This window comes from Mogibacterium pumilum (assembly GCF_002243385.1).
In the GTDB taxonomy this organism is placed as follows: Bacteria; Bacillota; Clostridia; order Peptostreptococcales; family Anaerovoracaceae; genus Mogibacterium; species Mogibacterium pumilum.
In genome coordinates this window covers 11,425-60,693 of the sequence record NZ_CP016199.1, presented here as the reverse complement: position 1 = coordinate 60,693, position 49,269 = coordinate 11,425, and the positions used below count along the sequence as shown (strand labels likewise).

40 protein-coding genes and 1 tRNA gene are annotated in these 49,269 nt (G+C 40.1%); 36 read left to right on the top strand and 5 right to left on the bottom strand.

What is annotated here, in order from left to right; genetic code table 11:
* The 3 genes from AXF17_RS00260 to rlmH all read left to right on the top strand — a co-directional run.
* Positions 1-2,996: PD-(D/E)XK nuclease family protein (locus tag AXF17_RS00260; protein ID WP_094233279.1), on the top strand; the 2,996-nt coding region annotated here is incomplete at its 5' end.
* Entirely contained in the window at positions 2,989-3,801 is an 813-nt protein-coding gene (locus tag AXF17_RS00255) for an MBL fold metallo-hydrolase (protein ID WP_094233278.1), read from the top strand. The genes AXF17_RS00260 and AXF17_RS00255, both read left to right, overlap by 8 nt.
* A 38-nt stretch (positions 3,802-3,839) precedes the next feature.
* A complete protein-coding gene (gene rlmH / locus AXF17_RS00250; protein WP_094233277.1) occupies positions 3,840-4,319 on the top strand; it encodes a 23S rRNA (pseudouridine(1915)-N(3))-methyltransferase RlmH in 480 nt (159 codons plus the stop codon).
* Between the two features lie 143 nt (positions 4,320-4,462).
* Here rlmH and AXF17_RS00245 read toward each other — a convergent pair whose 3' ends face one another.
* Positions 4,463-5,332 (bottom strand): DMT family transporter, encoded by an 870-nt coding sequence (locus tag AXF17_RS00245; RefSeq protein WP_094233276.1) that lies wholly within the window; start codon positions 5,330-5,332, stop codon positions 4,463-4,465.
* Between the two features lie 177 nt (positions 5,333-5,509).
* Between AXF17_RS00245 and AXF17_RS00240 the strand changes: the two genes are divergently transcribed.
* From AXF17_RS00240 to AXF17_RS00185, 12 genes are all read left to right on the top strand, one after another.
* On the top strand, positions 5,510-6,421 hold the full coding sequence (locus AXF17_RS00240; protein WP_169711281.1) for a LysR family transcriptional regulator: 912 nt from the start codon (positions 5,510-5,512) through the stop codon (positions 6,419-6,421).
* 77 nt (positions 6,422-6,498) lie between these two features.
* Entirely contained in the window at positions 6,499-6,681 is a 183-nt protein-coding gene (locus tag AXF17_RS00235; protein WP_094233274.1) for a DUF4044 domain-containing protein, read from the top strand.
* A 201-nt stretch (positions 6,682-6,882) separates the two neighbouring features.
* Complete coding sequence (locus AXF17_RS00230; protein WP_094233273.1) at positions 6,883-7,209, top strand: hypothetical protein; 327 nt, start codon at positions 6,883-6,885, stop codon at positions 7,207-7,209.
* A complete protein-coding gene (locus AXF17_RS00225) occupies positions 7,196-9,178 on the top strand; it encodes a V-type ATP synthase subunit I (RefSeq protein ID WP_094233272.1) in 1,983 nt (660 codons plus the stop codon). Before AXF17_RS00230 ends, AXF17_RS00225 begins: the two co-directional genes overlap by 14 nt.
* Complete coding sequence (locus AXF17_RS00220) at positions 9,178-9,651, top strand: V-type ATP synthase subunit K (RefSeq protein WP_094233271.1); 474 nt, start codon at positions 9,178-9,180, stop codon at positions 9,649-9,651. Before AXF17_RS00225 ends, AXF17_RS00220 begins: the two co-directional genes overlap by 1 nt.
* Positions 9,652-9,697: 46 nt before the next feature.
* Positions 9,698-10,267 (top strand): V-type ATP synthase subunit E, encoded by a 570-nt coding sequence (locus AXF17_RS00215; RefSeq protein WP_094233270.1) that lies wholly within the window; start codon positions 9,698-9,700, stop codon positions 10,265-10,267.
* Between the two features lie 27 nt (positions 10,268-10,294).
* Positions 10,295-11,290, top strand: coding sequence for a V-type ATP synthase subunit C (locus AXF17_RS00210; RefSeq protein WP_157682497.1), 996 nt, complete (start codon positions 10,295-10,297; stop codon positions 11,288-11,290).
* Entirely contained in the window at positions 11,283-11,603 is a 321-nt protein-coding gene (locus tag AXF17_RS00205) for a V-type ATP synthase subunit F (RefSeq protein WP_094233268.1), read from the top strand. The genes AXF17_RS00210 and AXF17_RS00205 overlap by 8 nt, the downstream gene beginning before the upstream one ends.
* A gap of 11 nt (positions 11,604-11,614) precedes the next feature.
* A complete protein-coding gene (locus AXF17_RS00200; RefSeq protein WP_094233267.1) occupies positions 11,615-13,393 on the top strand; it encodes a V-type ATP synthase subunit A in 1,779 nt (592 codons plus the stop codon).
* Positions 13,386-14,759 carry a V-type ATP synthase subunit B gene (locus AXF17_RS00195; protein ID WP_094233266.1) on the top strand — a complete coding sequence of 458 codons (1,374 nt, stop codon included), beginning with the start codon at positions 13,386-13,388 and terminating at the stop codon, positions 14,757-14,759. The genes AXF17_RS00200 and AXF17_RS00195 overlap by 8 nt, the downstream gene beginning before the upstream one ends.
* 23 nt (positions 14,760-14,782) lie before the next feature.
* The gene (locus tag AXF17_RS00190) at positions 14,783-15,472 is read left to right on the top strand and encodes a V-type ATP synthase subunit D (protein WP_094233265.1); all 690 of its coding nucleotides are present in this window, start codon (positions 14,783-14,785) and stop codon (positions 15,470-15,472) included.
* Positions 15,473-15,792: 320 nt separating this feature from the next.
* Positions 15,793-16,407, top strand: coding sequence for an NfeD family protein (locus tag AXF17_RS00185; RefSeq protein WP_094233264.1), 615 nt, complete (start codon positions 15,793-15,795; stop codon positions 16,405-16,407).
* 97 nt (positions 16,408-16,504) lie between these two features.
* Here the strand turns inward: AXF17_RS00185 and AXF17_RS00180 are convergent, their stop codons facing one another.
* Positions 16,505-18,001 carry a phosphohexomutase domain-containing protein gene (locus AXF17_RS00180; protein WP_094233263.1) on the bottom strand — a complete coding sequence of 499 codons (1,497 nt, stop codon included), beginning with the start codon at positions 17,999-18,001 and terminating at the stop codon, positions 16,505-16,507.
* Between the two features lie 794 nt (positions 18,002-18,795).
* Between AXF17_RS00180 and AXF17_RS00175 the strand changes: the two genes are divergently transcribed.
* The 11 genes from AXF17_RS00175 to AXF17_RS00125 all read left to right on the top strand — a co-directional run bounded on the left by AXF17_RS00175 (position 18,796) and on the right by AXF17_RS00125 (position 31,402).
* Positions 18,796-19,914 carry a helix-turn-helix transcriptional regulator gene (locus tag AXF17_RS00175; RefSeq protein WP_207651563.1) on the top strand — a complete coding sequence of 373 codons (1,119 nt, stop codon included), beginning with the start codon at positions 18,796-18,798 and terminating at the stop codon, positions 19,912-19,914.
* A gap of 187 nt (positions 19,915-20,101) precedes the next feature.
* On the top strand, positions 20,102-21,430 hold the full coding sequence (locus AXF17_RS00170; RefSeq protein WP_094233261.1) for an SPFH domain-containing protein: 1,329 nt from the start codon (positions 20,102-20,104) through the stop codon (positions 21,428-21,430).
* 53 nt (positions 21,431-21,483) lie between these two features.
* The gene (locus tag AXF17_RS00165) at positions 21,484-21,900 is read left to right on the top strand and encodes a recombinase (protein ID WP_094233260.1); all 417 of its coding nucleotides are present in this window, start codon (positions 21,484-21,486) and stop codon (positions 21,898-21,900) included.
* Positions 21,901-22,182: 282 nt separating this feature from the next.
* Complete coding sequence (locus AXF17_RS00160) at positions 22,183-23,730, top strand: TFIIB-type zinc ribbon-containing protein (RefSeq protein ID WP_094233259.1); 1,548 nt, start codon at positions 22,183-22,185, stop codon at positions 23,728-23,730.
* Between the two features lie 977 nt (positions 23,731-24,707).
* Positions 24,708-25,523 carry a class B sortase gene (srtB, locus tag AXF17_RS00155; RefSeq protein ID WP_094233258.1) on the top strand — a complete coding sequence of 272 codons (816 nt, stop codon included), beginning with the start codon at positions 24,708-24,710 and terminating at the stop codon, positions 25,521-25,523.
* Between the two features lie 302 nt (positions 25,524-25,825).
* Complete coding sequence (locus AXF17_RS00150; RefSeq protein WP_094233257.1) at positions 25,826-26,932, top strand: pyridoxal phosphate-dependent aminotransferase; 1,107 nt, start codon at positions 25,826-25,828, stop codon at positions 26,930-26,932.
* 64 nt (positions 26,933-26,996) lie between these two features.
* Positions 26,997-27,581, top strand: a complete 585-nt coding sequence (locus tag AXF17_RS00145; RefSeq protein WP_237049048.1) for a nitroreductase family protein — start codon at positions 26,997-26,999, stop codon at positions 27,579-27,581.
* Between the two features lie 369 nt (positions 27,582-27,950).
* The gene (locus AXF17_RS00140) at positions 27,951-28,574 is read left to right on the top strand and encodes a hypothetical protein (RefSeq protein WP_169711280.1); all 624 of its coding nucleotides are present in this window, start codon (positions 27,951-27,953) and stop codon (positions 28,572-28,574) included.
* Positions 28,575-28,902: 328 nt separating this feature from the next.
* On the top strand, positions 28,903-29,328 hold the full coding sequence (locus AXF17_RS00135) for a helix-turn-helix domain-containing protein (RefSeq protein ID WP_094233255.1): 426 nt from the start codon (positions 28,903-28,905) through the stop codon (positions 29,326-29,328).
* Positions 29,321-30,436 carry a hypothetical protein gene (locus tag AXF17_RS00130; protein ID WP_207651562.1) on the top strand — a complete coding sequence of 372 codons (1,116 nt, stop codon included), beginning with the start codon at positions 29,321-29,323 and terminating at the stop codon, positions 30,434-30,436. Before AXF17_RS00135 ends, AXF17_RS00130 begins: the two co-directional genes overlap by 8 nt.
* A gap of 150 nt (positions 30,437-30,586) precedes the next feature.
* Positions 30,587-31,402 (top strand): hypothetical protein, encoded by an 816-nt coding sequence (locus tag AXF17_RS00125; RefSeq protein ID WP_094233254.1) that lies wholly within the window; start codon positions 30,587-30,589, stop codon positions 31,400-31,402.
* A 20-nt stretch (positions 31,403-31,422) separates the two neighbouring features.
* Here the strand turns inward: AXF17_RS00125 and AXF17_RS00120 are convergent, their stop codons facing one another.
* Entirely contained in the window at positions 31,423-32,307 is an 885-nt protein-coding gene (locus AXF17_RS00120; protein WP_094233253.1) for a LysR family transcriptional regulator, read from the bottom strand.
* A 162-nt stretch (positions 32,308-32,469) separates the two neighbouring features.
* Here AXF17_RS00120 and AXF17_RS00115 point away from each other — a divergent pair, with 162 nt between their 5' ends.
* Positions 32,470-33,807 carry an aminomethyltransferase family protein gene (locus tag AXF17_RS00115; protein WP_094233252.1) on the top strand — a complete coding sequence of 446 codons (1,338 nt, stop codon included), beginning with the start codon at positions 32,470-32,472 and terminating at the stop codon, positions 33,805-33,807.
* 130 nt (positions 33,808-33,937) lie between these two features.
* On the opposite strand, the gene AXF17_RS00110 is transcribed toward AXF17_RS00115, so the two are convergent.
* A complete protein-coding gene (locus tag AXF17_RS00110) occupies positions 33,938-34,924 on the bottom strand; it encodes an IS30 family transposase (RefSeq protein WP_094233251.1) in 987 nt (328 codons plus the stop codon).
* A 77-nt stretch (positions 34,925-35,001) separates the two neighbouring features.
* Between AXF17_RS00110 and AXF17_RS00105 the strand changes: the two genes are divergently transcribed.
* The 5 genes from AXF17_RS00105 (at position 35,002) to AXF17_RS00085 (ending at position 40,155) form a co-directional block, all read left to right on the top strand.
* Positions 35,002-35,904 carry a restriction endonuclease subunit S gene (locus AXF17_RS00105; protein WP_330398547.1) on the top strand — a complete coding sequence of 301 codons (903 nt, stop codon included), beginning with the start codon at positions 35,002-35,004 and terminating at the stop codon, positions 35,902-35,904.
* Entirely contained in the window at positions 35,897-36,082 is a 186-nt protein-coding gene (locus AXF17_RS09830) for a restriction endonuclease subunit S (protein ID WP_408631984.1), read from the top strand. The genes AXF17_RS00105 and AXF17_RS09830 overlap by 8 nt, the downstream gene beginning before the upstream one ends.
* A gap of 379 nt (positions 36,083-36,461) precedes the next feature.
* Positions 36,462-37,835, top strand: a complete 1,374-nt coding sequence (gene fumC, locus AXF17_RS00095; RefSeq protein ID WP_094233250.1) for a class II fumarate hydratase — start codon at positions 36,462-36,464, stop codon at positions 37,833-37,835.
* Between the two features lie 92 nt (positions 37,836-37,927).
* Positions 37,928-38,548 (top strand): hypothetical protein, encoded by a 621-nt coding sequence (locus tag AXF17_RS00090; RefSeq protein WP_094233249.1) that lies wholly within the window; start codon positions 37,928-37,930, stop codon positions 38,546-38,548.
* 77 nt (positions 38,549-38,625) lie between these two features.
* Positions 38,626-40,155 (top strand): SMI1/KNR4 family protein, encoded by a 1,530-nt coding sequence (locus AXF17_RS00085; RefSeq protein ID WP_094233248.1) that lies wholly within the window; start codon positions 38,626-38,628, stop codon positions 40,153-40,155.
* Between the two features lie 331 nt (positions 40,156-40,486).
* Here AXF17_RS00085 and AXF17_RS00080 read toward each other — a convergent pair.
* A tRNA-Gly gene (locus AXF17_RS00080) sits at positions 40,487-40,560 on the bottom strand.
* A gap of 270 nt (positions 40,561-40,830) precedes the next feature.
* Here AXF17_RS00080 and AXF17_RS00075 point away from each other — a divergent pair.
* The 4 genes from AXF17_RS00075 to AXF17_RS00060 all read left to right on the top strand — a co-directional run.
* Positions 40,831-43,455, top strand: coding sequence for an ABC transporter ATP-binding protein/permease (locus AXF17_RS00075; protein ID WP_094233247.1), 2,625 nt, complete (start codon positions 40,831-40,833; stop codon positions 43,453-43,455).
* A 2-nt stretch (positions 43,456-43,457) separates the two neighbouring features.
* Positions 43,458-45,911 carry an ABC transporter ATP-binding protein/permease gene (locus AXF17_RS00070; protein ID WP_094233246.1) on the top strand — a complete coding sequence of 818 codons (2,454 nt, stop codon included), beginning with the start codon at positions 43,458-43,460 and terminating at the stop codon, positions 45,909-45,911.
* 186 nt (positions 45,912-46,097) lie between these two features.
* Positions 46,098-47,759, top strand: a complete 1,662-nt coding sequence (locus AXF17_RS00065) for a glutamine--tRNA ligase/YqeY domain fusion protein (protein ID WP_094233245.1) — start codon at positions 46,098-46,100, stop codon at positions 47,757-47,759.
* Positions 47,760-47,881: 122 nt separating this feature from the next.
* Positions 47,882-49,269, top strand: a 1,388-nt coding sequence (locus tag AXF17_RS00060; protein ID WP_237049046.1) for an FtsW/RodA/SpoVE family cell cycle protein, incomplete at its 3' end; no start/stop codon positions are given.

Here is a 49,269-nt window from a genome sequence, read left to right as displayed (position 1 = left end):
AAGATGAACTGGAAGTGTTCAAATCAGCGGTTGATCAGAGCGGATTTATCGATATGATCAACGATTTGATCGCTGACTTCAAGCAGCAGGATTGCTATCTCAATGAACTAGAGTCGATAATCGATGCAGATAGTCACAGCGAACTGCTGGCACATAAACTGCGTGAGCTAAAGCTCATAATCGATGAGTATGAATCTGAACTAGAAGGCAAATACATAGATTCTGAGGACTACATCTCAATGTATGTCTCCTTAATCAGAGAGTCGGAGCTGCTGGATAACCATTCAGCGTGGGTATATGGATTTGACACACTTGCGCCAAAGTCTATGGATGCTCTGATAGAGATGGCAAAGCGTATTGATGTTAATCTTATGGTTAATATCAGCGATTTCGATCTCGATATCAATCTGGTGGCAGCAATGTCCGCCAGGGCGGATTCAGCAGGAGTTAAAATTACAAAGGAGTACGTACCTGATGAATACAGAGCGTACGGACGAGAGACGCTTGACTATCTAGAGGAAAATCTATTTAGAACAGTCTCCAACTCTAGTGAAACTACGCTTAAGATGCCAGATGAGAGCACGGTTAACGATGAAGTTAAACTAATTGAGTGTGCGAACCCGTTCTACGAAGCAGAAAGTGCAGCATCATACATATATGAGCTCATTCGCGACAAGGGATACAAGATGAATGATATCGCAGTAATATGCAATGACGATTCATCTAGGCAGCCGATTATTCGCAGGACTTTTAAAGAGTATGGAATTCCGCTTTTCGTCGATTCGAGAAGGACTATCACCGATTCGATGGCAGCGAGATTTATAGTGAGTCTCCTCGAGTTTGTGCTACACAAATACAGGACTTCGGCTCTATTCGTAATGCTCAAGACCGAACTTACAAGCATTAGTAGAATAGACATAGAGAGGCTCGAGAACTACGCACGCAATTACAAGATTCGCGGCAATATGTGGACTCGCGAGTTTAAGTATGGTCATTTTGATTATGCTGACGAGGAGTTTGAAAAGCTTGAAAGTACGAGAAGCTATATAATGGAGCAGGTTTCAAAACTCGTAGATATAAAAGAACGCTCCGGAACAGTCGCAGAGTTTATCTTCGGTCTTATCAAGATTTTGGAAGAGGAATGGGATCTGCCAGTCAGGCTACAGGCTGTATCTGAAGCCCAGGCTGAAGAAGGATATAACGAAGAAGCGCAGAATACTGCGCAGAGCTACGAGGCTTGCGTTAAGATTCTTGAGCAATTAGCGAATATTCTAGGTGAAGAGACATTCGATAAAGATGGATTTGAAGAACTGCTGCAGCTATATAAAAAAGGACTGGAGTCAGTGGATATTGGAATTATCCCGCCTGCACTTGATGGCATAATTATGGGTTCTATGATTAGAACGAGACCTGGACCGCTCAAGGCTATGGTTGTGCTTGCAGCGAATGAGGGCGTGCTACCCATGGAGCCAAATTCAGAGGGAATATTCTCGGTAGACGAGAAGAAATTCTTTAAGGAACACAATTTTCCAATTGGTCACCTTGATGAACTTAAGATGACGGAAGAGAATGTAGCTATGTACAGGCTTATTTCAAAGCCTTACGAGAGACTATATATTAGTTGGTCGCTGTCTGATTCCGAAGGACAGGACTGTAAGCCGTCTTCTTTAGTTGATGCATTTAGAGCAGCTCTACCGAGTGTGAAAATACACAAAGATCTAATCTCAAGTGGCCTAGGTATGAGTGCTATAAACAATCCAAAGACAGCGATGCGCCATCTACTCAACTACCTGAAGGGTAGAAGGTCTATGGAGCATACTGCTGATGAGAAAAAAACCAAGATGATTACCGACTCGATAATTTCGTGGTATCAGAATAATGAGCCACAAATTCTCGAGACTGCCATGAAGGCAGCTAGAGATGATAACTCTGCAGATCCTATCTCCAGTGAGATGGCAGAGAGACTATTTGCGAAATCGAATGGTGAGTTTTCGTTCTCTCCGACAAGGATTGAGAGCTTCAATCATTGTCCGTTCAAGCATTTTGTATCATATGGACTAAGACCTAGAGAAGACCGGGAATTCAGTGGAGCATCTCGAGAGATAGGGGATATGTATCACGAATGCATCATGAAGGTGTCCAAGAAGCTTGAAGCCGAAGGGCTCTGGGGCAGCATCTCTGATGAAGAGATTGATAATCTAGTGAGAGCTACACTGACAGAAATCGCAGGAGACTATCGAGATGGTCTCTTCACCTCCGATGGTCGCGAGCAGTATAGGCTTGAGAGAGTGGAAAGGGTTTGCTCGCGTGTAGCCGAAAACCTTGCAGAACAGATGAGACTTGGTAAGGTCGAGAAGTCCTACTTTGAAGAGGAATTTAAAAGGGGCAAGCTATTTGCTCCGATTGAGCTCGAGATAGATGGTAAGAAAATTTTTATCGAGGGTAAGATTGACAGAGTCGATGTGTTTGAAGGCGGAGATATCAGAATTATCGACTACAAGACTGGTTCGGATAAGGTGAGCATAGAGCAGATGAGGTGCGGTTATAAAATGCAGCTCATGGTATATATGCAGGGCGCCAAGTCAGAGGATAGGAAGCCTGCGGGCGTTTTCTACTACAACATCAAGGACGTTTCTGTAAGTGTAGAAGGTGCGAAGGATGCGTCGGAAGTGGTAGATAGTGAACTCAAGAAAGGCTTGACACTAAATGGTCTATGCATCGATGAAAAAGATGTCATAGAGGAGATGCCAAGCACGCTGCTCGGTAGCAAGAAGATGATTATAGATCGTGATTTATTCGAACGTATAGAGCAAGATGTGTGCCAGTCGATTCATGATATGAGTGAACAGATTATCGCTGGTGATGTGAGCATATCGCCGACCAAGAAGCGCACTGTTAGTGATAACAAGGGAGAGTGCACATACTGCAATTATAATTCAATCTGCAGATTTGATGTAACGTATAAAGGAAACAAGTATAGGGAAATAGATGGGTAAATTAAAGATTGCATCTATCGGTAGCAGTAGCTCCGGTAATGCGTATATCGTTTCAGATGGTAAGACGAGACTTCTCCTCGATGTAGGGTTGACTGCAAAGCGGATTAAGGAGGGGCTTGCAGAGTGCAAACTCAGCCCTGATAATATCCAGGGAATCTTTGTCACACATGAGCATTTAGACCACGTAAAGAGTATCAGAGCTATTGCCAAGGCTTGTGGCGATGCACAGGTATACACATCGCGAGGAACAGTGAGCAACTGTGAAAAATTTGAATATGTGAAGCCAGAGCGGATTAAATATATGGCTGCACAAGACGTAGTAAGAGTTGGTGATATCTGCGTAAAGGCGTTTTCGCTTTCGCACGATGCCGGTGAGCCGTTAGGATTTAGCTTTATAGCTGATGGAGAACAACTTACGTTGACGACTGATACTGGAATAGTAACAGATGAGATTACTGAAGAAATCTCTAGTGCAGATGCACTAGTATTTGAGGCTAACCACGAGGAGAGCATCTTACAAATGGGTGATTACCCATACTCGTTAAAACGCCGAATCCTCGGAGACTGCGGACATCTATCCAACGTAACGAGCGGGATTGCTCTTGCAAGGGCACTTCTAGCTCGTAAGGAAGTGGGGCAATTAAGCTGTGAGCAGCGAATCATGCTAGCACACTTGAGCTCGCAGAACAACACACCGGATACTGCACTGCTGACGGTCAAGAATATTTTGGACGAAAATGAACTCTGCCAAGGGAGCGATTTCATACTTAAGGTGGCGGCAAAGGACAAGCTGACGATGCTTTAGTCATAGTGAGATAAGCCACAATAATTATAGGGATTTATATGAAGGTAAGGATTATTTGCATAGGAAAACTCAAGGAGAAATACTGGGCGGAGGCTGTAGCTGAGTACAGCAAGCGAATATCAGGATATGCCAATATCGAGATTTTGGAACTCAAAGAGAGCAAGCTTCCAGCAAATCCATCGCCCGCCGATGAGGCTGCCGTGCTGGTTCGTGAGGGTGAGACAATTCTTGGGAAAATTAAGGATAACAGCTATGTTATAGCGATGGAAGTCGAAGGGAAGCAGCTTGATTCTGTAGAGCTATCTAAGATGATCCAGTCTACTTTCGATACCAAATCCTCGACTATAAACTTTATCATTGGTGGCAGTCTCGGACTCTCGGATGAAGTGAAGAAGAGAGCGGACTACGGATTATCATTTTCAAAGCTGACTTTTCCTCATCAGATGGCGAGAGTCATGTTGCTTGAACAGATATACCGTGCCTTCAAGATAAGTAATGGCGAGACTTATCACAAGTAATTTCTCACAGCTTATACGTTGGTTCGTATCACAGATAACATACAAGAATGCCTCCACATTCGTGGAGGCATTCTTGTACTTTTTACTTTATACTTTGCGAACATTATGAGGGTTAGGGATGTCTCGTAATGTCGTAAACGAATTTAATTGCCTATACTAGGCTTCTTTACCATAGGCGCAATCAAAGGTGAGATTGCTGGTATGACGATGCTTGTGAGTATGAGAGCTCCTCCGATTAGACCTGTGGTTCCGAGTCTCTCGTTCAAGAATATGTATCCTAGTATCGCAGTTATGAGCGGATTGAATGCGCAAAACAGTCCTGAAATCGCCGCTGATAATTTACTCTGTGCAACTGGCTGAAGCGTAAAGCCGAAGCAGGTGCACACGATTGCGAGGAATATTATTACGCCCCATGCCGTAGGTGCAGTAGGGAAGCTTGGTTCTTCTACAATCATAGCTACTACAAATGATGAAACGCCTATAAATGCAACCTGTATTATACCGAGCATGAACGGGTCATCGCGCTTTGAAAATCTATCAGTCGCTATTACCGCAAAAGTATATGCCAGTGCGCTAAGTAAGCATATTAATTCTCCTAGAGAAAGTCCTATATGACCGTCCTTGAGAGTTAGAAATCCGACTCCGGCAAGGGCCGCAAGTGCACTGATAATTGCAGATGGCTTTGGGGCCTTTCTAATCAGTATTGCATCCACTAGTGGCACGAAGATAATCGCAGTATTCTCAAGAAACGATGTCGTCGAAGAGTTCGTCATCTTGAGACCAATCAACTCAGTGGTCATCGTCAGCAAGAAGAAAAAACCGATTATCGAACCGTGGATTATAACCTGCTTATTCACATTTTTAATATCCTTTCGGAAGATGAAAAGCAAGATTATAGAGGCAAGTGGGAAGCGGTAGCCGTTCAAAGTGAGCGGCCCCATATATGATAAACCTGTTGTCGCGAATAGGAGCGAGGTTGCACGCAGCGAAATTACTATAAATAGCAGTATCATCGCGCGATTTCTTCTCTTCGTATCCACCTCGGGTCCCCACTTTCTAATGTAAACTGATGTAAGTAAATTATAGTAAAAAAAGTATTTTGATAAAATCGCTAAATAATCAAGCTTATTATGATAAAATGGCAAAGAGTGAATTATGTAAAATTAACTTCGATCATAAGGAGTAAAGACATGGAAGTAGAGAAGGTTAAAGTGCTGCTCAGGGCGCTAGAGCTGGGTAATATGTCTTCTGCAGCCGCAGAGCTAGGATATACGCCATCTGGCATAAGTCGTATGATGGCCTCGCTGGAAGAAGAAACGGGTATACGCCTCGTAAATAGAAATAGAAATGGCATCTCGCCAACTCACGAGTGCAGACAGCTGCTGTCTAGCTTCACTGCACTTGTCAATTCGGCAAATCATCTGGACCAGAATATCGCAGAAATCTGTGGCGTCATCACAGGCGAGGTTCGTGTTGCAACTGCATATTCAACTTATTACAAGTTTCTAACAGATTTAATTAAAGATTTTTGTGCAAAATATCCCGGTATAGCAGTTGATCTTACGGCTGGACGAAGCTCGGCGCTCATGGCGGAGCTTGAACGTGATGAGCTGGACTTTTGCCTTATCAGCCACCGAAATGGTACTTGTGAATGGATTCATCTTCTCGATGACCCATTTTATATATGGGTGCCAAATGATCACCCGGCAGTAGCTGATGGTGTTTACGATATACACAGGATCTATAATGATAGTTACATTGAGCTTTATCCCGGCAGGGAGAGCGATGGGTCAATGATGTTCAAGTCATATGACATCAACCCTCCAATCAGATACAAAACTTCAGATGCTTTTGCCGCATATTCGATGGTTGAGGCAGGTCTAGGTGTAACTACAGTAAATGGAGTCTCTATAAATCAGTGGAATGGTGACGTGACGGCACTGCCGATTTCTCCAAGCTATAATGTACCAATAGGCATTGCGGTTCCTGAAACAGGACGTATTTCACCCGCTGCAAAGAAATTTAGAGATTTCGCACTTGTATTTTTTTCAGAACACAAGCAGCAAATGATGGAAATTATTAATGATAATGATAAAAAATAGTTAAACTTTTATGAGTGCAATTTAGTATTGCCTGATAAGATATGTGGCATAATAATTGTAGATAATGGAGGAAACACATGGATAAGAAACGGAATAAGGATAGAAGTACAGCAGATGAGAAGAATTTAAATCACGTATTTAAGGCGGATAGACCACATAGAAACCGAAGAGATAAAATGGCGAGAATAATGGCGATTTTAATGATTATCCTCATGGTGGGTTTTTCATTCATAACGGCAGGTATATTTCTTTTAGATTAGAATATAATTAAATAGATAAAAATTTGTGTAAAAATTGGTTGGATGATATTCTCTGACAAGGCTTTGACAAGTCAAAGCCTTGTTTTTTTGCCTTTTGCTGGTTTGTAAAGGATTTTAATGAGTGCTATAATTTATATTAAATCACGTCCTATATGATTTTGGGTCTTTTGGCTGATTTTACAGGACAGAAAGGATACGCTTATGTCGATAGCAGGTATTGAAAAGGTTAGAGACGCTGAGACGAAAGCAGCGCGGATTAAGAAATCATCTGAAGAAGCTGCAGCTCAGATCATAGCTGACGGCAAGAAAGAATCTAAGATTCTGCTCGAAGACGCTGACAGAAGAGGTAACGAAGCTTACAAGGCTGCGATTGCATCTGCTGAAGCGAAGGCAGAGGCGCTCTATCAGGAGAAGATAGATGCTGAAACCGCTGTATGTGAGCAACTTAAGGTGGCAGCTAGAGAAAATCTCTCGCAAGCAGCTTCAGCAATCGTCGGAAAGGTAATGGGTACTTATGGCAACGATTAAAATGAAAAAGTTGTCCGTCATAGGTATGAACGATGAGAAGCAGGCGCTGATCAAGGAACTCATGGATCTCGGTGTTGTCGAAGTTACTAAGCCTGAAGACAAGCTTCAAAGCGAAGAGTGGACAAAGCTTGTAGTGAAGGATGGTGACGAAACTGCGGTAGCAGAGTTCGATAAGAAAATCTCCGCTGCTGACTCGGCGCTGTCCCTACTAGATAGGTATGACAGCAGCAAGAAGCCAATGTTCCCAGCTCGTAGAGTTGTTACAGAGGCAGAGTATGGCGAGATTTTAAGTAAAGAGAAAGAGTTTGAGGAGGAAGTTAATCGCTTAAATGAGTACGGCAGTGCAATTGCCGATGCTTATAGCAAGGCGAACTCCGCTGAGGCACTCAAGTTATCACTTGAGCCTTGGAGATCATATGAACTCCCGATTGAGCTCACAGAGACAGGATGTTTAAGTATACGCATCGGACTTATGCCATTGACTACGGACGTTCAGGAGGTTGAGAAGGAACTGGAAGCTGAAGGTCTATCCTCAGTTGTACAGTGCGTTCACAAGGACAAGGAACAGATGTACGTTAGTGCATGGTATTTCAGAGATGATGAAGATGCAGTGCTCGAAATAATCAAGCGCTATGGCTTTACACTCGCTCCGATTGCTGAGCTTGAAGGCACGGCAGAGGAGAACATCGCTAGAGCAGAGCAGGCAATTGCAGATGCTAATAGCGAGAGAGAAGCTCTTGAGCTTAAGGTCAAAGAGATGGAGGGCTCCAGAGTAAACGTCGAGTGTTACCACGATATCATGGTAATTAGCCGCGATAGAGCATTCGTTCGTAGCAGACTTCTCACGACAGAGGAGACGTTCACCTTTGATGGATGGACACCAAAATTCGTTTCCAGCAAGGTTGAGGAATTGCTGGGGAAATACACATGTTGGTACGAACTTACAGAACCCGAGGAGGAAGACGACGTGCCGGTGCGCCTACAGAACAAGAAGTTCTTTGCACCAATCGAATTCATTACGGAAATGTACTCGTTACCTAACTGGAAAGAAATTGATCCGACATCGATTTTCTCAATATTCTATATCATATTCTTCGGAATTATGTTCGGAGATGTGGGATATGGAATCATCTTGTGCGTAATGTCGGTATATGCACTTAAGAAGAACAAGCTGTACGAAGGAGGCGCATATAAACTTCTGAATGTACTATTCTACAGCGGACTATCCAGTATATTCTGGGGCATCATGTTCGGAAGTTTCTTCGGAGACCTCATACCTGTAGTTGCTAAGACGTTCTTCGGCAAGACAGTAGTCATTAATCCGCTATGGCTGGATCCGGCTAAATCGCCGATGATATTCCTCGTATTCTCGTGCGGACTCGGTGTTATACACCTGTTTGTCGGAATGGGAATCAAGGCGTACCAGCAGATAAGGAATGGAAAGTTCCTTGATGCATGTAAAGATGTATTTGCATGGTACCTCATCGTTGCGGGAATCATACTAATACTATTCGGAACCAAGATTGGTCCTGGGGTGCCGGGAATCGGTAAGATTATGGCAATAGTAGGTGTTGTAGCAGCGATTGTCCTTCCGTTCATCACTAATGAGGGAATTACGAAGGGTCTTGGTATCTGGGATATCTACAGTGGATTAACAGGAAATCTGTCCGATATACTCTCGTATTCGAGACTTCTCGGACTTGGTCTAGCTTCTACATCAATTGCACAGGTATTTAACTTCCTGGCTTCGATGGGAGGCAAAAGTGTAGTCGGAGTGGTTATGTTCCTAGTAATTGGAATTTTGGGGCACACACTCAACTTCGGAATCAACGCTCTGGGAGCCTTTGTTCACTCCTGCAGACTTCAGTACGTAGAGTTCTTCGGTAGATTCTACGAAGGTGAAGGCAGGGCATTTGAACCGCTAAACAGGGATACGAAGTATATTAATGTAATTAAGGAGGCAAAATAATGAGTTTAGGTCTAACTTTAGCTGTACTAGGTGCAGCAATTGCGACAATCGCAGGCGTAGGAAGTGCTATTGGTGTTGGTATTGCCGGTGAGGCTGCTGACGGAGTAATGTCTGGTGATAAAGTGAGCTTCGGTTCAACACTTGTACTACAGGCTCTTCCGGGAACACAGGGAATTTACGGAATGGTAATCGCTATCCTGATTCTAACTAAGATTGGAATCCTCGGTGGCAACCTACTAAACGTTTCAACTACACAGGGACTTGCATTCCTATTCGCAGGAGTTCCAATCGGAGTTGTAGGTATCGTATCTGGATACACACAGGGCAGAGCCGCAGCTGCTGGTATGCAGCTCATCTCCAAGAAGGACGGAGCTCTAGGTAATGCTATTATCTACGCTGTAATGGTAGAGACATACGCTATCCTAGCATTCATCATCTCGTTCCTTATGTACAACGGCGTTCAGATTGGTTAATCGCACACAAATCGTTGTAACTAACTTATAGAAAGGGACGGTAAGAATGAGTATAGAGTCTATAACTGAGCGAATCCTAAAAGAGGCTCAGACTTATTCCGACAGTCAGAGAAGAGAGGCGGAAGCAGTTAAAGCAGAAACCCTCAAAGAAGCTCAGGCAGAAGCTGATAAACTACTGCAGAGATTTGAGGCAGAAGCTAAGAATGATGCGGAAGTCCTAGTTAATAGAAGACAGTCGGTTGCAGACCTCGATGCGCGTAAGATGAAGCTCGCTGCTAAGCAGTCTGTTATTGACGAGTGCTACAAAGAAGCAGTTGATATGATTCTTAACCTAGAAACCGGAGAGTATGTCAAGTTCATCTGTAGACAGCTTGGGGCGTACCAGAAGGAAGGTGGAGAGGTTCTGCTCAATCAGTCAGATAGAGACAGAATAGGCGCTGACCTTGTGAACCTGTTCAAAGGCACAGCACTCACACTAAGTGATGAAACCGTTGATATCGAAGGCGGATGTATCCTTAGAAGAGGTAATATCTCATACAATGCTTCTCTAGAGAAGCTATTATCAAATGCAAGAGAAGAGTTGACTGCAGAGGTTGCTGGAATTCTATTCAAGTAATCGCTGTAACCAGAAAGGAGGCGTATTTTGGGAACTGATTTCGTATATGCGAGCTCATATGTGAGAAGCCAAGAAAGCAAACTCCTCTCAAGTGAGCAGCTCCGCAATATGACAGAGTCTAAAAATATCGACGATATATGCAAAGTTCTACAAGATGCTGGTTATGGTTCTGAAGGCAACACTTTAACTGCGGCAAATTATCAGGATGTGCTGAAGCAAGCCGAGGCTTCGTTCTTCGCTGAGGCAAAAGAGCTCAGCAAGAGCAGCGCAGCGCTCAACATATTCTGCTATCCTGCTGACTACCACAATCTAAAGGTTCTACTCAAAGCAGAGGCGCTAGATATTGATAGAGATGAACTCCTCATGGGGAATGGAACTATCAGTGCTAGTGAGATGGTTAAGAGTGTAAAAGAGCGTGAAACAATAGGTCTCACAGAGAACATGGCTAGGGCACTCACTGAAGCGATAGATGTTCATGCGCGTACTAATGATCCACAGATGATTGACTTTGTCTGTGACAAGTATTGTTTTGCAGATATCATCGAAGCAGCTGAACAGTCCAAGAACAGCTATGTAATGGGTTACGTAGCACTATGGATTGATACCATCAATCTCAAGACATTTGCGAGAGTAAAGAAGATGGGGCAGCCTTGGAAATACTTTGAAAATGTATTTATCCCAGGCGGAACGGTAGATGTGCAGGTATTCCTAGGCAGCTATGAAGATGACTTCAAGCAGGCAGCTGAGAAATTCCAGGCTTACGATATCAGAAAGGCGGTAAGCGAGGGAGGAGAGGCAATCGACAATAGCGGTGACTTTACACTTCTAGAGAAGATTTGCGACAACCTTCTTGTGGAATACAGCAGGGAAGCTAAAACCGTGACATTTGGCCTTGAGCCACTTGTTGCTTACCTCATCGCTAGACAGAATGAGATTAAGGCTATCCGCATCGTGCTTGCTGGTAAGCTAGCCAAGATGAGCCCAGAATTAATTAGAGAAAGACTGAGGGAGACTTATGAGTAAGATTGGTATTATTGGTGATGCCGATAGTGTGCTGGGCTTCAAGGTCTTTGGGCTTGATGCATTCGCTTGCAGAAACAAGGAAGAAGCTACAGATATATTGCATAGTATCGTAAAAGATGATTATGGAATCATCTATATCACTGAAAAGTATTACAAAGAAATAGGTAATGAAATCGCAAAATATGAAACCCTTCGTATTCCGGCAATCGTTCCAATTCCTGGAAGCGACGGGAGCTATGGTGCAGGCCTTAACAACGTCAAGAGAGCTGTTGAGAAGGCTGTTGGTGCAGACATACTATTTGGCGATAAATAATGGAGGTAATCATGGAACAAGGCAAAATCGTTAAGATATCCGGACCTCTAGTAGTTGCTTCGGGCATGAGCGACGCAGATATGTATGACGTAGTTAAGGTTGGAAATCAGGGCCTTACTGGAGAAATCATCGAGATGCGTGGCGGAAATGCTTCGATTCAGGTATATGAGGAAACCGCTGGTCTACAGCCGGGCGAGCCAGTTTATTCAACTGGAGCTCCACTATCTGTAGAACTCGGGCCGGGACTTATTGAGACCATTTACGATGGAATTCAGAGACCGCTGTCTGTGCTTCTTGAGAAGACAGGCACCAATATCGCTAGAGGTGTATCGGAGCCAGCGCTTGACCGCGACAAGAAATGGGAGTTCGTTCCAGTTGCAAAGGTTGGAGACGAAGTTTCTGCAGGAGAAGTCCTCGGTACAGTTGAGGAGACAATCGCTGTAACCCAGAGGATTATGGTTCCTTACAAGGTTAGCGGTAAGGTTAAGAGCATTGAGAGCGGTAGTTTTACAGTTGATGAGACTGTTGCGGTAATCGAGGATGTATCGGGAAAAGAAGTCGAAGTTAAAATGATGCAGAGATGGCCGGTGCGAGTTGAACGTCCTTACAAGGAGAAACTATCACCTGACGAACCGCTGATTACCGGACAGAGAGTTATTGATACAATGTTCCCGATTGCTAAGGGTGGTGTATCAGCAGTTCCGGGACCTTTCGGTTCAGGAAAGACTGTAGTACAGCACCAGCTAGCTAAGTGGGCAGATGCGGATATCGTAGTTTATATCGGATGCGGAGAGCGTGGAAACGAGATGACTGATGTACTCAATGAGTTCCCAGAACTCGTTGACCCTAAGACAGGGGAATCTCTGATGAGAAGAACTGTCCTCATCGCGAACACTTCAGACATGCCGGTAGCTGCGAGAGAAGCATCCGTATATACAGGAATTACAATCGCTGAGTACTTCAGAGATATGGGATACTCAGTAGCTCTCATGGCTGACTCAACATCGAGATGGGCTGAGGCTCTTCGTGAGATGTCAGGTCGTCTTGAGGAAATGCCTGGTGAAGAAGGATACCCGGCTTACCTGGCATCCAGACTTGCACAGTTCTATGAGAGAGCTGGAAAGGTTGTATGCCTTGGAAGCGAGGGAAGAGTTGGAGCTCTATCCGCAATCGGAGCTGTATCCCCTCCAGGAGGAGATATTTCCGAGCCAGTATCACAGGCCACACTTCGTATCGTAAAGGTGTTCTGGGGACTAGATGCTAACCTAGCTCACGCTAGACACTTCCCTGCAATCAACTGGCTAAACAGCTATTCGCTATACGCAGATAGACTGAACGTATGGTTTGCAGAGAATGTAAATAAGGAGTTCCCAACTCACAGAGCGAGAGCCCTTAAGCTGCTCCAGGAAGAAGACGAACTGAACGAAATCGTACAGCTAGTCGGAGTAGACGGTCTATCTAAGGAAGACCAGCTCAAGCTTGAAGTCTGCAAGATGATTCGTGAGGACTACCTACACCAGAATGCGTTCCACGAAGTTGATACATTTACATCTACAAACAAGCAGTTTAAGCTTCTAGATCTAATCCTACGTTTCTATGACGAAGGACTTAAGGGCCTTCATGAGCATGCTGACTTTAAGACAATCACTTCTCTACCTTTAAGAGAGGACATCGGAAGATTCAAGTATTTCGAAGAGAAAGACGTTGACGCAGAGTACGCTGCACTTGTTGACAAGCTGGAGGCTTCTATAGAAGAGCTTATTAAGAAGGCAGGTGAACTGAATGATTAGAGAATATAAGACTATTTCTGAAGTAGCCGGCCCTTTGATGGTTGTTAAGGGTGTAGAAGATGTAGGCTACGATGAGCTTGGTGAAATTGAGCTTGCAAATGGTGAGCTAAGACACTGTAAGGTTCTCGAACTTAACGGCACTGACGCTGTTGTACAGCTATTTGAAAACTCCGCAGGAATGAACCTCAAAGAGAGCAAGGTAAGATTCCTCGGTCATGGAAATCAGCTGGGCGTATCTCTAGATATGCTCGGACGAGTATTTGACGGAATGGGCAGACCTATCGATGGTGGAGCTGAAATCATTCCGGAGAGCTACCTAGATATCAACGGACTCGCTATGAATCCGGCTGCAAGAGAGTACCCATCTGAGTTCATTCAGACTGGTGTATCCGCTATAGACGGACTTAACACTCTAGTTAGAGGACAGAAGCTTCCTATCTTCTCAGGATCAGGACTTCCTCACGCTAACCTGGCAGCTCAAATTGCGAGACAGGCTAAGGTTCGTGGAGCTAACAGCAAGTTTGCTGTAGTATTCGCAGCCGTAGGTATCACTTACGAAGAAGCTGAATTCTTCATGACAGACTTCCGTAGGAGTGGAGCTATCGACCGTTCGGTAATGTTCTTAAACCTTGCTAATGACCCTGCTGTAGAGCGTATTGCGACACCTCGTATGGCTCTCACAGCTGCTGAGTATCTGGCATTTGAGCAGAACATGCACGTTCTCGTTATCATCACTGATATTACGAACTACGCTGAATCTCTTCGTGAGGTTTCCGCTGCTCGTAAGGAAGTTCCGGGACGTCGTGGTTACCCGGGATATTTATATACTGACCTTGCTACTATGTACGAGAGAGCTGGTAAGAAGAAGGGAATCGACGGTTCAATCACTATGATTCCAATCGTATCGATGCCTGAGGATGATATCACTCACCCAATTCCTGACCTTACAGGATATATTACAGAGGGACAGATTATCCTATCCAGAGACCTCTATAGAAAGGGTGTTACACCACCAATCGATGTACTTCCATCGCTATCCCGTCTAAAGGATAAGGGTATCGGTGAAGGTAAGACTCGTAAGGATCACGCAGACGTACTCAATCAGCTTTTTGCTATATACGCGAGAGGTAAGGAGTGTAAGGAGCTCATGGCTATCCTCGGAGAAGCTGCGCTCAGCGACGTTGATAAGCTTTACGCACAGTTTGCTGATGAATTTGAGAACAAGTACGTATCTCAGGGATACGAGAAGGACAGATCCATTGAGGAAACACTAGAGGTTGGCTGGGAACTTCTCAGAACAATGCCTAGATCAGAGCTTAAACGTGTTAAGAAAGACTACCTCGATGAATTTTATGAGCAGAAGTAGCTTAGTAAGAAAGGGATGATCTTATGGCAAGACTAAATGTTAACCCAACTAGAATGGTCATGTCTAAGCTTAAAGGGCAACTCAAGGTGGCTATCAAGGGTCACAAGCTCATGAAGGATAAGAGAGATGAGCTTATGCGAATCTTTCTTGATCTCGCTAGAGAGATTAAAGCACTTCGTGAAGAGGTGGAGCCAATGCTCGAAGAGGTATATGGAAGCTTTTCTGTAGCACGTGCCGTAATGACACCGGAGATGCTGGAGGAAGCTCTAATGTATCCTAAGCAGAGTGTAAAGCTCGTTGCGACAGAGAAAAACGTAATGAGTATCGACGTTCCATCCTTTGATTTTGAGCAGGAGAACACACAGACTGGAAACGTATATCCATATGGATTTGCAACCACTTCAGGAGAACTCGACAAGTCTATCGAGAAGCTGTCGATTCTATTCCCTAAGCTACTTCAGCTTGCAGGTATGGAGAAAGAAGCTATGCTCATAGCTGATGAAATCGAAAAGACCAGAAGACGTGTTAATGCTCTTGAGTATGTCAAGATACCGAATTACAAGGAGACCATCAAGTATATCAAGATGAAGCTTGATGAGAACGAAAGAGGTAACCAGACAAGGCTCATGAAAGTTAAGGACATGATGCTGCAAGAGAGTATCGAGCAGCAGCGTGCCAAGGATGCTGAAATTCTCGCCCAGATGGCAGAGTAAGAGCCTAGGCATAACAATCTAATAAGGAATGAGTGAGATGCGGATTATCTGTATCTCACTTTTTTAGTGGCAAGTAATGATTTTAGCTAGCAAAGTATTCAAATACTCCTAGTGAAGAATGTACATTATTTGTACATGAAAATATATTGACATGTGATATTAAAGTGATATCATAATTATATAAATAATATAACAAGTACGACGGGTATAGGGGCTCAGCATATAATCGTTCGTATGGTAAAAGCGATAAATGCGGTGAAAGAGCCCTGTATAAGACTACGTAAATGTGTCTGATATCATAACTCTGAAAGGAGGATGAAATGAAAAAGGTAGTAACTTATGTAAAAGATCATATCCCTCTAAGGCAGGTTATTCCATTAATTCTGCTAACGATAATGTTCCGATTAGCTATAGGGGGGCTATATGCGTTTTCCGTAAAAACTTATATGAATGTTTATAGTAGTGACAATCAAAGTGCATATGTATCCGGCTTAAATATAGTGCTTACGGGATTTGGTGTGTTCATGTGTTTATACTCTATAATTATCTATATTGTTGAGAGGCGCCACCATCTGCCATTTTGGTATGGGAAATGCCAGAGCGCGGGATCTAATGCAAATGCAGTTTTCGAAGCAGCTATTGGAATGTCTTTATTACGTCTGTCGCCAGCTGTAACAGCAGCCCTTGCTATGTTGTTTATTATTATATTTACGGTAGTAAGCAATATTACAGCTAGGAATAGGGAAGATTTAAGTGAAAAATATATTGGGCATGTTGGAAGAACGATAACCGATTTGAAACTCACGGGCAAGGTTGATTTTGGAGACGAGGTTCTACATGCTATCAGTAGAGAGGTTATTCCTATAGATACAAAAGTTAAAGCTATAGATATTGAAGGGTATAATATCGTAGTAGAGGCGTTTGCAAACGAATAACGATAAAAGAGCTCCAAAGTTTATCTCGGAGCTCTTGCTTGTATATTTTATGTATATATTTTGTGCATATTTTTTAAATATATGTTGATTTAACTGGTTAGCTGAGTACGGAAATATCAATTCCTTCTCTTCCAGAAAGAAAGTCTTTGATGAGAGCTAGTACTAGTTTCACTCCTCCCTCACTGCCAGACTCAACATTTAGAGGCATTACTGGGTCGTGAAGAGATTTTCTAAGCAAAAACCAGCCATCGTGACCATCAAGGCTATAATTGATGCGGACTCCTTCATAGTTAGGTAGTTCGAGCGATAAGCCTTCAGTCTGTTCTGCCCAAACTTTCATATCATCGAGGATATTGTCTCCAACCTCACCGAAATTGTCTGTGGTTAAATTAAATCTAATTTCTACTGATTCAGCGGGCTCGGCAAGTGCGGTAATCATGTAATCGATGCCTTTGCCTTCCTTCTTAAGGTTAGCTGCATTGATAATAATCTGAACTGCAAGGAATGCACCGTCATCCAGATAGTAGTTGTCAGAGTAGGCTGCGTGACCCGAAGTCTCGATAGCGAGAAATGCATTTTCTCCATCTTTTGATAGTTCAATAGCTTTGTTTATAACGTTCTTGTAACCCCTCTTGTACCTGAAGTGCTTTAAACCGAGTTTGTCCTTGAGAAATGTGTGCAGTTCGTTGGAAGTGATGCTATCAGTAACGACAGTACCGCCAGGATAATCATCTGCACCGATTGCCGCGGCAAGAGCAACGATTGCATTTCTGCTGATAGGCTTACCTTCAGAAGTTACGGCTGCACTTCTGTCAACGTCCGTGTCAAATATGATTCCGAGGTCAGCGCCAGTCTCACGCACCTGCTTGCAAATCGACTCCATAGCTTCTTTGTTCTCAGGGTTTGGCTGGTGGTTAGGGAAATTGCCATCTGGATCGAGGAACTGGCTACCACTTATATCAGCACCGAGCGGAGCGAGGACGTTATTTGCAAAGAAGCCTCCAGCACCATTTCCCGCATCGACAACGATTTTCAGATTGCTTAAATCACCGCCAACTCCCATGCTAATCATCGAACGGAGGTGAGCAGCATACATCTGCATGAGATTCACACTCTCAGCGTTGTATTCAAAAGGAAGTATATGTGCGCTTGCCGCATACTCGAGGACTTCCTTGATATCTGCTTTGTTGAGGCCGCCTTCTGCGGTGAAGAACTTGAATCCATTTCTGTTAAATGGCAAGTGGCTCGCCGTAACCATTATCGCTCCATCGAACTCGTAGTACGGCATAACCGTCGACATGTACATTGCCGGTGTAGAAGCGAGTCCTGCATCGCTAACCTGTACGCCGAGATAAGCCATACCCGACATGAGTGCATCGGCGAGGTCTGGACCTGTAATACGAGGGTCTCGACCAACACATATCTTGAGATCAAACGAATTCTTTCCCGTCTTGAATCCTAACCAATGCGCAAAAGCTGCGCCTATCGCGAGTGCGTTATATCGCGTCAGATTTACATCTTCCCCCTCAACGCCGTTCATCGCAATTCCACGAATGTCGCTACCGTTTTGGAGCTTTAAAATTTCCTTACCCATGTTAATATTCTCCATATGTTAGTTTTATGAATCAGTATTTAATATGTAGCTGCAGGCTTCAATAGCTACAAACTATATTAATGAATATATAAAATAAATCGAAATAAATTAAATTCTAAATTACTAATATTATACAGAAAAATAGATGTAGTGGGCTATGAACTTAATGATATTATAAATATAAATAACAAGTTTGAAATTAAGGCAAAATATAATTATGATTTACATCTTTATAAATGTAGTGTATTTTCACTATATAAATATATGTATTTTCAGATTATTGTGAATTATGTGCTAGTAATATATAATTCAATGGAATGCACTGTAATCTAAATATATAGATTTAGACATTATCAGTGGCAATATTTTTAATTCAATATTGAATTTTGCTTTTATCGTCGATTATTTATATAAATAATTCTGCGGAATTTGACAACACAATGATGCCTATGATGTACAATGTTTCGTTTGATATAGCTGCAATTTTTATAATACTAATAACTGCTTCTTTCATGACAGTGCGAAATGACATGCAGATACTTGAAAATCGAATATTTTTTTCGGTTTTGATTATGCATCAACTATCAGCGATTTTTGATATTGTTAGTTCAGTTGTTAATTCATATATTGATTCATATTCGCTTCTAACGAGGAGTATTCTAAACTATTTGTACATCATTACCCATGGAAGCGAGCCAATTATATTTACAATATTTATTGTTGTATCTCTTAAGTTGTATATAAATGCAACAAAATTTCAAAAAGTGCTGTTTTTTGCTCCTGCAGTTTTGATAATGGCATCAACACTACTGCTTAATCCTATTACTAATTCCGTTTTTTACTATGATGACAAAAATATTTACCAGCATGGAGTGGGAATGTATATATATAATGCGGGTGCAGTTATGTATATGCTTATGGCCATTATGATAGTAATCAAACATAAGAAGCTCATAGTAAAGGCACAGCGGAGACTACTGCTTATTATGCTTGTTTTTTCAGTGGTTCCTATTGTAATTCAACTATTCTTTATGAAACACCAGCTTATTGAGCTATTTTTTCAGGCGTTGGCACTGATGTGTCTGTCCTCATCTATAGATAGCCTTGACAATATATATGATTATACTACAGGAATTTTTAATAGGTATTCTTTTGTGAAAAATTCTGTGCTATGTTTTGATAGCCAAGTTAGTGCAGATGTGATTCTCATCAAACTCTATAGGAAGGAATTCTTTCGAGCAGCCTCGAGCGGAAATTCGAAATTTAATCTTTTACTATCATTTATTGGCAGCAAACTCAAGACAATTTCACGCAGTTCAAGAGTGTTTTACTGTGAAAGAGGTGTCTTTGCTATTGTAGTTGAACCGGAGGCAAAGAACGAAGAGGATGAAATGATTTCCGATATTAAAATATTCTTTAATCAAAGAATTAAGTATCGCAATCAAGAAGTAGAGTTTCCTGTTCAGATTTGTAAAATTACTCTCATGCACGATGTAAAAACGCTAGCAAACCTTATGGATATTGTGGATGATCCTTATATAAATGCAATTGAAACTATCAATGAAATTTCAGCTGAAGAGGCAATATCATCTCTTGTGAGATCAACTCCATATATGTCGGTAAATGAAATTCCACCAAGTCTTCGTGAGGCGCTTGATGAATTCTTGAAGAATCTGTCTTCGCTTACGCCTCAAGAGAAAAAAATATTCTATGATTATGCATGTGAATGTAATGCTGCAGAAATAGCAGATTTAGAGTTTATTAGCATAAACACCGTAAAAAAGCACACGAAGAACATATATCATAAGCTTGGAATCAAGTCTAAAGAAGAGATTGTCATGTATGTAAAGCTATTTGATAGGTGTGGCATGACAGAGGAATTGAAAGAATTGCTAAATCAAGTCTACTATTAAGTAGTGTCAGTAATATTTAGCGAAAAGTACCCTTAGGGTACTTTTTTAAATTTGGTATAAAAGATAACCTATCATTAATAGGATGGTAATTCGGTGTAATACAAGAAATCAGTTATTGAGAAGATTTATGAACTACCGAACTGCCGTATTTTGTAGAAAGAATAGTTAGAATTATAGGAGGTAACCCATGGGTTTTATTCAAGCAGTCAAGGGCTCTATAGGCGGAACTCTAGCAGATCAGTGGAAGGACTTCTATGGTCCTAAGTCAAATGTATCTGCAACCGCAGGCGTATTCCCTGGTGTTCCGATGGGAACAAATAAGGGGAGAGGCGCTAACTACAAAGGAAGTGAAAACATAATATCTAATGGCAGCAAGGTAGTAGTTCCGGAGGGAACAGCGCTTATTACCATGCAGGATGGTGCAATCACAGGAATTATAACTGAAGCCGGTGGCTATGAATATTCAAGTGATAATCCTAATGCGAAGTCCATATTTGCTGGAGACAGCCCGATGGATGCACTTGTAAAGCAGTCATGGGAGCGGTTTAAGTTTGGCGGTATTCCAGGAGCACAGCAGCTTGTATTTTATGTAAATATGAAGGAGATTCCTAACAATAGATTTGGAACACAGTCTGAAATCTATTGGGATGATGCATATTTCGGAACACAGGTTGGTGCAGTTACAAGAGGAACATATACGCTCAAGATAGTAGATCCTGTACTATTCGTAAAGAACTTTGTTCCTGTGTCATATGTTTCGCCGAATGCACCTGAGTTTGACTTTGCTGATATGGATAATCCTGCAGGAGAGCAGCTGTTTAATGAGGTAGTAGGAAGTCTGTCTGCCGCATTTTCGAATTATACAAATGACCCTTCTAAAGGAAATAGAATGAGTAAGATTCAGGGCGATCAAATTGGTTTTGCACAGGCTCTTTCGAAGGCCGTAGATGATGCATATCAGTGGCGTCAAGATAGAGGGCTTGAAATCGTAAAAACTGCTATTATGTCTATCGAATACGATGAAGATACAAAGCTTATGATGAAGGATGTAAAGCGTGCAGATGCACTCTCTGGTGCTCGTGGAAATTCCTTTATGCAACAGTCTGTTGCTAGAGGAATGCAGGCTGCAGGAGAAAATGGTGGTGGTGCAAATATGGCGTTTATGGGCATGGGAATGGGTGCTGCTGGAAACGTAATGGGAGGAATGCAACAGCCTAATAATCAAGGTACATATCAGCCAGGCTTCGGACAACAGCCACAGCAACCGCAGCAGCCACAGGATCAGATGTATGGACAGCAGCCACAGCAACCGCAACAGTCACAGGATCAGATGTATGGACAACAGCCACAGCAATCACAGCAGTCACAGGATCAGATGTATGGACAACAGCCACAGCAGCCTCAACAACCTGTAGACTCTACTGCAAAGTTGATTGAGATGAAGAAGCTTCTTGATGCAGGTGTAATAACACAAGAAGAATTTGACAGAATTAAGAGGCAGCTTCTCGGATTATAAAGTATATGAATTATGAACAAGAAGTTATTTTGAGGACATAGGAGGAACAGAAAATGGATAAGAATAGAAGAGTACAACTTATTGTAATTGCTGGTTTAGTGTTAACGATTATTTCCTTATTCCTAACACTGTATAAAGCATCTTTTTTAGGTGAAAATGTGAGTGATTCTATCTACAATGCATATAAGAGCCAAGGACGAACGGGAACAGTTTTTCTCTTTCTGATAGCTCCTATTTTGGCAACTTTGTTTGTGCTACTTAAGAAAAGAATTCCTGTAATAATATTCGGACTTCTTCAGTGTGGTCTTTGGGCTTTACTTACATCCACATTTAAGGATGAGTTCAAAGGCTATAAAGTAGAATTTAGCTATGGACCTGGATTTTATGTGGGTCTAATAGGTGCAATTGTTATAGTTGTGGGCGGTATTGTAGCCATAGCGACAAAAGCGTTTAAAAAAGAAGAGAAGTAATATATCGTTTAACTATAATTGATACAATATTTTCCGCTTGTGGTATAGCATTTTTACGACGCATATAGTGTCGTATGAAGTGGTTAAAGCAGTTAACAAAAGGTTAATATATTCATAATTCATATTACTAATACCAATAGGGATAAATTATAGTTTAGCTTTAACCTGCTAATCATAGCATTCTGCTGTGCCACAAGCGGTGTATTTGTTCAATAGATGGGTAGGAAATTTGCTCAAGAAAGTACATTTTCCGATACCTTCTCTATAACCAAGGAGACGGATATGATAGATGATAAAGATTATGTAGAGACGATAATTGAGGGAGAGGGCTCTGTTTACCAAGATAGCCACACTGAAGAACAATTAGGAGACGAACGAAAAGATGGTCAGATTAAGTGTCCTAAATGCGGAGCTACTGATATAGAGCTTAATCCGACTACAGGGAAACTTCGATGCAACTTCTGCAGGCATGTATTTGAGCCTGAAGTTGTTGAGCAGCCTGATAATATAGCTGAACTGGAAGGAATTCATACCTCAAAAGGAGCATCAGATATTATAGCCGATGCAGAGGATGTGTTGACCCTTAAGTGTGAAAGTTGCGGTGCTGAAGTAGTTATAGACACAGCTTCTGCAGGGCAGGCTAGGTGTCACTGGTGCAGAAATATGCTATCAGTTAACTCTGCCGTTCCTAATGGTGCGGTTCCGGATGTCGTACTTCCTTTCAATGTAACTAAAGTCGATGCACAAGCGAAAATTGATGAGTTTGTAGGAAAGCGAAAGTTTTTTGCACATCCGCGGTTCACCAAAGAGTTTACTTCTGAAAATATCTGTGGAGTATACTTCCCTTATATGATTATAGATGTAAATGCTCACTCACATCTCTCGGGTACAGGAGAAAAGCTTGTTAGAAAGTACACTGTAACGAACGGTGATAAAGAAGAGGATCGCTATGATGCTGATGCATATCACGTTGAACGTGATTTTGATATCGTAATAGACGATCTTACGGTTGAGGCAAGTGCCGATAAACTGAATGTTTCTTCAAATGAAAAGACAACAAATATCATAAACTCGATTATGCCCTTTGATACTGATAAATGTGTTGAATACAATGCAAATTATCTCCGTGGGTACACCTCGCAGAAACGTGATGTCAATATCGATCATATAAGGGATTTGGTAAAAACTCAGTCTAACGATATTGCTAGATTTGCTGCGAATGACACTTTGAAAGAATATGATAGAGGTGTTGCTTGGGACGTTGATAAATTCGAGGTAAAGGGCGAGTCTTGGAATGCCGCATATCTACCCGTATGGTTATATAGCTATATGCAGGTTAAAGGCAAAAAGAATTTACTCCACTATGTTGCAGTTAATGCTAGAACGAAGGAGACTATGGGAAGTGTTCCTATCGATATGACTAAACTGTGGATAGTATCAATAATAATTGAGTTATTCGGAGGTGCTTTGGCTATATTACTGGGAAGTGATTTGGTGAAATGGGATTCTGATTATCGCTGGGCGCTTCTTTTGCCGGGAGTAATATTCTTTGCTGCGATGTATTCAAGGTATAGGAATGCAGGTGCACGTCATACATATGAGAAGGAAACAGTCAAGGAGATGAGCAATGTTTCTATGGTAGATGAATTCACTGAGCATAGGCGAGGTCTTAAGGATGAATACATAAAAGGAGTTAACAACAATTCGGTAAAAGGTAGTAATGTCAAAGAGCTATTGCCTGGGATAAAAGCTGATAGCCTCTCGTCGGTAGTCGGGGGAGTGTCTAAAATAAAAGGTATGATTGATGATATTGACGACCTTAATAAGTAGATGCTTTCTAGTTGTTCAATTTGACTAGGAGTAGCACAAATAATCTACATGCTTAGTTAACATTATGTAAATGGACGCTTAAAACATAGTTATTGATAACTGGTGACAAAAGTCACCAGTTTTTTATAATATGACGGGCATGCCGTCAATCTGTGGTGAAAGTCCACAAGGGGTGTAGCCAGCGACGAACCACAAAGCGACTCCTGAGGTTCAAGTCGCGAGGCTTGGGCGAGAAGAAGGGATAGCTAAAGCACAGCCTGACGAACAGGAACCTAATACCAAGGCGCATACGGCGGATAAGTGGACTATAAGTCACGAAGTCCAAAAGGTAGTCGTAACCTGTATGCGTAGATTAGGCAGGTAGATGAGGAAAGAATGACGACTTATCCCGTGAGGTCTCGTGGACGTCACAGCTGTAGTAACAACGAACCACGAGAAGTCAGCGAAGCCATAGTAGTTATGAAGTATCTGTAATGGATATGGAGCGAAGGGCTGAACAACCTAAAGTCAAATAGAACTCTGATGGCAAGAATCCATGTCCAACGAGGAGCAAGTAGCTAAGACATAACAGAACGAACGCTTCATAGGAGGTAGGACAGAGGGCGCAAGAGCAGAGGAAGGAAAGGAGACAATCTAAACGAGGACTCATAAGCTATGTAGATTACTCTTTAGGTTGAACCGCCGTATGCCGAACGGCACGTACGGTGGTGTGAGAGGGGCTACAAGTTAGCCCTACTCGATTGGTGGGTGACTAATCTGTATTTGTTGAGTTTATTTATATGCAATGATATAATTCATTTTCGTAAGGTGTATTCATCAGTAAAGAGAATTAATAGGGATATGTATAAGAAATGACTTACATGAACACGATTAGAATTAGTGTCTTATAGCTAAACCGTTTTGTAGATGCCATAATAGATGAAGAGGCTCGTAAAGACAGAACAAACTATTAATATCAGAAGGAAAAAGTATATAAAATGAGTAAAAGTACTAAGAAAAAAACCAAGAAAAATGGTGTAATTGACTGGGCATTTAGAGTAATAATATTCTGCTTAGTATGCGTTATAGTAATCAGTGGATATAAGGTCGGAATAGCACTTTATAAATATCAACACTCCAGGAGTGGATTTAAACATGTTGCTAAAGAAGCGAAAGTGGATCCTGATCAATTTACAGGAGTTGTTGATTTTGATGCACTTAAGAAACTGAATCCTGATGTAGTTGGATGGATTTATCAGAAGGATACCATAATTAACTACCCAATTATGCGTGGAAGTGATAATGACCTGTATTTACATGCTGACATTAACAAGAAGTATAGTGTTTCAGGTTCTATTTTCATGGATTATCGCAATAGTGCGGATTTCTCTGATTTCAACACTATTGTCTATGGTCATCATATGCATGATGGCAGTATGTTTAAATCGCTCAGAGGTTACACAAAGGAGAATGATTATTATAAGGATCATAAGACCTTAGAGCTTATTACTCCTGACAAAAAGTATCATCTGGAGATAATTTCGTCATATATTACTCCGGCTACGAGCGATGCTTACAAGTACTCGTTCATTAATGAAGCAGAGAAACAGGCATTTATAGATTATACAGTTAAGAATTCCAAAATCAGCACTGGCGTTACTGCTACAACTAATGACAAGATCGTTACACTCAGCACCTGCGCATATGACTATGATGAAGCCAGATATGTGGTAGTGTGTAAGGCTGTACCTTGGACGAAGAAAGAAATCAAGGCAGGAGAGAAACTGCAGGCGAAGATTGATAAGCAAAAATAATGCTTAACTTCCGAGGGAACAAGATAATACATATCCATTTAAAATAATTATAAATTAAAAGACGTTTAACAGAATTGAAATCAATGGTTTTCGAGTTTGCCAATGACACGATTCGCGGTTAGGCGTCTCTTTTATTTATATACTGGTAACTATGTTGATATTTCAATTAAGACTATTCGGTATCCATCTATGAAGTAATTATTTTGAATTTACGCCATATTCAATATAATATAAGTATAAATGATCTTTGTATCTGCTATCACTTTATAATAACTAACAACAAAAACACGAGAGGAGCCAATATGAGTATCGATAAAACAAAGATTCGTGATGAACTTCTACCCGAGATGCGTAGTTATGCAGACAACACTCCGGTAGCTGATGAACATACTTTAGATTGTAGTCTGGGTATAAACCCTTACGGATTTCCTGATGTAGTTGTGGATATTGTCCATAGTTTTGATGTGAACAGGCTTTATCAATACCCTCATAGTGAAGAAGCGCATGAAGCTGTCGTCAAGTACTGGCAAGACTATGCTTTCATTGAGCCGGAAAATGTTGTTATGACCGACGGAAGTGTTTCGGCATTAAACCTTCTCGTAAATGTTTTTGCAAAACCCGATGCTGAAGCGGTCATGTTTATGCCGACATTTACCGACATGATCGAGTACTCGCGTATAATGGGCGTGAAAGTGCGCGGGATAGCTATGAGTGATGAGAATAATTTTAAAGAAGATGTGGATAGATTGGTTGCTGCGATAGATAGCAATACTTCGTTTGTATACATTGATAATCCTAACAATCCGACAGGGCAGTTCCTGTCCAATGCTGAGCTCGAGCGCATAGTTAGCAAGTGCGAGGAGCTGAAGGTGTATGCAATAATAGATGAAGCTTATGCAGACTTTATCCCGCGTGAAGAATCGGCGGTAATGCTCGGACCAAAATATAATCACATGATTAGTGTTCGCACTTTTTCAAAAGGGTTCGGGCTCGCAGGGGCGAGAGCTGGCTATATTATCACAAACAAAGAGCTTGTCAAATACATCAAGAAGATAAGTAATCCCTATATGATGAATGAGATGAGTCGTGCGATAACAGCTGCAATCCTCAATTACGATGTCCAACCTGTTGAGCACGGAACGGACTTTACCATTATCAAGGGTGCACTTCGTGACGCGTGCGGAAATAAAATAATCATGGCTGAAACAGATGACAGAGTGCCTATTTGTCTATTAAGACATATAGATGAAGAGGTGGATTTGCAGAAGCTTCTAATGAAAGAGAATATCTTGACATGTAGTGGCAGCGAGTTCGAGCCGCTCGGTAAGAACTGTGTAAGGTTGCGTGTTCCAACGTTAAAAGATGCAGGTAGGCTAATAAAAGCAATTAGGAATATAGTTAGTTCGTGAAATATGTACTGTGAGCGATGATTAAGAACCGAATGAAACTATGCACACGGAGAGGGACGAAATAATGATTAAGGACTTAATCAAGAAAAACAGAAGTGTAAGAGGTTACGATGTTTCAAGAGAAGTAACTAATGAAGAGCTCCGAGAGATGGTTGACTGTGCCAGACTATCTGCGTCAAGTGTTAATATGCAGCCACTTAAATATGTGACTGTAAACACTCCGGAAGGAAGAGATAAAATCGTCAAGCTGATATCATTCGCTGCAAAATTGTCGGAACTTCATCTACCATTCTCGGGTACTGAACCGATGGCATACATAGTTATCTGTCAGGATGAAAACATCAGTAAGAGTGAGGTAGGGTATCTCACGGATGCAGGAATCGCCGCTCAATCCATAACTTTAGTGGCTGCAGAGAGGGGGCTCGGAGCCTGCATATTAGGATACTTTTCGCCAAAAGAAATGGCTGATGCTCTAAGATTGACTGAAAATCTTAGACCGCTACTTATAATAGCATTAGGCAAATCAATCGAAGATATCAAGATAGTCGAGATTGAAGAAGGTGAATCAACTGACTATTATCGTGATGAAAACGGGATGCACTATGTGCCTAAACGAAAGCTGGATGATGTGATAGTTGAGTGGGAGTAGGAGAAGTAAATATGCTACTGCTATAAAATGCTTGAAAATACAGGAATTGGGCGATTTTGATGAAGTAAAATTCTCTAAATGATACTGTATTGATACCAAAAGAAAGAAAAAAACAGGTCTGAAAGGGAGTTGTTGAATTTAGGTGAATTTTTTAGAAAGCCTTCCATCGTTTTGGGGAGGTTTTTTGGAAATTATAAATTTTAAATATGTGGAGGTGTTGAAGGTGACTATTGAATCTTCAGAAGAGTTTTTGAATTGTTTAAAGCAACTATTTGAATTAACAAGGAATGAGCCAATAAAAGCGATTTTAATTTTGACAGGAATAATAGTTATATTTTTTTGGCTTTACTGATAATTGAAAAATTATTTATGACTTTTTTCACAAGTATAGACCAGAAAAAAGATTATACAAACAAGGATTTTAAGTTATCAAATAGGGAAGATCAATGTAGAAAAGAAAAATATTATGCAATTGATTTTTGGATTTGGCAGAAAAATAAACGGGTTGCTCTAGATCAACATTTTCAATTAGGATATAAACTTAGTGATGGAAGTACTATTGTTGATAAAAAAATCTACACTATAAGCGTTCAAAAAATATTTTCTAGTGGATATAGAGGTTCTAGGTATAAAAGAGAGCTTAGAATTTATACTAAATATATCAATGAGCCATCCGTTTTGTATGGTGGTGATTATGTAGCAGGAGACAAAATAGGACGAGACAAAACAATTAATAATGGGGTGCAAATTAACAATATTCAAAATCACCTTCCTAATGAAGTCTTGGAAACTATTTTAAAATTATCTGAAGATGAAAAAATAAGTTGGAGTGATAGATGTGAAATAAAAGAATCTATAAAAATGATTGAAAAAAACCTGTACTCTAAGCAAGAAAATAATAAATTAATAAAAGTTTTATCTAGTTATATTGGGAGCTGTTCTAATGTAGTAACTGTTATCGATTTTCTAATGAAAATGTTTAACAATCGCTGATTTAAAATTTGGATGCAAAATATTAGGGGGTGCGGACAAAAACCTGGACACATATTAGGGCTCTGAAAGTTCGAGGGCTTCCTGCTTGAATGAATTGCCGTATTGCATAGTCTCACCAATCCTTTCATTGATATAATACCATGAGAATTTGGTGGATTTACAGGCTCTACTTAAATGTTACAACTCCAAACAAGTAATGTATTGAAATTCGAAGAACTGGTGATTAAAAATGTCATCAGTTCTTTAATTTTAGGGATGAAAAAATAAGTGGATATGTTATAATATTCTATGTTACAGAACATAGAACAAAAAAGAAAGGGGGAGCATTTTGAATCGAGCAATAGATAATAAAAAAGAACTGAAAGAAGAGCTTGGACAGTTAATAAAATTTAATCGTAAAGCAAAAGGAGAAAGTCAACGCGGACTTGCAAAAGCTATAGACCTACCAAACTCAAACCTTAAATATATTGAAGATGGAATAAATGCTCCGAGTCCTGAAGTTTATAAAAATATAATCCTAATGTTGAAACCAAGTGATGAAGATCGAGGGGAAATGGATCATTTATATTCGCAAATTCGAGGGACACCACCGCCAGATATATGTGAATTTATAATTGAGAATGATGAAGTCTTTGAATCGATTAGAAAAAATAAATGCAAATTAACGAGAACTCAAACTTATCAGCTTAATAAATTATTAGAAAGTTTTGCTGAAGAGAATCTTGCTTATATGGAGGAAACAGATAATGGCTAAGAAGGAAATAATGACAGATCTTTGGGTATATGACATGCTGAAAGAAATCGGTGTGCAAGATGATTTCTCTGCACAAGGAAGCAATATAAAAGAAATAGACGAAGCATTAGCAACTGCGTCCAAGAAGGGTACAGGAAATGTTGGGTTTCCTGAATATGTTGGTGTAATAAGCGATTTTCTAATTGTAATTGAAGATAAAGCGAGTTTGAATAAACATATCAATAGAAACGAGAAGGATTTGATTGCTGAAGATGTTAAATCAGTTACAGATTATGCTGTTAATGGTGCTTTATTCTACGGAAAACATTTAGCCAAAAATACAACCTATAACAAGATTATCGCAATTGGTGTAAGTGGTAATGAGAAAAACCATAGAATTTCACCCATGTTTGTTGATGAAAGAGGAGGATATAAGGAACTTAATGATGTTGAAACTTTTATATCTTTCAGTGCTGATAACATCAAAGAATATTACGAAAGAGAAATATTAGAAGTCAAAACTAATGATGAACTAAAGACAGAAGAATTGTTAAAAGTTGCTCGTTCCCTTCATGAAGATATAAGAAATTACGGGAATTTAGAGGATAAAAACAAACCGTTGATTGTTTCTGGAATTTTACTTGCATTATCAGAAATTGAACATAAAAATTTTGATATATCTGATTTGATTGGTGACAAAATAAGAACTGATGGTACAAAAATATATAAGGCGATAGAAGATAATTTAAAAAGAGCTAATGTTAGTCCTGAAGTAAAAAGAGACAAGCTTCTTAATCAATTCAATATCATAAAAGATAACACTAGGATTAATGAAAAAAATTCCAATCTTGGGAAAACTCCTCTTAGATACTTTACAGAGGTTCTATATAATGGCATCTTCACAAATATAAGATATAGTTCATCTACAGAAGATTATATAGGAAGATTTTATGGGGAATTCATATCTTATTCTGGAGGCGATGGACAGAGTTTAGGTATTATCTTAACACCGCGACATATTACAGATTTGTTCTGTGAATTACTTGATATACAACCAACAGATAGGGTTTTAGATATAATCATTCAGAAATTGATACAATTTAATTATCCTAAAAGATGCTATGGTTAGGGGTGTGCAAACTCAAAAATGGGTGTGCAGTGGTAGAAGTCGAGGTTGCTCGGCTATTTTTATTTCCTAATAGTTTTATAATTGGTGCAGGGGTATTATTAAATATATAGATTCAAATTTATTTATGTGAAGCTGGATGAGGAGGAAAAGATGATTATGGTTAATATGACTTACGATATTAGAACAACTGAATATGCTCAACAGATATTGATGAATCTCACAGGTGTTCCAATCTCAAAGTGGGAAAAATATCTTGGTCGCCAACACGAGTATAAATATACAGACTATCTTGTGGAAGACGTGATTAGTTCTTATGGGCATTTTCCACGAAGCTACAAAGATTTTGAATTTATCTATTTTCATGTGACAACAAGTGCAAACGGGTGCACTTCCTTTCAGAAACATGGAGTATTAGATCTAAAACAATCATATTTGTGTCAAGACTCTGAGTTAAGACAGTTCTTGGAAAAACACGGTATTGATATCAATCTAGATGAGCGGATACTGATATATCGAGGAAAAAGATTTGATATTACTTTTGGGGCTTGCCCAAGACAAGATACAGAGGCTTATAAATGTTGGTCCATAGGGAGAAAGTTTTACTATGATTATACTACGTGTGGGTTTTTATCAGTGTGGGAGAGAAGTCCTTACGGAGGACAAGTTCATCATAGACCAGAAATATTGATGGATATCGATAATCTTCTTGGATTGAATTTATCCCAAGAGTGGGCGTCTATTAACGATCCTTATGAGATAGTTGCAAAGGTAAGTGGTGAAAAAATCATCTATGACAGTGATGACAATCAAAGTGATAAGGATAAGGTCCTAAACTATTTGACGAAAGCATATTTTACAGCCTTTGGAGAACCGACTGAAGAGGTACTTCTGATTAAGAACCATGTGCAAATACCTCCTATAGATATTCTTGAAATAAAGCCATTGCCACATTGGAAAGATTATTGATGTTTTATGTATTGAAGTGTTTATTTTTGATACGAAAGTAAATTATTGGCTTTAAGAAATTTTTCTATCATGGGATTGTGATTATCTATTCGATAATAAACCCACATATCCACGAATTGTGCTTCTGCAAATGGTTTATTTATTAGGTATGAACGATTCATGTATTTTACACTATATGGAAGTATACATAGACCTTTTGTTTGTTTTAATATTAAGCCGATGATATCTATCTGTTCGCAGCATTCTACAATACTCGGAAATATTAATTTTTGAGCCATACCTTGGAGATATTCCCTTTTCCATCTCTCGAACCCTTTCATATATATGTAGGGCTGATTATTAAAATCATTTAAAGATATAACTTTCTTTTGAGTATAACAGTGTTCATTATCCATAAAGACATGTAATTCCTCTTTTGCAAAGGGTACACCGGATATTAGCGTAGATATGTCTTTCATTTCCATTGATATGAAAATGTCACATTCCCCATTCTCCAACCCCATAAGGCCATCAATTGGTTGGCATGAATTAACTGATACATTACATGAAGGATAATCTTCCACAAACCGGTTTATCAATGGTTCTGTGTAATCTCCAGTCCAATAATATGGGCTGTTTATTATTATGTTTTCTATAGGATTAACTGCAAGAGATTTTGCCTGCCAACGTGTTGTTTCATATAGATTAAGAATAATGCGAAATGCTTCATAAACAACCTCTCCTGATGGTGTCAATTTAACATCTATGGTAGAGCGCTCAAACAATCGGCAATCAAATTCTTCCTCTAGAATAGCAATATGTCGGCTGAGTGCAGGCTGGGTAATATATGATAGCTCTGCTGCCTTTGTAAAACTCAGCGTTTCCGCCAAAGTAACATATTCTTTTATAAAGCTCCATTTAATCATAACTACCTCCACCAAATCTACATTTATATACGATTGTATAATAAAGCGATTTATAACGCAACGTTATAAATCACTATCAAATGTAGCATTTCTCAAAAAATTGAAATTATGGTACGGTAATAGTGAAAGCACATCACAATATTTGAAGGAGGTTTTATTTCTATGTTTAGTATTGATAGTAGTATCAATCAAGGTGCACGGTTGCTTTTCAATTTTGGTAATTCTACATGCGCACCACTTATGTTTACTTCTCCCCAAGATGAACTGCTCGCATGTCGTAATGGAGCCTGGCTTGGGTGTTTCCTCACCCTTTCTCCAGTTTATGATATCTCTGGACCAGATGTCGTAAAATTAATGAACTATGTGAGTGTAAATCGGGATTATGCAAAACTGAAGGTTGGAGGTTCCAGACATACTATTCTGTGTAATGAAAAAGGGCAGATGCTTGCAGATGGTGTCCTGATGAGACTTGAGGAAGATCTATACCGTTCATATTGGCTTGCACCTGTATTGGCTTATTATGTAGAAACACTAGGGTTCAATGTTCAAGGAAAATGGGTGTATGATGAATTCTTTTTACAGATTGATGGACCGCGTTCTCTTGAAATCATGGAGAAGGTTTCTGGAACAAATATTCATGATTTGAAGTTCGCTCAACATAAATTTATTGAAATAAAGGGGATTCCTACATCTATACATCGTCTTGGTATGTCGGGCAGCCTTGCATATGAAATGCATGGTGCAATGAAAGATATCGATACTGTATATAATGCGATTGTAGAAGCAGGCCAAGAATTTGGTATTAAGCGCCTCGGTCTTGTAAATTATTGCAGAAATCATACGCAAGGTGGCTACCCGAACCAGTATATCCATTTTTACTATCCATTCCTTATTAATGGTGAAGGTATGAAACAGTACGTTCTCGATCATATGGGTTATAATGTTCAGTTTGGGCAGTATAAATTCTACGGAAGTGCATCTGATGATATTCAAAATGCTTTTGTTACACCGTTTGATGTAAAATGGGACTATCTGATTAACTACGATCATGACTTTATCGGTAAGGAAGCGCTGTTAAAGTTAAAAGAAAATCCTCCACGTACTGTAGTGACATTAGAGTGGGATGCCGAGGATGTCGCAAAGGTCTTTGCCTCCCAATTTATGGGAAAGGACATTGCCCCTTGTGATGATATCTCTCGTGTCGCAGATGGAGCATTAACTGATCCATTTGTAATTAGCAAAGTTATTAAAGATGGAAGTATGATTGGTGTTGCATCAGGCCGCTTAAAGGATTTTTATCATCAGAAGATGATTTCCCTTGCGTTTATTGACCGGAAATATGCAAATGAAGGTGAAGAACTGAGTGTGCTTTGGGGAACAGATTCTAATACAGCCATGCCAATCAAAGTAACAGTTGCACGTTTTCCTTATTTTAACGAAGAATACAGAAATGAAACTTTTGATGTCGAAAAAATACCACACCCTAATTTTAAAAAATAATTTTGTATGCAGATATATCAAGTTTGTCATAAGAAAATAATACAATTACAAGAAGGGACTATAGGGAAATAGCTCCATAAAAAATCAGTACACTTTTAAGTAAGGTACTGATTTTTTATACCTTGAATTGTCAAGTCAAATGCAACTCTACTGAATGATAAACCTCGTATGGAGTTTTCCAATTTAAGCATTTGCGCGGTCTAAGATTTATTTCTTTCATTTTTGCTTCAACATAGCTATCTGATTGATTAATATCCACAGTTTTCGGGAAATATTCTCTCAACAATCCATTGGTGTTTTCGTTTGTTCCTCTTTGCCAAGGATGATGTGGAAATGGAAAATAAAACTCTACTAAATTCAACTCCTGACTAATTTCTGCATGTTTAGAAAACTCTTTGCCGCTATCCGGAGTTATTGTTTCTAGAGGTTGATTTTCCAAAAGCTCAATCATCGCTTGTTTGACTAAAAATGAATTCTTTTTTGCAATTTTTTTACATAGTAGATACCTACTTTTTCGATCAGTTAATGTTACTAAGCAAGCCTTACCGGTCTGTCCCATAACTGTATCAGCCTCCCAATCACCTAATCGTTCTCGATTATTTGCAGGATCTGGTCTATCTGTAATTAAATTACTAATTTGAATTTTGCCACGTCTTTCTTCATAATTTTTTGTATGACGGCTTTTACCACGATGTCGTAGTTTGCGAATGACTCCTCTATTTCCATGTGATAGTCCTTTTTCATTAAAACGACCATTATATATTTCCCTGTAAATTGTATTGTAGCTAATAGTGAAGCTTGAATTTTCAAATTTCAATCGAGAGGAAATCTGTTCCGGAGACCATTGATGCCTCAAAAATAAATCCTTCACACATTCATATAGACTTGGATTATCTAGCTTTTTTCTTGGTCTACAATTAAAGCTTCTATTTTTATATCTGTCATGGGCTTCACAAGGTATGTACTCGCCATTTTGACTATTTCTTTTAATTTCTCTTGATATAGACGACTTGTTTTTCCCTAGTAAAATTGAAATTTCTGTTTGATTTTTGCCTATATCAATAAAATGTTTTAGCATTTCGCGCTCTTTTAGTGTAAAATGAGTATAATGATTCATGGCTCCTCCTGATTTTTAGATGTCTTTGCAAACACTATTTTATCAGAAAGCTATGAATCTTTTTTAGTTGCACTTAGATTATAAATTCAAGAGAAAAAGAAAAAATAAATAAAGGAAACAGTTTAACAATTTCTATGGTTGGAGAACCTAAATGCTTTTATCAGAAATATAGTTTTACTTGTAGTCAAAATATTTTGGTATTACAAAATAATGAATTTATCAATATAACTAATTCAAAATTCTTAATACCAATAATAGATAATTATTTAAAAGCAAAAGGATATGGTTATGGATACCCAGTTGGGAAAGAAAGAGTTTTAAGGAATAAATTATTACTTCCAGTTGATAAAAATAATCAAATTAATTGGAATTTTATGGAAGAATACATCAAGGAAAGAGAAAATAAGCAAAGGGAAGAATTAAAAGAGTACTACAAGAGTATACTGCTTGATTTGGTTGTTTGTCCTGAAGTTTTAAACGATGTTGATTGGAAAGAAATTTTCATTGAAGAGGTTGCTGAAATTTATTCTGGAAAAGATATATATGAAAGGGAGAGAACAATTGGTAATACTCCATATATCACAGCCACTGCAAATAATAATGGTATAGGATATTTTGTAGGAAACGAAAATAAAACAATGGAATCAGAGTGTATATCAGTAAATCGTAATGGTTCTGTTGGATGTGCATTTTATCACTGCTATGAAGCCTTATATGGTAATGATACAAGGAAATTAAAACCGTTTATAAAAAATAAATATACTGCATTATTTATTACACATGCAATTACTAGCCAAAAAGATAAATATGGTTATGGATATAAAATGGGAACTGGTAGGCTAAAAAGGCAAAAAATAATGCTACCAGTTTCTGATGGTGAAGTGAACTATAAATACATGGAGAATTTCATAAAAAACATAGAACAAAAACAGATAAAAAATATCTTAAAATACCTTGACGAATATATATATAATGTATAACCATTTTGATAAGGTCGAGTGGAAAGAGTTTTTCTTGGACGAAATTTGCAATATTAACTCTGGTGTTAGCCTTACAAAGGCAAACATGAATGAAGGTAAAATGCCATTTATAGGAGCAACAGATTCTAATAACGGTATTACTAACTTTGTAAGTAATACTAATCGAAAATTGCAATAACAAGTTGAACATTTATAAATCTTCCGGAAATAAAGCAGGTGCAGATTGGAATGGATTTTTCGAGAGTTGGGATAGACTTGCTTAATTACATAAAAAATGCCATGTTAGAAAATGAAATTGTGGAGCTATGGTAAACCTGTGTTTAAAATGGTATTCTAACAAGTAGGATATTGTAAGGTCATGTTCGTGGTTGAAAGTCCAAGCCAGCTACGGGCAAAGGGATCCACGTAAGCTGCTGCGGAGACGGCAGTGATCATGGCGTAGCTTAGAAGTAAGTCCTCCGGGAAACTCGGGTTAAGGCAAGTGTGGGGTCAAAAACCAGGTCGAGTGGCCTTGCCTATCCTATATTTTATTACTAATAATTCGAAAAGAGGCCTAAATGGAATACAGGATTGAACACGATACGATGGGCGAAGTAAAGGTGCCGTCAGACAAACTGTGGGGCGCTCAGACACAGCGCAGTTCAATGAACTTCAAGGTTGGAAAGCAGATGCCGATTGAGATTATCCGCGCATTTGCCTATCTCAAAAATGCTGCTGCTTGTGCCAATATGGATCTCGGCAGATTGGCTCCTGAAAAGGCCTCTTACATAATGATGGTTTGTGATCAGATTCTGAGCGGTGAGCTGGATGACAATTTTCCGCTCGTCGTATACCAGACTGGTAGCGGTACGCAGACAAATATGAATGTAAATGAGGTCATTGCTGGACGTGCAAAGGAGATGGCTGGTGTAGCCGTGCTCCATCCAAATGATGATGTCAACATGTCACAGAGCTCTAATGATACATTCCCAACGGCGATGAGTATCGCGTCGGTATTTGCACTAGAAGACAGAGTGTTACCAGCGCTAACTACTATGATAGATACGCTCAAATCGCTTGAAGAAAAATACATGAAAGTCATCAAGACTGGAAGGACTCATTTGCAGGATGCAGTTCCTATGACTTTTGGACAGGAAATCAGCGGATGGAGCTCGATGCTCGAGCATGACTATGACAATATCGAGAAATCGCTAGACGGACTAAGGGAAATCGCGCTCGGTGGAACTGCAGTTGGAACGGGGCTAAATGCACCAGATGGATTTGCTGAGCGAGCTGCCGAAGCACTTTCGAGTCTGACTAAGAAAAAATTTATCACTGCGCCTAATAAGTTCCATTCCTTGAGTTCCAAGGATGCGTACGTATTTGCACACGGTGCACTCAAGGCACTTGCTGCGGATATGATGAAGATGGCGAATGACATTAGGTGGCTTGCTAGTGGTCCGAGATGCGGACTGGGGGAGATTCAGATTCCTGAAAACGAACCGGGAAGCTCGATCATGCCGGGCAAGGTAAACCCAACTCAGACTGAATCTGCGACGATGGTTGCCGCAAGGGTCATGGGCAACGACACAGTAGTTGGAATGGCAGCCTCGCAAGGCAACTTCGAGCTCAACGTGTTCATGCCGGTGCTCATAGATGCATTTATAGAGTCTGCGAACCTGCTAGCTGATTCACTAATTTCGCTCGAAGAAAAGTGTGTAAGAGGCATCACAGTGAATACTGACAAGATGGATGAAAACGCACACCGCTCGCTTATGGTGGTTGCTGCACTCAATATACATATCGGATACGAGAATGCTGCAAAGGTTGCGAAGAAAGCTCATGCGGATAATTCGACGCTGTGCGAAGCTGGGACTTCTCTTGGACTATTTACTGCCGAAGAATACGACGCATGGATAGATCTCATGGCGATGACAGGGGCGGAAAAGTAAGATTTTATGAGTGCTTAAAGGGGAAAAACATTTGAAAGCAATTAAGGACGATTGGCAAAAGCCACGCGACTTACATGCATAGAAAGGTCAACATGGAAAACAACGAACGAGATATATATTATTGCCAGCTACCAATGGTAAAAATGCTCTGCAATAGATGGGCAGAGGCACATCCTACTCGCAAGAAGCAAAACGCTGTTGTTGGTGCGACGCTCCTAATCGGACTCGGAATAATTCTGGCGATGCTGTACTACACGATTAAGCATACGAGTGTACCGCAGTGGTATCTGCATGTGTCAATTTGGGCTGCGGCACTCATAATTTTCATGGCAGGAAGACAGCGCAACATAATCAGCAATCCGCCTTTTAAGGGGCTACTTAATGTCAGGTACGAGATGAGCGATGAGGGAATTTATTATATTTATCAGGAGAAACTGACGGTGTACACATTCTTCATAGCTGACGAGGATATCGAGCAAATCGTTTATGATGATGAATTTCAAGTGCTCCATATAGTAGGAAAAGGCGAAGTGTCTGTTGAAACTCGCAAAGGCGTTACTGAACCGACTCATGTAAATGATTACTACTGCCTGCTTCCATACGATGAATTTGATATCGACGATATACTTAATCCGTATGGCAACATGATAAAGAGAGTACATGGGAATCTGCGAAGAGATTTTCAGTCCAAGCAGATAATAATTCGTGCATAATAAATAAAAAACAGACGGATGAACCTCCTGTTTAAAATGTGGACAAACTTGAATGAATAAAATTCTGAGGATTACATATGAAGGCGTTTGAAAACTTTGATTGGGATGCGTTTTGGTATAACGATAGCGATAAGCTGATATACTTCAACGGTGGCGTGCTAAAAGAACAAGATGTAAAACGTGTTGAGGACGAATTAGGATATAAGCTTCCTGACTCATATATAGAATTATTAAGTATCCAAAATGGAGGTGCACCTTTCTACTCTCTTTTCTACTATGAAGAAGATGAGGAGTTTGTACCTGTTTATCTCACCGCTATTTATGGTGTGGATTCCAAACTGGAGTATTCTATTTGCGGGGATAGTGGCGCAAAGATGATATGTAAGGAGTGGGGTTATCCGGACATTGGACTTCCTATTGCCTTAACCACAAGCGATTGTCATGAGGTGATATTCCTAGACTATAGCGAATGTGGAGCAAAGGGAGAGCCTAAGGTGGTTCTTATAGATCAGGTAAACGACTACAAGAAAACTTTGCTCGCAGAAAACTTTGAGAACTTTATAAAAGGACTTCGCAAATACATAACAATGGTAACGATTGATGAGTTTAAGAGCTTGGACGAAGATGAACAGGTTTTCTTCATAGATAGACTCAATGACGAATTCGAGATAAAACGTGTCATTGAATATCTTAATGCAGTGGGTATAGAGAATCTGAATAGCAGACTTCTTGGAGCCCTGGCACGTGCGTACAACAATGATAGAAAGTTTAAGAAAGCCATTGAAATCATGGATCTTATTCCGGAGTCAGATAGAGATGCAATTTGGTACTATAGATATGGATATACTTATACCTACAGGCGATTCCCAAACATTGAAAAATATATGCTAAAAGCACTTGAAATGTTTGGTAAAGCAGTTGATATCACTAAGGATAAAAAAGTTGTAGATTGGTGTATAGAGCCTATAGAAAGCAGCGGTATCGAAGGTTTTCTTATGGAACATAAAACCGAATTTCCTAGGATTTATAAGGAATACGTAAATTATAAAAAAACAAAGGTTGACAACTATGATGATTTTGATCCTGAGTACGAAAAAAGATGGCAGTATACAACCAGAGTGTCAAAGAAGCTCGCAGGCCACTACGATGTAAACTGGATATTTGATCAGCATAAATATTCTCGATATGCCTTTGCCGTGGAATTTGATGATGCCATGATAGAGAATTTCGGCGAAGACTGGCATGCACAAGATGTTAATGCTCCTATAAATGCAGGGGAACTGCTTGTTGTATATAAGGCGTATATAAAGAGCACTAAGCAGCTTCATGAAAATGAAATTCTTTTTAATGATGCAGAGGTCTTAAAAGAAAAGCAAAATGATGGAATGTGGCAAGTAAAGATAATAGTATACCTTAAATCTGATGATGGAATATGTTTTAGTTTAGAGGAGTTAATGTTCAAAATTCATAACCTCATGGCGAATAAAGAACTTGGTGACTTTGTTAACTTTGAGGGATTTGACAATATAGGATTTTTTGATAAGCAGACAGGAAAAGAGGATAGAGATAATGGACTTCCAACTCTCTATGTGTGCTTAAAGAAGTAGAGCCTAAAAACGATTCATGCGTCGAACCCGAATACGCTCCCTCTTCGATTTTATTGCTTGCGTCTCAGGTTCAATTCCCATTTTGCTATATACAAAAACAGACGGCTAGACCGTCTGTTTTTATCTGGAGCAGGTGAAGGGAATATCCCGCTATCAAGGACGCCTTCGGCGCCGCACTGCGGGCTTCGCTCCTTGACAGCGGTTTTTCGGGTGTGTCTACGCCAGTATACACCCGAAACTGCCCCCTCTTCGATTTTATTGCTTGCGTCTCAGGTTAAATTCCCATTTCGTTATATACAAAAAACAGACGGATGAACCGTCTGTTTTTATCTGGAGCAGGTGAAGGGAATTGAACCCTCGACGCAAGCTTGGGAAGCTCGAATTTTACCATTAAACTACACCTGCAGATGAGTGAGTTTAGTACAAAATGATTATACTGCGAGTGGCAATGATTAGTCAATTTATAATCTTGCAATATCATATAAGTGATAATCATATATTAATCATCTATCACATAAATTAAGAAATTTCGTAAGAAGTTAAGCAAATTATTAATAATCTATTAGCAATATATTAATGAATATAAATGTTGTTGAAAACCTTTTCCAGCCCATTTACAATCTGATTATACGAAAGAGTGTTCTTTAGTTTAAGTTATGAACACAGGAGGAACATATGTCACACATGATTGAGCTACATAAGGTGTCTAAATATTACACCAACAAAGACACTGTTAGCACGGGATTATCTAGAGTAGACCTTACCCTAGATATGGGCGAGTTTGTTGCTATTACAGGAGAAAGTGGAAGCGGTAAATCCACTTTGCTCAACGTAATTTCTGGGCTAGACACTTACGAAGAAGGAGAGATGTTTGTTGGTGGACAGGATACCAGTGCTTTCAAAACCGAGGACTATGAGCGGTATAGAAAGAATTTTATAGGCAATATTTTTCAAGATTTTAATCTGATTAATAGTTATACCGTATATCAGAATATCGAGCTTTCGATGCTTATGTGCGGGATGAAGCACGGCGAGTGCAAAGAACGTGTAAATGAGCTTATTGAACTCGTAGATCTGGGTGAGTACACGAAGACGAAGGCATCTAGACTTTCCGGTGGACAGAAGCAGCGAGTAGCGATTGCACGAGCTCTTGCAAAAGACGCACCTATTATAGTTGCAGATGAACCGACGGGTAATTTGGATACAGTTTCTGCAGCCAAAGTTATGGAAACTTTACACAATATTTCTAAGGAAAAACTGGTAGTAATAGTAACTCATAATTATGAGCAAGTTGAGAATTTGATCACCCGAAAGATAACTGTACACGATGGGAAAATAATCGAAGATAAGAAAATTAGAGAACGCCAAGAGAATAATGATTCTGGTGTTGATGAACAAGATAATTCGGTAAGAAACTGTGATCAAGAATATAGTATTATTGATGAACCGAATCTCATTCTTCCAGGGGTTGAAGATTCTAATTTAGAAGTAATAGATGATGACAATGACTTTGTGAATGATAATTCAGAATACTCGGATGTTGCCGAAAGACTAAGACAAGAAAATGTTGATGGTGATGAGATAAAACCTGTACCTATGCGCAGGGGAAGGGCAGCAAGAATTGCGGACAGAAAAGATTATGAAACAGTTGTTAGTAAAAAGTCAATAAAAGAAGATAAGCCTGATACAGTAGACGTTAATAACTCTAACAGAATTTCGAGAAGACTGAATGATATAGGTTCAACTTCAAGATATGATGAGATGGGTATTGCTAATGAGATTAGACTTGGAACTAGGAATGCTTTTAACCTACCTACTAAGTTTATACTGCTGTTTATAATATATATTTTTGTTGCAACATCAGTGTTGGGTCAGTATGCCACGACAAAAGATGAGCTTCATAGACAGGAAGTTAACGGACTAACCAATCAGTTTTTCAATAACATTAGTGCTGATAGAATTATTGTTAAGAAGAAAGACAATTCTGCGTTTACAGATGAAGATTATAACAAGCTTTCTAAAATCAAACATGTCAAAAATATAGTAAAAGAAGATCTCGTTGTGGACACCACGCTTTCAATAAATTCTAATATATTCGTGACAGGGCCGCTTAATCCAGGGCAGAAAATAAGTGCAAAAGAACTTACATATGGAACACTGCCGGAGAAAGATAATGATATAGTTTTAGTTACAGACAAAACGGCACAGGCGTCTGGTGACCTTAAGAGTAATAAGAATGAAATTATAGGAAAAGAATTTGAACTAATCGACGATGCGAGCGGTGAGACTTTGCAAATTGGCAAAGTCAGAGTAACCGGAATCATCATTTATGACAATCCGGTCAAATCGGGGGTTAATCCTTTAACTGGAAATGTTAAGTACTATTGCTCGAATGTGCTTGCAAGTAAGGTTGTAACTAACACACTTAGTCAGAAGTCAAAAGCTGTAATTGACTTCAACGGACAGAAGATACATAAGTCTAATGCAAGGGACTTTATAGCATCAAATTCTAATGTTCCTAAAGGAGAAGCTTATATATACGAAGATCAGAATAAAAATTATAAGGATGAGAAATGGGAAAATAAGCCTCTTGGAATTTCGATATCTAATATATATTATTCGGCAGATATTTCACTTAAAACGACAAAGAGTGTAACTAAAAACAACGCATCCAAACTGCTAGGATTATCAAAGGATGAATATGATAGCAAGGCCGCAAGGGTTTATATAAATCCGGAGGATGCAGCAGCTCTCTATGATAAGGGGAACTACCAGATAAGTATATTTGCTGACAATGACCTCAACGTAAATGCGATAACCGCAGCAATAGAGAAAAATGCAGCCTATAAGACATTTGCGATGAAGAAAATGAATATGAAGAATCCATCTCCTATAATGTTCATAACTAGATTAACTCAAATTGTATTTACAGGAATTGGATTCGTAGTATTGTTTTTTATAGCATATACAATAATTAGGCTTGTTATGAAATCAAGGAACTCTTACTATGCAACGCTTAGAATACTTGGAGGAACAAGGAAGAACACAAGTGCAATACTTCGCATAGAATTACTGATAATGATGGGACTTGCGCTAGTAGTCGATTTTATGGGTATATACTTGATGTCAAAAGGCATTGTGAATATAAAACCACTCAAATCAGCATTACTGTATCTTGAGATGAAGGATTATGTAATCCTTACTGTGTCATTGATGCTCATGTCACTATTGATTGCAAATAGGTATTCTCGCAAGATATTTAAAAAGTCGGCAATGAATATTTATAGAGAGGAGGACTAGAAATGATTAAATTACATAATGTAAATAAGTATTTCAATAAACGTAGAGCCAATGAAATACACGTAATTAACAATACCTCTCTAGAACTCCCGGAGAGTGGCATAGTAGCGTTACTCGGACCATCCGGTTGTGGTAAAACAACTTTGTTAAATGCGATTGGGGGACTGGATAAGGTTAATTCGGGGCAGATCTTTGTTGATGATGCTTGTATATCTAAGATGAGGTCATCAAAGATAGATTCAATTCGTAATGCCAAAATTGGATATATTTTCCAGAATTTCAATCTGCTCGATAGGATGACTGTATTTGAAAATGTTGCAATTGCATTGCGAATGATTGGCATAAAGGACAGACAGGTGATTAAAGAGCGTGTCAACTATTGTCTGAAGTCAGTAGGAATATACCAATTTAGGAACAAAACGACAGATGCGCTTTCCGGTGGACAAAGACAGCGCGTTGCAATCGCGCGTGCCATTGTCAAGAATCCACGTATAATTATAGCCGATGAACCAACGGGAAACCTCGATAGTGCAAACACAATCGAGGTCATGAACATCATCAAGACAATTTCCAAAGACAGACTGGTTCTTCTCGTTACACATGAGAAGAAAATTGCTGAATTCTACTCTTCCAGAATCATAGATATGAGAGACGGTAAGATAGTGGGGGATCGGGAAAATGATACCGAAAACTATTTGGATTATCAGCTTGAGAACAAGATTTACCTCAAAGACATGCCAAAGCATGATTCATATGGAAATGAAGACGTACAGGTAGATGTGTATAGCGATGGGCTATCGGAAGCAGGTATTAAAATAGTCTTAAGAGCAGGTAATTTGTACGTTAACACAGGAGGCAGGTACAATGTTATCGACGAAAACTCTAATATAGAGCTTATTGATGACCATTATTCTGCTATGGATTCCAGTATTTATGAGGAAAATCGTTTTGAGTACGATAAGTTCCTCCCGAATGGGTACAAGGCAAAATACACATCGTTGTACTCGCCGATCAGGATGTTTACTAATGGGTTTAGGACAATTGCAAAGCTTAACAGGCTCAAGAAACTTCTGCTTGTCGGGTTTGTATTCGCGTCTATATTTACTTTCGTTGCTATAAGTAACGTATTTGGGGTGCTCGATATCAAGGAAAAAGATTTCCTTACCACAAATAGTAATTATATTACTGTAAATAATGCAAAAAAAGATCCAACTTTGGTAGAAAAACTCAGAAGCACTGAAGGAGCAAAAGCTGCATTTGCGGGGAATACCCAGGCAACTTTAGTGATGCCTTTTACCGAATATCTGCAGAGTTCGGATTATGTTTTAAAATTTAATGCATCGGTGACACCTATCAGTTCGCTCAAAAAATCCAATTTATACAAGGGTTCTTTGCCTACAGATGATAAAGGTGTTGTTATCGATAAAATGTTGGTAGACAAGATGTTTAAGGCGAGAGCTATTCAGGAAGTTGGAATGATTAAGAGTTCCGATTTAATTGGACGAAAGCTCAAGGTCAAAAATCTTGGAGAGTTTACAATCACCGGTATCTCAAACGTTAATTCGCCATCGGCTTTCTTTGCTGATAGTAAGTGTCAGGATGTGCTTATGTATAGTGAAAGTGGATCTACACTTGAAGGACCATCTGGCGTGCCTTCCGATGAAGTGGGTGGAGGCAATGAACAAGAGGGTGAAAATCCTATTTCAGATTATGGGTATGCTCCATCTTCTCTCAAAATCAAGAAGGGTAAAGCTCCGGCTAATGACTACGAGGTTTTAGTGCGGGACACTCATGAAGAAGAGATGCCGCTTAACAAGGAAATTAGTGCCAAAGTGAATAATCACAAGCTTAAGGTGGTTGGCTACTATACTACTGATTCACAAGATGATGATGCATACTATACAACTAACCACACCCTACTGCTCGGATATATATCCAAGCAAAGAAGCGTATCTGTATACTCGCAAAATCCAACTGCCATGGCAAAGAAGCTGACAGATGAGGGATATACTGTACAGGTTAATTATGATCGTGATAGAGACAATTATGAAAAGTCCGAGTCTCAAAACTTTAGAAGCACGGTGACGGCGGCTGGATTACTTATACTCATAGCTCTTATAGAGATGTTCCTAATGCTCAGATCCTCGTTCTTGTCAAGAATCAAAGAAATCGGAACGATGAGAGCTATAGGACTCAAAAAGCGTGATGTATATAGAATGTTTGCAGGTGAGATTATTGTAATCACAGTTCTCACTGCAGTTCCCGGTATAGCAGCAGCCTACTATGTGTTGAGTAATACTACGACTTTGTTCGGCTCGAAATTCCTGTTGGCGCCATGGGTCGCAATGTTGACCTTTACATTACTTCTAGTATTTAATCTGGTTTCGGGTTTAATACCGGTGGTTCAGACTATGCGCAAGACACCAGCAGCAATACTAGCGAGAGTGGATATCTAGACATATAATCTACACAGTATTTTTAAAGCGTGAGGACTGCGCTGCCTTTTGAAACCTGCATGATTATGATATAATTTTAAGAAATTCAGTGCATTCGCCAAGTTATGGACGCATCAGTTAGTCGCTAGATGGCTCGCGTTCGTGACTTGGCGAACATGCAGTAAAATAAGCCGAGGAGGGCGAGCGATGGCTATCGATAAAGATAATTCACTAGAAACTACAATGAGAAGTAATTTCATTCACAACATGATAGATGAAGACCTAGCGGGGGGTAAGTACCAAGAGGTGTACACGAGGTTTCCGCCGGAGCCTAACGGATATTTGCATATTGGACACGCAAAGTCTATTTGCCTAAACTTCGGAACGGCTAAGAAATATGGCGGAAAATGCAACCTCAGATATGACGATACCAATCCTGTAAAGGAGGATATGGAATACGTAAAATCCATCGAGGCGGACGTGCGTTGGCTAGGCTTCGAGTGGGATGAGAAGAGATGGGCATCTGACTACTTCGATACTATGTATGATGCAGCGATTGAGCTGATCAAGAAGGGCAAGGCTTATGTCTGTGAGCTCACAGCTGAGCAGATGAAGGAGTACAGAGGAACGCTCACTGAGCCTGGTAAGGAGAGTCCATATAGAAACCGAACAGCTCAGGAGAACCTAGCTCTCTTTGAAGATATGAAAGCTGGAAAGTATGGTGACGGAGAAGCGGTGCTTCGTGCCAAGATTGACATGAGCTCACCTAACATCAACATGAGAGACCCTATTATCTATAGAGTCGCTCACGCTACTCACCATAACACAGGTGACAAATGGTGCATCTATCCGATGTACGATTTCGCACATCCAATTGAGGATGCGATTGAGGGAATTTCGCATTCTATCTGTACACTTGAGTTCGAGGATCACAGACCACTATACGATTGGGTACTCAATGAAGTTGACTTTTGGAACCCACAGCCAAGACAGATTGAGTTTGCAAGGCTTAATATCACCAACATGATGATGAGTAAGAGATATCTCAAGAAGCTTGTTGATGAGGGCACTGTTTCAGGATGGGATGATCCACGCATGCCTACAATCGCAGGCATAAGAAGACGCGGATACACACCGGAGGCAATCAGAAACTTCTGTGACGATATCGGTGTAGCTAAGTCCAACTCGACAGTCGACTTTGCGCAGCTCGAGACTAGCGTGAGGGATGATCTTCAGTTCAAGGTTGCTGCTCGTAATGTCGTAACGGATCCGATCAAGGTAGTGATTACAAACTATCCAGAAGGCCAAATCGAGACTTGTGCAGTTGAGAACAATAGAAATGCTCCAGAGCTTGGAGAGAGAGAACTCCCGTTTGGCCGTGAACTGTGGATAGACGGAGAAGATTTCATGGAAGAACCTGTTAAGAAGTATTTCAGACTATTCCCTGGCAACGAGGTTAGACTCAAGGGTGGTTATTTCATCACTTGCAACGAGGTTGTTAAGAACGAAGATGGCTCAATCAAGGAGCTGCTCTGCGCTTACGATCCGGAGACCAAGAGTGGAACCGAAGGTGGAAATCGCAAGGTAAAGGGTACAATTCATTTCGTAGAAGCTTCGACAGCAGTGAAGATCAAGATTCGCGAGTATCAGACCCTCATGCTTGAAAATGAGGAGGGGAGCCTAGAGCTCAATCCTGATTCGCTGCGTGAGACTTGGGGCTATGCGGAACCGGCAGTTGCCGATGTCAAGGCTGGCGAGAGATTTCAGTTCTTCCGCAAAGGATATTATATTGCGGATAGCGAACTAACGACTGATGACGAGAAGGTGTTTAACAGCATTGTAAGCCTCAAGAGCTCCTGGAAGAAATAGAGATTACTGTAAATGGGGTGGTAACCATAGATAGTTTATTTGCATCCGTACTTACTTTTGTCGAGAATAATCCTATTTTCGCAAAATACATAACGACAGTGTCGAGATGGGCCTTCGTAATTTTGGCAGTTTACATTCTTATGAAGTCCATCATGTCGCTGCTCTCAACAAGGGTGACTCCAGAGGTTTGGGGATACCTTTCAGTTGAGGACGGCGTTGCTCTGCCGATTACACATTGGGAGAATATAATCGGCAGATCATCATCTGTTGACCTACGTATTGAGCTCGATACGATTTCAAATACGCAGGCGCTTTTAATTCGCCGCAAAGACGGGAAATGGATGTTCAAGGATTTGAATTCCAAGAATGGAACTGTAATCAATGGTATCCAGCTAATTCCGCGTAAGAAATACATAATAAATCCTGGCGACGAAATTATCATGGGAGGTGCAAAGTGCACTCTCGCTGCAATAAGTGTCGAAGAGGAGAAGAATAACGATGCTATGCGCTCGATGGATAAGAAACCCGTTTCGCCATGGCCGCTTATGGTTGCTATCACTGCATTTCAGTTTCTAACGATGATACAGCTGATAATTGGCATGGGGACGAATCTGACTCCAGGGGCGCTTCTTTCAATTCCGCTGCTTTCTGCAACGATGTGGGTTTATGTAATACTGTTCAGAGCTATGGGTAGCAAGGGCTTCGAGATGGAGATGATAGCCTTCTTTATGTCGACGATAGGATTGGCGGTCACGACTTCTGCAAATCCGACACTCACTATGAAGCAATATATCGCGACACTAGTCGGTATATTTATCTTCATATTCATGTGCATTTATATGCGCGACCTCAAGAGGACGGAGAAAATCAAACCGGTGCTCGCAGCACTGGCGATAGGACTACTGCTTTTCAACGTAATATTCGGTACGACCAAATTCGGAGCTGCAAACTGGGTTACAATAGGCGGCATCTCGATTCAGCCGTCTGAAATCGTCAAGCTTGCATTCATCTGTATTGGAGCAGCCACTATGGAGAATCTCTTCAACAAGAAGAATCTCTACGGTTTCATGCTATTCTCTTTGTTCTGCCTGGCTTGCCTAGCCAAGATGGGAGACTTCGGAGGAGCGTTAATATTCTTCGTGACTTATCTGGTAATATCATTTCTGCGAAGTGGTGACTTCTCTAGACTTATACTTACTATCGGTGCTGCGGGTATCATGGGCATAATGGTACTCAGGTTTAAGCCGTATATACTCAGCAGATTCAAAGCGTGGGGACACGTCTGGGAGCCGGATTTCATCAATGGTATGGGATATCAGCAAACGAGAACTATGTCATATGCATCTGGGGGCGGAATGCTTGGGCTCGGAGCTGGAAATGGCTCACTCAAAACGGTTGCAGCCTCCAACACAGACCTTGTATTCGGATTTGTGACTGAAGAGTGGGGCTTAATAATAGCTATTCTGCTTGTTTTATGCATCATAACGCTGTCTCTCTTTGCGGTGAACTC

Coding starts and splice junctions, on each gene's coding strand:
- AXF17_RS00255 (WP_094233278.1), top strand. CDS start 2,989: ATGGGTAAATTAAAGATTGCATCTATCGGTAGCAGTAGCTCCGGTAAT.
- rlmH (WP_094233277.1), top strand. CDS start 3,840: ATGAAGGTAAGGATTATTTGCATAGGAAAACTCAAGGAGAAATACTGG.
- AXF17_RS00245 (WP_094233276.1), bottom strand. CDS start 5,332: ATGATACTGCTATTTATAGTAATTTCGCTGCGTGCAACCTCGCTCCTA.
- AXF17_RS00240 (WP_169711281.1), top strand. CDS start 5,510: ATGGAAGTAGAGAAGGTTAAAGTGCTGCTCAGGGCGCTAGAGCTGGGT.
- AXF17_RS00235 (WP_094233274.1), top strand. CDS start 6,499: ATGGATAAGAAACGGAATAAGGATAGAAGTACAGCAGATGAGAAGAAT.
- AXF17_RS00230 (WP_094233273.1), top strand. CDS start 6,883: ATGTCGATAGCAGGTATTGAAAAGGTTAGAGACGCTGAGACGAAAGCA.
- AXF17_RS00225 (WP_094233272.1), top strand. CDS start 7,196: ATGGCAACGATTAAAATGAAAAAGTTGTCCGTCATAGGTATGAACGAT.
- AXF17_RS00220 (WP_094233271.1), top strand. CDS start 9,178: ATGAGTTTAGGTCTAACTTTAGCTGTACTAGGTGCAGCAATTGCGACA.
- AXF17_RS00215 (WP_094233270.1), top strand. CDS start 9,698: ATGAGTATAGAGTCTATAACTGAGCGAATCCTAAAAGAGGCTCAGACT.
- AXF17_RS00205 (WP_094233268.1), top strand. CDS start 11,283: ATGAGTAAGATTGGTATTATTGGTGATGCCGATAGTGTGCTGGGCTTC.
- AXF17_RS00200 (WP_094233267.1), top strand. CDS start 11,615: ATGGAACAAGGCAAAATCGTTAAGATATCCGGACCTCTAGTAGTTGCT.
- AXF17_RS00195 (WP_094233266.1), top strand. CDS start 13,386: ATGATTAGAGAATATAAGACTATTTCTGAAGTAGCCGGCCCTTTGATG.
- AXF17_RS00190 (WP_094233265.1), top strand. CDS start 14,783: ATGGCAAGACTAAATGTTAACCCAACTAGAATGGTCATGTCTAAGCTT.
- AXF17_RS00185 (WP_094233264.1), top strand. CDS start 15,793: ATGAAAAAGGTAGTAACTTATGTAAAAGATCATATCCCTCTAAGGCAG.
- AXF17_RS00180 (WP_094233263.1), bottom strand. CDS start 18,001: ATGGGTAAGGAAATTTTAAAGCTCCAAAACGGTAGCGACATTCGTGGA.
- AXF17_RS00175 (WP_207651563.1), top strand. CDS start 18,796: ATGGCATCAACACTACTGCTTAATCCTATTACTAATTCCGTTTTTTAC.
- AXF17_RS00170 (WP_094233261.1), top strand. CDS start 20,102: ATGGGTTTTATTCAAGCAGTCAAGGGCTCTATAGGCGGAACTCTAGCA.
- AXF17_RS00165 (WP_094233260.1), top strand. CDS start 21,484: ATGGATAAGAATAGAAGAGTACAACTTATTGTAATTGCTGGTTTAGTG.
- AXF17_RS00160 (WP_094233259.1), top strand. CDS start 22,183: ATGATAGATGATAAAGATTATGTAGAGACGATAATTGAGGGAGAGGGC.
- srtB (WP_094233258.1), top strand. CDS start 24,708: ATGAGTAAAAGTACTAAGAAAAAAACCAAGAAAAATGGTGTAATTGAC.
- AXF17_RS00150 (WP_094233257.1), top strand. CDS start 25,826: ATGAGTATCGATAAAACAAAGATTCGTGATGAACTTCTACCCGAGATG.
- AXF17_RS00145 (WP_237049048.1), top strand. CDS start 26,997: ATGATTAAGGACTTAATCAAGAAAAACAGAAGTGTAAGAGGTTACGAT.
- AXF17_RS00140 (WP_169711280.1), top strand. CDS start 27,951: ATGACTTTTTTCACAAGTATAGACCAGAAAAAAGATTATACAAACAAG.
- AXF17_RS00130 (WP_207651562.1), top strand. CDS start 29,321: ATGGCTAAGAAGGAAATAATGACAGATCTTTGGGTATATGACATGCTG.
- AXF17_RS00125 (WP_094233254.1), top strand. CDS start 30,587: ATGATTATGGTTAATATGACTTACGATATTAGAACAACTGAATATGCT.
- AXF17_RS00120 (WP_094233253.1), bottom strand. CDS start 32,307: ATGATTAAATGGAGCTTTATAAAAGAATATGTTACTTTGGCGGAAACG.
- AXF17_RS00115 (WP_094233252.1), top strand. CDS start 32,470: ATGTTTAGTATTGATAGTAGTATCAATCAAGGTGCACGGTTGCTTTTC.
- AXF17_RS00110 (WP_094233251.1), bottom strand. CDS start 34,924: ATGAATCATTATACTCATTTTACACTAAAAGAGCGCGAAATGCTAAAA.
- AXF17_RS09830 (WP_408631984.1), top strand. CDS start 35,897: ATGTATAACCATTTTGATAAGGTCGAGTGGAAAGAGTTTTTCTTGGAC.
- fumC (WP_094233250.1), top strand. CDS start 36,462: ATGGAATACAGGATTGAACACGATACGATGGGCGAAGTAAAGGTGCCG.
- AXF17_RS00090 (WP_094233249.1), top strand. CDS start 37,928: ATGGAAAACAACGAACGAGATATATATTATTGCCAGCTACCAATGGTA.
- AXF17_RS00085 (WP_094233248.1), top strand. CDS start 38,626: ATGAAGGCGTTTGAAAACTTTGATTGGGATGCGTTTTGGTATAACGAT.
- AXF17_RS00075 (WP_094233247.1), top strand. CDS start 40,831: ATGTCACACATGATTGAGCTACATAAGGTGTCTAAATATTACACCAAC.
- AXF17_RS00070 (WP_094233246.1), top strand. CDS start 43,458: ATGATTAAATTACATAATGTAAATAAGTATTTCAATAAACGTAGAGCC.
- AXF17_RS00065 (WP_094233245.1), top strand. CDS start 46,098: ATGGCTATCGATAAAGATAATTCACTAGAAACTACAATGAGAAGTAAT.